52 protein-coding genes (2 of these 52 running past the window's edge) are annotated in these 56,988 nt (G+C 68.7%); 18 read left to right on the forward strand and 34 right to left on the reverse strand.

What is annotated here, in order from left to right:
* A protein-coding gene (gene pspA, locus LRA89_RS10105; RefSeq protein ID WP_055759773.1) for a phage shock protein PspA crosses the window boundary here: on the reverse strand, positions 1-306 show its beginning. 363 nt of this gene lie to the left of the window's left edge; 306 of the gene's 669 nt are visible here — the first part of the coding sequence; its start codon is at positions 304-306; its stop codon lies off the left edge, out of view.
* Positions 307-371: 65 nt separating this feature from the next.
* Positions 372-512: a hypothetical protein gene (locus tag LRA89_RS10110; protein WP_156349126.1), complete on the reverse strand. Its 141-nt coding sequence runs from the start codon at positions 510-512 to the stop codon at positions 372-374.
* Between the two features lie 175 nt (positions 513-687).
* Between LRA89_RS10110 and pspF the strand changes: the two genes are divergently transcribed.
* Both pspF and LRA89_RS10120 read left to right on the forward strand, forming a co-directional pair.
* The gene (gene pspF / locus LRA89_RS10115) at positions 688-1,710 is read left to right on the forward strand and encodes a phage shock protein operon transcriptional activator (protein WP_056497833.1); all 1,023 of its coding nucleotides are present in this window, start codon (positions 688-690) and stop codon (positions 1,708-1,710) included.
* A 115-nt stretch (positions 1,711-1,825) separates the two neighbouring features.
* Positions 1,826-2,437: a superoxide dismutase gene (locus LRA89_RS10120; protein WP_230770048.1), complete on the forward strand. Its 612-nt coding sequence runs from the start codon at positions 1,826-1,828 to the stop codon at positions 2,435-2,437.
* Between the two features lie 224 nt (positions 2,438-2,661).
* Here LRA89_RS10120 and LRA89_RS10125 read toward each other — a convergent pair whose 3' ends face one another.
* The 3 genes from LRA89_RS10125 to mtaB are packed head-to-tail and all read right to left on the reverse strand — an operon-like array spanning position 2,662 to position 5,428.
* Positions 2,662-3,294, reverse strand: a complete 633-nt coding sequence (locus tag LRA89_RS10125; RefSeq protein ID WP_230770049.1) for a septation protein A — start codon at positions 3,292-3,294, stop codon at positions 2,662-2,664.
* Positions 3,291-4,220, reverse strand: coding sequence for a signal recognition particle-docking protein FtsY (gene ftsY, locus LRA89_RS10130; RefSeq protein WP_055759784.1), 930 nt, complete (start codon positions 4,218-4,220; stop codon positions 3,291-3,293). Before ftsY ends, LRA89_RS10125 begins: the two co-directional genes overlap by 4 nt.
* Positions 4,217-5,428, reverse strand: a complete 1,212-nt coding sequence (gene mtaB, locus LRA89_RS10135; protein WP_443024961.1) for a tRNA (N(6)-L-threonylcarbamoyladenosine(37)-C(2))-methylthiotransferase MtaB — start codon at positions 5,426-5,428, stop codon at positions 4,217-4,219. The genes ftsY and mtaB overlap by 4 nt, the downstream gene beginning before the upstream one ends.
* Before the next feature lie 22 nt (positions 5,429-5,450).
* Between mtaB and LRA89_RS10140 the strand changes: the two genes are divergently transcribed.
* Positions 5,451-6,029 (forward strand): DUF924 family protein, encoded by a 579-nt coding sequence (locus LRA89_RS10140; RefSeq protein ID WP_230770051.1) that lies wholly within the window; start codon positions 5,451-5,453, stop codon positions 6,027-6,029.
* Here the strand turns inward: LRA89_RS10140 and LRA89_RS10145 are convergent.
* Entirely contained in the window at positions 6,004-7,638 is a 1,635-nt protein-coding gene (locus LRA89_RS10145; protein WP_055759794.1) for a putative bifunctional diguanylate cyclase/phosphodiesterase, read from the reverse strand. The two genes, LRA89_RS10140 and LRA89_RS10145, sit on opposite strands and share 26 nt — an antisense overlap.
* A 276-nt stretch (positions 7,639-7,914) precedes the next feature.
* Between LRA89_RS10145 and ffh the strand changes: the two genes are divergently transcribed.
* The 4 genes from ffh to rimM all read left to right on the forward strand — a co-directional run bounded on the left by ffh (position 7,915) and on the right by rimM (position 10,560).
* On the forward strand, positions 7,915-9,432 hold the full coding sequence (ffh, locus tag LRA89_RS10150; RefSeq protein WP_230770052.1) for a signal recognition particle protein: 1,518 nt from the start codon (positions 7,915-7,917) through the stop codon (positions 9,430-9,432).
* Between the two features lie 50 nt (positions 9,433-9,482).
* The gene (rpsP, locus tag LRA89_RS10155; RefSeq protein WP_055759797.1) at positions 9,483-9,857 is read left to right on the forward strand and encodes a 30S ribosomal protein S16; all 375 of its coding nucleotides are present in this window, start codon (positions 9,483-9,485) and stop codon (positions 9,855-9,857) included.
* 96 nt (positions 9,858-9,953) lie between these two features.
* On the forward strand, positions 9,954-10,076 hold the full coding sequence (locus LRA89_RS20490) for a hypothetical protein (RefSeq protein WP_268795739.1): 123 nt from the start codon (positions 9,954-9,956) through the stop codon (positions 10,074-10,076).
* 22 nt (positions 10,077-10,098) lie between these two features.
* Positions 10,099-10,560, forward strand: a complete 462-nt coding sequence (rimM, locus tag LRA89_RS10160) for a ribosome maturation factor RimM (protein ID WP_230770053.1) — start codon at positions 10,099-10,101, stop codon at positions 10,558-10,560.
* Between the two features lie 4 nt (positions 10,561-10,564).
* Here rimM and LRA89_RS10165 read toward each other — a convergent pair whose 3' ends face one another.
* From LRA89_RS10165 to LRA89_RS10175, 4 genes are all read right to left on the reverse strand, one after another.
* Positions 10,565-10,957 (reverse strand): BLUF domain-containing protein, encoded by a 393-nt coding sequence (locus LRA89_RS10165; RefSeq protein ID WP_230770054.1) that lies wholly within the window; start codon positions 10,955-10,957, stop codon positions 10,565-10,567.
* Between the two features lie 52 nt (positions 10,958-11,009).
* A complete protein-coding gene (locus tag LRA89_RS20495) occupies positions 11,010-11,144 on the reverse strand; it encodes a hypothetical protein (protein ID WP_268934911.1) in 135 nt (44 codons plus the stop codon).
* Between the two features lie 101 nt (positions 11,145-11,245).
* Positions 11,246-11,677 (reverse strand): hypothetical protein, encoded by a 432-nt coding sequence (locus LRA89_RS10170; RefSeq protein ID WP_230770055.1) that lies wholly within the window; start codon positions 11,675-11,677, stop codon positions 11,246-11,248.
* 64 nt (positions 11,678-11,741) lie between these two features.
* Positions 11,742-12,662 (reverse strand): NAD(P)/FAD-dependent oxidoreductase, encoded by a 921-nt coding sequence (locus tag LRA89_RS10175; protein ID WP_230770056.1) that lies wholly within the window; start codon positions 12,660-12,662, stop codon positions 11,742-11,744.
* Between the two features lie 81 nt (positions 12,663-12,743).
* Here LRA89_RS10175 and trmD point away from each other — a divergent pair, with 81 nt between their 5' ends.
* Entirely contained in the window at positions 12,744-13,481 is a 738-nt protein-coding gene (gene trmD / locus LRA89_RS10180; RefSeq protein ID WP_230770057.1) for a tRNA (guanosine(37)-N1)-methyltransferase TrmD, read from the forward strand.
* Positions 13,478-13,867, forward strand: coding sequence for a 50S ribosomal protein L19 (gene rplS / locus LRA89_RS10185; RefSeq protein WP_055759814.1), 390 nt, complete (start codon positions 13,478-13,480; stop codon positions 13,865-13,867). The genes trmD and rplS overlap by 4 nt, the downstream gene beginning before the upstream one ends.
* Positions 13,868-14,063: 196 nt before the next feature.
* Here the strand turns inward: rplS and LRA89_RS10190 are convergent, their stop codons facing one another.
* The 4 genes from LRA89_RS10190 to LRA89_RS10205 form a co-directional block, all read right to left on the reverse strand.
* On the reverse strand, positions 14,064-15,539 hold the full coding sequence (locus tag LRA89_RS10190) for a M16 family metallopeptidase (protein WP_230770058.1): 1,476 nt from the start codon (positions 15,537-15,539) through the stop codon (positions 14,064-14,066).
* A gap of 411 nt (positions 15,540-15,950) precedes the next feature.
* A complete protein-coding gene (locus tag LRA89_RS10195; protein WP_230770059.1) occupies positions 15,951-16,466 on the reverse strand; it encodes a hypothetical protein in 516 nt (171 codons plus the stop codon).
* Positions 16,463-18,637 (reverse strand): histidine kinase dimerization/phosphoacceptor domain -containing protein, encoded by a 2,175-nt coding sequence (locus LRA89_RS10200; protein WP_230770060.1) that lies wholly within the window; start codon positions 18,635-18,637, stop codon positions 16,463-16,465. The genes LRA89_RS10195 and LRA89_RS10200 overlap by 4 nt, the downstream gene beginning before the upstream one ends.
* 81 nt (positions 18,638-18,718) lie before the next feature.
* The gene (locus LRA89_RS10205; protein ID WP_082467202.1) at positions 18,719-20,359 is read right to left on the reverse strand and encodes a histidine kinase famiy protein; all 1,641 of its coding nucleotides are present in this window, start codon (positions 20,357-20,359) and stop codon (positions 18,719-18,721) included.
* Between the two features lie 104 nt (positions 20,360-20,463).
* On the opposite strand from LRA89_RS10205, the gene LRA89_RS10210 reads away from it, so the two are divergent.
* Positions 20,464-21,330: an oxygenase MpaB family protein gene (locus tag LRA89_RS10210; protein ID WP_230770061.1), complete on the forward strand. Its 867-nt coding sequence runs from the start codon at positions 20,464-20,466 to the stop codon at positions 21,328-21,330.
* 72 nt (positions 21,331-21,402) lie between these two features.
* Positions 21,403-21,843: a hypothetical protein gene (locus tag LRA89_RS10215; RefSeq protein ID WP_230770062.1), complete on the forward strand. Its 441-nt coding sequence runs from the start codon at positions 21,403-21,405 to the stop codon at positions 21,841-21,843.
* 44 nt (positions 21,844-21,887) lie between these two features.
* Here the strand turns inward: LRA89_RS10215 and LRA89_RS10220 are convergent, their stop codons facing one another.
* Both LRA89_RS10220 and LRA89_RS10225 read right to left on the reverse strand, forming a co-directional pair.
* A complete protein-coding gene (locus tag LRA89_RS10220; protein WP_230770063.1) occupies positions 21,888-23,942 on the reverse strand; it encodes an NAD(+) synthase in 2,055 nt (684 codons plus the stop codon).
* Between the two features lie 237 nt (positions 23,943-24,179).
* A complete protein-coding gene (locus LRA89_RS10225) occupies positions 24,180-24,893 on the reverse strand; it encodes a murein L,D-transpeptidase catalytic domain family protein (RefSeq protein ID WP_321163095.1) in 714 nt (237 codons plus the stop codon).
* Positions 24,894-25,030: 137 nt separating this feature from the next.
* Here LRA89_RS10225 and LRA89_RS10230 point away from each other — a divergent pair, with 137 nt between their 5' ends.
* Positions 25,031-25,654: a L,D-transpeptidase family protein gene (locus LRA89_RS10230; protein WP_056497819.1), complete on the forward strand. Its 624-nt coding sequence runs from the start codon at positions 25,031-25,033 to the stop codon at positions 25,652-25,654.
* On the forward strand, positions 25,644-26,366 hold the full coding sequence (locus tag LRA89_RS10235) for a hypothetical protein (protein ID WP_230770064.1): 723 nt from the start codon (positions 25,644-25,646) through the stop codon (positions 26,364-26,366). The genes LRA89_RS10230 and LRA89_RS10235 overlap by 11 nt, the downstream gene beginning before the upstream one ends.
* Here LRA89_RS10235 and LRA89_RS10240 read toward each other — a convergent pair.
* From LRA89_RS10240 to LRA89_RS10295, 12 genes are all read right to left on the reverse strand, one after another.
* Positions 26,338-28,137, reverse strand: coding sequence for a response regulator (locus tag LRA89_RS10240; protein ID WP_230770065.1), 1,800 nt, complete (start codon positions 28,135-28,137; stop codon positions 26,338-26,340). The two genes, LRA89_RS10235 and LRA89_RS10240, sit on opposite strands and share 29 nt — an antisense overlap.
* Positions 28,137-29,792: an ATP-binding protein gene (locus tag LRA89_RS10245; RefSeq protein WP_230770066.1), complete on the reverse strand. Its 1,656-nt coding sequence runs from the start codon at positions 29,790-29,792 to the stop codon at positions 28,137-28,139. The genes LRA89_RS10240 and LRA89_RS10245 overlap by 1 nt, the downstream gene beginning before the upstream one ends.
* Positions 29,789-30,832, reverse strand: coding sequence for a chemotaxis protein CheB (locus LRA89_RS10250; RefSeq protein WP_230770067.1), 1,044 nt, complete (start codon positions 30,830-30,832; stop codon positions 29,789-29,791). The genes LRA89_RS10245 and LRA89_RS10250 overlap by 4 nt, the downstream gene beginning before the upstream one ends.
* Before the next feature lie 8 nt (positions 30,833-30,840).
* The gene (locus tag LRA89_RS10255; protein WP_230770068.1) at positions 30,841-32,841 is read right to left on the reverse strand and encodes a hybrid sensor histidine kinase/response regulator; all 2,001 of its coding nucleotides are present in this window, start codon (positions 32,839-32,841) and stop codon (positions 30,841-30,843) included.
* A gap of 5 nt (positions 32,842-32,846) precedes the next feature.
* Positions 32,847-34,505, reverse strand: a complete 1,659-nt coding sequence (locus LRA89_RS10260; RefSeq protein WP_230770069.1) for a methyl-accepting chemotaxis protein — start codon at positions 34,503-34,505, stop codon at positions 32,847-32,849.
* A gap of 3 nt (positions 34,506-34,508) precedes the next feature.
* Positions 34,509-35,024 (reverse strand): chemotaxis protein CheW, encoded by a 516-nt coding sequence (locus tag LRA89_RS10265; RefSeq protein WP_230770070.1) that lies wholly within the window; start codon positions 35,022-35,024, stop codon positions 34,509-34,511.
* Positions 35,021-36,292 (reverse strand): CheR family methyltransferase, encoded by a 1,272-nt coding sequence (locus LRA89_RS10270; RefSeq protein ID WP_230770071.1) that lies wholly within the window; start codon positions 36,290-36,292, stop codon positions 35,021-35,023. The genes LRA89_RS10265 and LRA89_RS10270 overlap by 4 nt, the downstream gene beginning before the upstream one ends.
* Positions 36,289-36,765: a chemotaxis protein CheW gene (locus tag LRA89_RS10275; protein ID WP_230770072.1), complete on the reverse strand. Its 477-nt coding sequence runs from the start codon at positions 36,763-36,765 to the stop codon at positions 36,289-36,291. Before LRA89_RS10275 ends, LRA89_RS10270 begins: the two co-directional genes overlap by 4 nt.
* Positions 36,766-36,797: 32 nt before the next feature.
* Positions 36,798-37,427 (reverse strand): molybdenum cofactor guanylyltransferase, encoded by a 630-nt coding sequence (gene mobA / locus LRA89_RS10280; RefSeq protein ID WP_329958512.1) that lies wholly within the window; start codon positions 37,425-37,427, stop codon positions 36,798-36,800.
* Positions 37,427-38,206: a formate dehydrogenase accessory sulfurtransferase FdhD gene (gene fdhD / locus LRA89_RS10285; RefSeq protein ID WP_230770074.1), complete on the reverse strand. Its 780-nt coding sequence runs from the start codon at positions 38,204-38,206 to the stop codon at positions 37,427-37,429. Before fdhD ends, mobA begins: the two co-directional genes overlap by 1 nt.
* On the reverse strand, positions 38,203-40,482 hold the full coding sequence (locus LRA89_RS10290) for an FdhF/YdeP family oxidoreductase (protein WP_268934912.1): 2,280 nt from the start codon (positions 40,480-40,482) through the stop codon (positions 38,203-38,205). The genes fdhD and LRA89_RS10290 overlap by 4 nt, the downstream gene beginning before the upstream one ends.
* Positions 40,483-40,699: 217 nt before the next feature.
* Entirely contained in the window at positions 40,700-41,884 is a 1,185-nt protein-coding gene (locus tag LRA89_RS10295) for an acetyl-CoA C-acyltransferase (RefSeq protein ID WP_230770075.1), read from the reverse strand.
* 110 nt (positions 41,885-41,994) lie between these two features.
* Between LRA89_RS10295 and LRA89_RS10300 the strand changes: the two genes are divergently transcribed.
* Positions 41,995-42,738 carry a prepilin peptidase gene (locus LRA89_RS10300; protein ID WP_230770076.1) on the forward strand — a complete coding sequence of 248 codons (744 nt, stop codon included), beginning with the start codon at positions 41,995-41,997 and terminating at the stop codon, positions 42,736-42,738.
* Between the two features lie 100 nt (positions 42,739-42,838).
* Here the strand turns inward: LRA89_RS10300 and LRA89_RS10305 are convergent, their stop codons facing one another.
* Both LRA89_RS10305 and gntA read right to left on the reverse strand, forming a co-directional pair.
* Entirely contained in the window at positions 42,839-43,426 is a 588-nt protein-coding gene (locus LRA89_RS10305) for a DUF1989 domain-containing protein (protein ID WP_230770077.1), read from the reverse strand.
* Complete coding sequence (gene gntA, locus LRA89_RS10310) at positions 43,423-44,109, reverse strand: guanitoxin biosynthesis heme-dependent pre-guanitoxin N-hydroxylase GntA (RefSeq protein WP_230770078.1); 687 nt, start codon at positions 44,107-44,109, stop codon at positions 43,423-43,425. The genes LRA89_RS10305 and gntA overlap by 4 nt, the downstream gene beginning before the upstream one ends.
* A gap of 84 nt (positions 44,110-44,193) precedes the next feature.
* On the opposite strand from gntA, the gene LRA89_RS10315 reads away from it, so the two are divergent.
* Positions 44,194-44,676, forward strand: a complete 483-nt coding sequence (locus LRA89_RS10315) for a MarR family winged helix-turn-helix transcriptional regulator (protein ID WP_230770079.1) — start codon at positions 44,194-44,196, stop codon at positions 44,674-44,676.
* On the opposite strand, the gene LRA89_RS10320 is transcribed toward LRA89_RS10315, so the two are convergent.
* On the reverse strand, positions 44,670-45,674 hold the full coding sequence (locus LRA89_RS10320) for a YihY/virulence factor BrkB family protein (protein ID WP_230770080.1): 1,005 nt from the start codon (positions 45,672-45,674) through the stop codon (positions 44,670-44,672). The genes LRA89_RS10315 and LRA89_RS10320 overlap by 7 nt on opposite strands.
* Before the next feature lie 212 nt (positions 45,675-45,886).
* Here LRA89_RS10320 and LRA89_RS10325 point away from each other — a divergent pair, with 212 nt between their 5' ends.
* The 3 genes from LRA89_RS10325 (at position 45,887) to LRA89_RS10335 (ending at position 53,941) form a co-directional block, all read left to right on the forward strand.
* Positions 45,887-48,022, forward strand: coding sequence for an autotransporter assembly complex protein TamA (locus LRA89_RS10325; protein ID WP_230770081.1), 2,136 nt, complete (start codon positions 45,887-45,889; stop codon positions 48,020-48,022).
* The gene (locus LRA89_RS10330; RefSeq protein ID WP_230770082.1) at positions 48,022-52,242 is read left to right on the forward strand and encodes a translocation/assembly module TamB domain-containing protein; all 4,221 of its coding nucleotides are present in this window, start codon (positions 48,022-48,024) and stop codon (positions 52,240-52,242) included. The genes LRA89_RS10325 and LRA89_RS10330 overlap by 1 nt, the downstream gene beginning before the upstream one ends.
* Before the next feature lie 253 nt (positions 52,243-52,495).
* Positions 52,496-53,941, forward strand: a complete 1,446-nt coding sequence (locus tag LRA89_RS10335) for a flavin-containing monooxygenase (RefSeq protein WP_230770083.1) — start codon at positions 52,496-52,498, stop codon at positions 53,939-53,941.
* 120 nt (positions 53,942-54,061) lie between these two features.
* Here LRA89_RS10335 and LRA89_RS10340 read toward each other — a convergent pair whose 3' ends face one another.
* The 3 genes in view from LRA89_RS10340 to LRA89_RS10350 are tightly spaced (at most 58 nt apart) and all read right to left on the reverse strand, a layout consistent with a single transcriptional unit that may run on beyond the window.
* Positions 54,062-55,276: a flavin monoamine oxidase family protein gene (locus LRA89_RS10340; protein WP_230770084.1), complete on the reverse strand. Its 1,215-nt coding sequence runs from the start codon at positions 55,274-55,276 to the stop codon at positions 54,062-54,064.
* Positions 55,277-55,334: 58 nt separating this feature from the next.
* Positions 55,335-56,489, reverse strand: coding sequence for an endo-1,4-beta-xylanase (locus LRA89_RS10345; protein WP_230770085.1), 1,155 nt, complete (start codon positions 56,487-56,489; stop codon positions 55,335-55,337).
* Positions 56,486-56,988 carry the end of an MFS transporter gene (locus LRA89_RS10350; protein WP_230770086.1) on the reverse strand. It continues 814 nt past the right edge of the window, so only the last 503 of its 1,317 coding nucleotides appear in the window; its start codon lies beyond the right edge, outside the window; it ends in the stop codon at positions 56,486-56,488. The genes LRA89_RS10345 and LRA89_RS10350 overlap by 4 nt, the downstream gene beginning before the upstream one ends.

Here is a 56,988-nt window from a genome sequence, read left to right on the forward strand (position 1 = left end):
TTCGGCCATGTCGACCGCCTTCTGCCGTTCGACGAGCGCGGCCTTGGCCAGATCCTCGCGATCCTTGCTCAGCGCCAGCTCGGCCTTTTCGGTCCAGCTTTCCTGAAGCTTGTCGAGCTTGCCGATATGGCGGCGCATTTCCTTCTGGTCGGCGATGGTGCGCGCGGCGGACGCGCGGACCTCGACCAGCGTCTCCTCCATTTCGAGGATGATCATGCGGATCATCTTCGCGGGGTCTTCGGCCTTGTCGAGCAGGTCGGTGACGTTGGCGGCGATGATGTCACGGGTGCGGGAAAAGATACCCATCGGTTACTCCTGAAGGAATTGGGTGGCCGGAGCGGAACGGGGCAGAACCGCCCCGGCCTGCCGCGTCACGCCATGGGCGCTGCGGCAAGGGTGAAGGCGAACGGACCGGAAGCGGTCGTCAGCCCAAGGGCGAACAGGCTGACCACGATCGCACCGGCCATGCTGGCGAGCGATTGGGAAAGCGAGATGTTCGAGAGGTTGCGCATTGGGGGTCTCCCTGAAACCTTGAGATGGTGCGCCCTGTATCGGGCTTGCACAAGTCATTGCAGGAGCCGTGCCAGTTTCAAAAATGGCAGTTTTGCGTCGGTTCTGGTCGCGGTGGATACGAGTGCGAAATGACGACTTGCGAATTGTTGGGAAATTACGCCACACATCCGCCCCATGGAACGTGCATCCCAGGTCGTCGGCCAGTCCGGCCCGTTTCTCGACGCGCTGGAGCGCGCCAGCCGCGCTGCCGCGCTCGACCGCCCGGTGCTGGTGATCGGCGAACGCGGCACCGGCAAGGAACTGGTCGCCGAGCGGCTCCACCGCCTGTCGGGGCGGTGGGACCAGCCGCTGGTGGTGATGAACTGCGCCGCGCTGCCCGAAACGCTGATCGAGGCCGAACTGTTCGGGCATGAGGCGGGCGCGTTCACCGGTGCGACCAAGGCGCGCACCGGCCGGTTCGAGGAGGCGGATGGCGGCACGTTGTTCCTCGATGAACTGGGGACGCTGTCGATGGGGGCGCAGGAGCGCTTGTTGCGCGCGGTCGAATATGGCGAGGTGACGCGGATCGGATCGTCGCGGCCGATTCGGGTCGACGTGCGGATCGTGGCGGCGACCAACGAGCATCTGCCCGACCGGGTCGATCAGGGCACGTTCCGCGCCGATCTGCTCGACCGGTTGAGTTTCGAGGTGGTGACGCTGCCGCCGCTTCGCGCGCGGCCGGGCGACATCATGGTGCTGGCCGATTTCTTCGGGCGACGGATGGCGGCGGAGATCGGGCGCGATGAATGGCCGGGGTTCGGCCCCAATGCGGTCGACCAGTTGATGGAGCATCGCTGGCCGGGCAACGTCCGCGAACTGCGCAATGCGGTCGAACGCTCGGTCTATCGCTGGGAACGGCCCGGGCCGATCGACCTGTGCGAGATTGATCCGTTCGCCTCGCCCTATCGCCCGCGCGGGGGGCCGGCGGCGACGCCTGCCGCCGCGGCGCCGGGCGCGGTGGCGGCGGAACCGGCCGAGCGCGACAATCCGGGCGACGACTTCAAGACGCGGGTCAACCGGTTCGAACGGCAGTTGCTGACCCGAGCGATGGCCGAGGCCCGCTATAACCAGCGGACGTGTGCCGATGCGCTGGGGTTGACCTACGACCAGTTGCGCCATGCGCTGAAACGCCATGGATTATTGGGGCAGGGGGGATGAGAGGCGGTTGCGTCTCGGCTCGCCGCCCCTAGATGTTGCCCGGACGTAACGACCGGAGCCAAGCCGTTCGAGCGGCGTTCGGTTGCTCGACGTTTTGTGCCCACAGGAGGACCCGATGGCATTCACTCTCCCCCCGCTGCCCTATGCCTATGACGCGCTGGAGCCGACGATCGACAAGGAGACGATGACGCTCCACCACGACAAGCATCATCAGGCCTATACCGACAAGCTAAACGAAGCGGTGTCGGAGGATGCCAGCCTCGAGGGCAAGTCGATCGAGGAACTGCTGGCGAATGTCGGTAGCGGGTCGGCCAAGCTGCGCAACAACGGCGGCGGCTATTGGAACCACATTTTCTTCTGGGAAACCATGAAGGGCGGCGGCTCGCAGCCGTCGGGCGCGCTCGCGCAGGCGATCGACGACCAGTTCGGCGGGGTCGACGCGCTGAAGGAACAGTTCAACGCGGCGGGCGTGAACCAGTTCGGGTCGGGCTGGGCATGGCTGATCGTGGGGGCGGACGGCAAGCTCGCCATCACCTCGACGCCGAACCAGGACAATCCGCTGATGGATGTCGCGGCGGTCAAGGGCACGCCGATCCTCGCCAACGACGTGTGGGAGCATGCCTATTACGTCACCTATCGCAATGCGCGTCCGGCGTATCTCAAGGCGTGGTGGGACGTGGTCGACTGGGACAAGGTCGGCGAGCGGTATGACGCCGCGGTGAAGTAAATCATCGCATAGCCCTCTTCCTTTCAGGGGAGAGGGTTGGGAGAGGGGGCTGTCCGCGAGGACGGCCCCTTTTTCTCCATGCGCTATGCCCGCCACCATCGTCATTCCGGCGAAGGCCGGAATCCATGGGCGCGGGCGGATTCCACAAAGCCGCTAACACCCGACACAATGGATCCCGGCCTTCGCCGGGATGACGAGTGGCGGGCCGATGTTTCGCTCCAACGTCAGTCGGCCGGTGGCAGCGGCGCGTCCTTTTCCAGTTGCAGACCGTGGCGCAGCAGCATCGGAATGTTCGCCCCGGCGAACAGCAATGTCAGCGGGACCGCACCCCACAGCTTGAACCCGACCCAGAAATCCCATGTCGAGTGCCGCCACACGACCTCGTTCAGTACCGCCATGAATGCGAAGAAGCAGGCCCAGTTGACCGTCAGCTTGCGCCAGCCGGTGGCGCTGAGCCCCGGATAGGCCGTCTCCAGCATCTGTTGCAGCAGCGGGCGGCCCGTCACCACCCCGAAGGTCAGGATCGAGGCGAACATCGCATAGACGATCGTCGGCTTCATCTTGAGGAAGGTATCGTCGCGGAAATACAGCGTCAGCGCGCCGAACACGATGACGAGGCCGGCCGACAGCCACAGCATCGGCGAGACATGGCCGGTCTTCCATTTCGACACGATGATCGAGATCAGGCTGGCGATCATGAACGCGATGCTGGCAATGATGACCTGCGCCAGCGAATCGACCATGTCGGGCAGCGACAGCTTCGACGCCAGCAGATTGGCGACGAAGAACACGCCGAGCGGCCCATAGTCGAGCGCCATGCGGAACAGCGGCGAGGCGGGTTTGGGGGCGGTCGTCATTTGCGCACCCGTTCGACGCCGGCGATGATCCGCGAGACTTCGTTGGCGTCGAAACCGCGCAGGTCGTCGGCCGTCTCGCCCACGCCGATCGCGTGGATCGGCAGGCCGAATTTCTCCGCCGCCGCCACCAGCACGCCGCCGCGCGCGGTGCCGTCCAGCTTGGTCATGACGAGGCCGGTGACACCCGCCGTTTCCTTGAACACCTCGATCTGGTTGAGCGCATTCTGACCCGTAGTTGCGTCGAGCACGAGCACCACGTCATGCGGCGCGGCGGGGTTGAGCCGGCCCAGCACGCGGCGGACCTTGGCGAGTTCGTCCATCAGCTCGCGCTTGTTCTGAAGGCGGCCGGCGGTGTCGACGATCAGCACGTCGATGCCGGTGGCGGTCGCCTGTTTCACCGCTTCGTAGACGATGCCGGCGGCGTCGCCGCCCTCCGCTCCGCTGACGATCGGCACGCCGATGCGGTCGGCCCATGTCCTGAGCTGGCCGATCGCGGCGGCGCGGAAGGTGTCGCCCGCCGCCAGCATCACGCCGTAATCCTGATCGACCAATGTCTTGGCGAGCTTGGCGATGGTGGTCGTCTTGCCCGATCCGTTGACGCCGATCACCAGGATCACCTGCGGCCGGGGAAACGCCTCGATCTCGAGCGGGCGGGCGACCGGGGCCAGCACCTTCTCGATCTCCTCGGCGACCACCAGGCGGATGCCCAGTTCCTCCATGTTGCGCTCATATTGCCCGTCGGCCAGCCGGGCGCGGACCCGCGCGGCGGTGGCGGGGCCGAGGTCGGACGCGATCAGCGCCTCCTCGATCTCGTCCAGCGTCGCATCGTCGAGGCGTGCGGCGGAGAGGCCGACGAGGTTGCCGGTCAGGCGGTCGGAGGTTTTTTTCAGACCGCCGAGCAGGCGTTCGTGCCACGAAAGGCTCATAGGGGCATACCGATCAAGCGATCGCCTTCGACATGGGTGAGCCGCGCGGACACGATCGTGCCGGGCGGCGAGGGGGGAAGGAGGACGTCGGCGAAGCCGGGCGTGTGCCCGCGCGTGCCGGGCCGTTCGACGAGGATGGCGGCGGTGGTGCCGACCTGCCCCTGCAACCAGCGCTGACGCCGTGTGGCGGCGGCGGCGCGCAGGCGATCGGCGCGACCCTTGGCGACCGGTGGCGGCACCTGCGGCATCCGCGCGGCGGGGGTGCGGGCGCGGGGGCTGTAGGGAAAGATATGCGCGTGGACGATGTCGCAGTCGTCGATCAGCGCGAGGCTGTTCGCGGCCATCACCTCGTCCTCGGTCGGGAAGCCGGCGATGAGGTCGGCACCGATTGCGATCTCGCCGCGCGCGGTTTTGAGTCGGTCGACCAGCGCGACCGCATCGGCGCGGCTGTGGCGACGGCGCATCCGTTTCAGCACCATGTCGTCGCCCGCCTGAAACGAGAGATGGACATGCGGCATCACCCGCCGCTCGGTGGTGAGCAGCTCGAACAGCAGCGGATCGACGACCGCCGGGTCGAGCGACGAGAGGCGCAGGCGGGGGAGGGCGGTGCGCGCGAGGATCGCGGCGACCAGATCGCCGAGGCGCGGCGTGGCGGGCAGATCGTCGCCATAGCTCGACAGGTCGACGCCGGTCAGCACGACCTCGCCATGGCCCGCGTCGACCAGCGCGGCGACCTGCGCGACGATGCCGTCGACCGTGGCCGAGCGCGACGGGCCGCGTCCGGCGGGAATGGCGCAGAAGGTACAGGCGTGGTCGCAGCCGTTCTGCACCTCGACGAAGGCGCGGGTCTGGCCCGCGAACCCGGCCGACAGGTGCGGCGCGGTGTCGAGCACGCGGTCGATGGTGCGCACGACCACCGCATCGGTTGAGGCCCATGCGGCGGGTTTGAGCTTGTCCGAATTGCCGATCACCCGGTCGACCTCGGGCATGGCGGCGAAGGCGGCGGGATCGATCTGCGCGGCGCAGCCGGTGACGATCAGTTCGGCCCCCGGCCGTTCGCGCCGCGCCCGGCGGATCGCGCGGCGGGTGCTGGCGACCGCATCGTTGGTGACGGCGCAACTGTTGACCACGACCGCGTCACGGGTCCCCAGCATCGCGCGGATCGCATCGCTTTCGGCGATGTTCAGCCGGCAGCCGAGCGTTATCATGGTGGGACCAACGGAGGATGGCATGGGCGGTGATCTAGGGACAGGCGCGGGGGAAGTCCACGCGGCAGCGAAGCAAGTGCTGGACTTCTGGTTCGACGAGGTGGGCGAGGACCGGCATTTCGCCAAGGACGCGGGCCTCGATCGGACGATTGCCGAGCGGTTCGGCGCGCTGCGCGACGCGGTGCTGGCGAGCGAGGCGGCGGCGTGGCGCGACGACGAACACCATCTGCTCGCCGCCGTGGTCCTGCTCGACCAGTTCTCGCGCAACATCCATCGCGGCAGCGCGCAGGCGTTCGCCGCCGATCCGCTGGCGCTCGAACTGGCGCTGATCGGGATCGCGCGGGGCGACGACCGCGAGTTCAAGCCGCTCGAACGCTCGTTCCTCTACATGCCGCTGATGCACAGTGAGGATCGCGGCGTCGCGCGCTTCTCGCTGCGCTGTTTCGAATCGCTCGGCGTCGCCAACAACCTGAAGTTCGCGCGCGACCATGCCGCCGTGATCGATGCCTATGGCCGCTATCCGTCGCGCAACGCCGCGCTGGGTCGCGAATCGACAGACGCCGAACGCGCCTATCTCAGCCGACCAGACGCCGGCTGGTGATCGTCGGCACGTCGGGATCGCTGCCGCCGCGCAGCAGTCCGCGTGCCCCCAGCATCCGCCTTGTATCGGCGATCGAGGTCGGGCGGCCGTACGCCCAGCCCTGACCCTTGACGCAGCCGAGCGCCGCCAGCCGTTCGGCGATGGCGGCGCTCTCGATCCCCTCGGCGGTGACGGGGAGGTTCAGGCTGTCGCCCAGACCGATGATCGCCTTCACGATCGCCGCCGAATCGGCGCTGTCGAGCAACGACAACACGAAGCTCTTGTCGATCTTGATCCGGTCGAACGGCAGCGCGCGCAAGTGGGCGAGGCTGGAATAGCCGGTGCCGAAATCGTCGAGCGCGACGCGGACGCCCTGATTCTTCAGGCTGCCGATGATCGACTGGGCGAGCGCCAGATTGTCGAACAGCGCGCTTTCGGTGATCTCCACCTCCAGCCGGTTGGGCGCGAAACCGGCCTCGATCGTCGCCTTGATGATCTTTTGCGCCAGCCATGCGTCGCGCAACTGGACCGGCGAGATGTTGATCGACAGCGACAGCCCCGGGTCCCAGTCGCGCGCGGCGGCGAATGCCTGTCGCATGATCGACAGCGACAGGTCGCCGATCAGCCCGGTTTCCTCCGCCACGGGAATGAAGCGGTCGGGGGTGATCTCGCCATGCGTCGGATGGGTCCAGCGCGCCAGCACCTCGAAGCCGGTCAGCCGGCCGCTCGCCAGATCGACCTGCGCTTCGAAACAGGGCGTGACCTGTCCGGCGGGGATGGCGATGCGCAGTCCGCTCTCCACATCGTTGCGGTCGTTCAGCGCGCGTTCCATCGCCCGGTCGAACCACGCATAGCGATTGCGGCCGCCTTTCTTTGCCCCATACATCGCGATGTCGGCCGAGCGCATCAGTGCGTCGATCGTCGCGCCGTCGCTGTCCGACCGGGCGATGCCGATCGACGCGGTGATGTGGCAGCGCAGGCCATCGGCCTCGACCGGCTGCGCGAGCGATTCGACCAGCCGACGCGCGATCGCGTCTACGGTTTCGGGATGGCGCGCGTCGAACACGAAGGCGCAGGCGAATTCGTCGCCGCCGAACCGCGCGGTGAGCGCGGCGGGCGGCATGGCGGCGGCGATGCCGATCGCGACGCTGCGCAGCACCGCATCGCCCGCAACATGGCCGTGCATGTCGTTGACGGTCTTGAAATGGTCGAGATCGACGATCAGCAGCGCGACCGCCATCTTGCGCCGCGCCGCGAACGACAGCAGCGCCGCACCCGATTCGCCCAGGCTGCGGCGGTTGAGGAAGCCGGTCAGCGGATCGCGCGCGGCGAGCAGTTGCGCGCGTTCCTCGGCGGCGGCGCGCAGGCGAACCTCCTCGCTCAAGGCGCGGTGGCGGAACCAGCCGAACAGGATCAGCGCCATGTTGAGCAGGAGGGCCACGACCAGCGACCGTTCGATCGGCGGTCCGCCGGCGAAACGATAGGCCACGGCGCTCGACACCACCGCCGCGCCGACGCCCAGAAACAGGAGGGTTGCCGCCGCGCTGAAGACGAGCGCCCACCATTGCCGCCGCTCGGGGGGCGACGGATCGGGTGCGACGTCGATGACGCGGGGGCGGTCCGGTTCCATGCGGCGACAAGGATGCCGTCCGAGGAGTATAGAAGTTGTTAAGAAGCTGTTTGGGACCTCGTGGAAGCACGAGTTCCGAGCCGGCACCGCAGGACGCGCATCAACGCATTCCGCCGGCGGGTTGCATGGCGCGACCCTTTGGGGTAGGGGAGCGGATCGTTTCTTCCGGGAAGCGTTCAGCATTGCCGCCCATGGGCGACGCCGGCCGACGAGGTTTCGTCCGCCGGCGTGTTTTGCTTGAGCCTTTTCCGGGGGTGTCAGGATGGAGTGGTCCGCGTGTTCGAGAGTCTGAGTGACCGGCTGGGAGGGGTGTTCGATCGCCTGCGCGGTCGCGGCGCGCTGACCGAGGCCGATGTGCGGACCGCGATGCGCGAAGTCCGCGTGGCGCTGCTCGAAGCCGATGTCGCGCTGCCGGTCGCCCGCCAGTTCGTCGACAAGGCGACCGAGGCCGCCGTCGGTCACAACGTGCTGCGATCGATCACGCCGGGGCAGCAGGTCGTCAAGATCGTCCACGACGCGCTGGTCGACATGCTGGGGCCGGACACCGCCGAGCTGGACGTCGACGTCACGCCGCCCGCCGTCATCATGCTGGTCGGCCTGCAAGGCTCGGGCAAGACGACGACCACCGCCAAGCTCGCCAAGCTGTTGAGCAAGCGCGAGGGCAAGAAGGTGCTGATGGCGTCGCTCGACGTCAATCGCCCGGCGGCGCAGGAACAGTTGGCGGTGCTGGGCACGCAGGTCGAGGTCGCGACGCTGCCGATCTTGGCAGGCCAGCAGCCGGTCGACATCGCCCGGCGTGCGCTGCAATCGGCGAAGCTGCAGGGCTATGACGTCGTCATGCTCGACACGGCGGGCCGGCTGCACGTCGACCAGGCGCTGATGGACGAGATGAAGGCGGTGTCCGACATCGCCCGTCCCAACGAAACGCTGCTGGTGGTCGACGCGCTGACCGGTCAGGACGCGGTCAACGTCGCGCAGAACTTCTCCGATCAGGTGCCGCTGACCGGCGTGATCCTGACGCGGATGGACGGCGATGCGCGCGGCGGCGCCGCGCTGTCGATGCGCGCTGTTACCGGCAAGCCGATCAAGTTCGCCGGCACCGGCGAGAAGCTCGACGCGATCGAGCCGTTCCATCCCAAGCGCGTCGCTGGCCGTATCCTCGGCATGGGCGACGTCGTCTCGCTGGTCGAGAAGGCGGCGGAGTCGATCGAGGCCGAGGATGCCGAGCGCATGGCCGGGCGGCTCGCCAAGGGCCAGTTCGACATGAACGACCTGCGCGGGCAATTGGCGCAGATGCGGCGGATGGGTGGTCTGGGCGCGCTGGCGGGCATGATCCCCGGCATGAAGAAGGCGCAGGCGGCGATGGCGTCGGGCGCGATGGACGAAAAGATCCTGCTGCGCATGGACGCGATGATTACGTCGATGACGGTCAAGGAACGCGCCAAGCCCGAACTCATCAACGCCAAGCGCAAGATCCGCATCGCCAAGGGCTCCGGCACCACGGTGCAGGACATCAACAAGCTGCTCAAGATGCACCAGGAAATGCAGTCCGCGATGAAGAAGCTCAAGAAGATGGGCGGCATCAAGGGCATGATGGCGATGCTGGGCAAGGGCGGTCCGGGCGGCGGCATGGCCGGCCTTGGCAATGCGCTGGGCGGACAGGGCTTGGGCGATCTGCTCGGCAAGGCGGGGGGCGAGATGCCCGGCCTGCCGGGGCTGGGCAGCAGCATGGGCGGTAAGGGCGGCATGCCGCAGCTTCCCCCCGGCTTCGGCAATCTCATCAAGAAGAAGTAACCGCCGGCAACGATCCGGCTTACACGAACCAACGAAGGAAGAAGATTCACATGGCACTCAGCATCCGTCTGTCGCGTGGCGGCTCGAAGAAGCGTCCCTATTACCGCATCGTCGTTGCCGATGCGCGTAGCCCGCGCGACGGCCGCTTCATCGAGAAGATCGGCACCTACAACCCGCTGCTCGGCAAGGAAGACGAGAAGCGCGTCGTGCTCGACGCCGAGCGTGCGACCCATTGGCTGGGCGTCGGCGCGCAGCCGACCGACCGCGTCGCCCGCTTTCTCGACAAGGCCGGTGTGAAGGAACGCGCTGCCCGCGACAATCCCAACAAGGGCAAGCCGGGCGAGAAGGCCGTCGAGCGCGCCGAGGAGCGCGCCGAAAAGGCGAAGGCCGCCGAAGAAGCCGCCAACGCTCCCGCCGAAGCATAAGGGCATCGTCCCGCGTCCGCCGCACGTCGGCGGACGCGGGCAGCCTTTGGTCGCGCCTGCGCGTTATCGCCTGTCCCACGACAGGAGCATGGCCGCATGACCGACCCGGAAACCAGCCCAGCGCATGACGACGACGCCACCAACCAGGGCCGTTCGGCGGAAGACCCCGCCGAAGGCCGCGACGACGCCCCCGAAGGCGACGCAGACTCCCCCGGATAAGCCGGGCGGCGGCGAGCGGCGGGTGGTGCTCGCCGCCATCGCCGGTGCCCATGGGCTGAACGGCGAGGTGCGGCTGAAGCTCTTCACCGACGATCTGTCCAGCTATTCGCGACTGAACGGCGGTGCGTTGACGCTCCAGTCGGTGCGTCCGGCGACCAACGGCGTCATCGGCCGCTTTCGCGAGATCGCCGATCGGACGAAGGCCGAGGCGATGCGTGGCACCGAGCTGTGGATCGGCCGCGACGAACTGCCCCCGCTTGGCGAGGGCGAATATTATCACGCCGATCTGCTCGGCCTGCCGGCGGTGTCGACCACCGGTGAGGCGCTGGGACAGATTGTCGCGATCGACGATTTCGGCGCGGGCGACGTGATCGAGATCGAACGGCCGACGGGCAAGCGCTTCATGGTGCCGATGCAGCCGCATGCGGTGCCCGAATGGAACGACGACCGACTGGTGATCGAGGCGATCTTCGCCGTCGAATAGTGTGTCAGTCGTCGGCGAGGCTGGCGGCAAAGGCGGCGCGGATGTCCGCCGGGGCATCCGACAGCCGCCGGGCAAGCCGCTGGCGCAAGCCCGTGTCGGCACAGGCCGACCCGCGCTCCATGCTCCAATAGCCGAATTCGCGCGCCGCGACGCTCCGGTCGGAGAGGATGCGGATGTCGTGATGTCGCCGATCGGCGGCGATCCGGGCATAGGCGTTGGCGACGCTGTCCGCCGGACCTTCGAGCACTTGCAGGAAATGGCCGTCGTTGAACCACAACAGTCCGGTGATCCCGTCGACCGCATTGTTATGCCGCGATTGCTGCAGAATGTCGTCGAGATCGATAGGATCGCCGCACAGGCTGGCGTAGAAAATCTGGCGCAGGGGAACGTTGGTCACCCGAAAGGAATAGGATCGCGTCCGGGCAGGATCAAGGGCGCGGACCGTCCACTCAGAACCCCGGCGCCGTCAACGGCCAGCCGAGCCCGAGCATCAGCCGCACGCCGATCCAGCCGGCGACGACAAGCACGACGCCGGCGCTGTCCGGGAAGCATATCCTGATCGAAGCGGCATGGATGCCGGCCAACACCGCCTCAATGGATCAACGTCAGCGGTCGAGCTGATGCATGCGCCAAGGGAATATCTGGTGGTAGCGTTCGGGCGAAAGCAAGTCGTGGGGGCCGGGCGCTATCGCCCGCGCGGTTTGGGCGGGTCGGGGGGTGGCGGGCCGATGTCGGCATCTGGGTCGATCGCCTTCGTCAGCAGGCGGCCGACGAACGTCACCGGATCGGCTCCGCGTTTGTAGCCGTACGCTTCCATCTCGCGGCGGGCGCAGCGGACTTGGCCGGCGAAGATGCCGCAGCCTTGCCGGAACGGATCGGTCGTGGCGGTGCGGGCGGGTTCGCCCGCCACCGCCCCCTCGGCGAAGGGTTCGCGTGGGGTGGCGAGGGGCAGGCGGTGGCGGTGGTCGTCGCGGGCGCAGACGACCAGCGTGTCGGGATCGGTCGAGCGGCATTCGTCGGCGGCGGCGCGTTCGGCGGCGGCGGCGAGGATGCGGTCGATCGACTGGGCGGCGGCCGGGGCGGGGAGTAGCGCAAGCGTCGTCAGCAGCCAGCGCATCGTGCGATCTCCGGTCCTCGTCGGTGCCGCGACGATAGGCCGACGTCCCGATGGCGGCAACCGCTCAGCGGCGCAGCGGGCGGCGTTCGGAGAGCAGGTTGCGGATCGTGGTGGCGGCGACGCCGGCCTCGCCCATCGCGTGGCTGATCTGGTCGAGGCCCTTCACCACATCGCCCGCCGCGAACAGGCCGGGGATCGAGGTGCGCTGGTGATCGTCGACCTCGAGGCAGCCGTCCGCAGTCGCGGCGGCTCCGGCCGCCACCGCCAGTTCGGACCGGATGTGCGAGCCGAGCGCCGGGTAGACGCTGTCGAAGCTGCGGTCGCCCGCCGCGGTGCGGACGACGAACCGGTCGCCGTCGATGCGATAGTCGCCGCACGGGCCATCGACCCGCTCGATCCCGGCTTCGTCGAGCGCGGCAAGGCAGGTGTCGTCGAGGTCGTGGTCGCTGTCGGGGGCGATCAGCGTGACATCGGCGGTATAGCCGCGCAGGAACAGCGCCTCGCGCATGCCGTGGTCGCTGGTGCCGATCACGCCGACGCGCGCGTCGGTGACTTCATAGCCGTCGCAGATCGGGCAGTAGCGCAGCAGTCCGCGCCGTAGCGCCTCGTCATGGACGGCGTCGGTCAGGCCGCGCGGGCGGTGGTTCACCACCCCGGTGGCCAACAGTACGGTGCGACCTCGCGTGGCGCCGGTGGCGGTGCGGACGACGAAGTCCTCGCCGTCGCGCTCGATCGCGGTGACGCTCGCCGCCTCGCAGGTCGCGCCGTACATCGCTGCCTGGTCGTGCATTCGTTTCAGCAACTCGGTGCCGGCGATGCCGCCGGGGAAGCCGGCGTGGTTGTGGGTGCGCGGGATCAGCGCCGCGCGGCTGGAGCCGCAATCGAACATGCGGATCGAGAGGTGGAAGCGCGCGAGATAGATCGCTGCGGTGAGGCCAGCGGGGCCGGCGCCGATGATGATGCAGTCCGCCGGTGCTTCGGGCATGTCGTTCCATTCGTATTGGTACGGGCGCAAATGGTGCGCGCGGTCTTTCGTTCCCGGTCGCATGCTGGCAGGGGAGCGGCCATGAGTTTCGCCGCGACCGTCCTGACCCTCTATCCCGAGATGTTTCCCGGACCGCTCGGCGTGTCGCTCGCCGGGCGGGCGCTGCGCGAGGGGCGCTGGTCGCTCGACACGGTGCAGATCCGCGACTTCGCGACGGATAAGCACAAGTCGGTCGACGATACCCCGGCGGGGGGCGGCGCGGGGATGGTGCTGCGCGCCGATGTGCTGGCCAGCGCGCTCGACAGCGTCGAACCCGGCCGGCCGGTGCTGGCGATGACGCCGCGTGCGCCGCGACTGACGCAGGCCCGGGTGCGGACGCTGGCGCAAGGGCCGGGCGCGGTCATCCTGTGCGGGCGGTTCGAGGGGTTCGACGAGCGGCTGTTCGAGGGGCGCGCCATCGAGCCGGTATCGATCGGCGACTATATCCTGTCGGGCGGCGAGATGGGCGCGCTGGTGCTGCTCGACGCTTGCGTTCGGCTGCTTCCCGGCGTAATGGGCGCGGCTTCCAGCGGTGTCGAGGAAAGCTTCGAAAGCGGCCTCCTCGAATATCCGCAGTACACCCGTCCCAATGAATGGGAGGGGCGCACGATCCCGCAAGTGTTGCGATCGGGGGATCATGCGAGGATCGCCGCGTGGCGCAAGGCCAAGGCGGAATCCGACACACGGCTATGGCGGCCGGACCTGTGGGAGCGTCATGTCGACGCTCGGGTCCAGTCGCCCTCTGGCGCGCACGACAAAGACGAAGGTCACAAGCAATGAACCTCCTCCAGACGCTCGAAGCGGAACAGATCGCCAAGTTCCTCGAATCGAAGTCGATCCCCGATTTCCGCGCCGGTGACACCCTCAAGGTCGGCGTGAAGGTCGTCGAAGGCGAGCGGACCCGCGTGCAGAACTACGAAGGCGTGTGCATCGCCCGGTCGAACGCCGGCATGGGTTCGTCGTTCACCGTCCGCAAGATGAGCTTCGGCGAAGGCGTCGAGCGCGTTTTCCCGCTGTATTCGCCCAACATCGATTCGATCGAGGTCGTGCGTCGCGGTGTCGTGCGTCGCGCCAAGCTGTATTATCTGCGTGGCCGCACCGGCAAGTCGGCGCGTATCGCCGAGCGTCGCGATCCGCGCCCGGCGAAGGCGACCGCCGCCGAGTAATCGGCGGGGCACCTGCCCGGTGAATGCGGGGGCGTGGCGACCATGGTCGCCGCGCCCCTTTTTCATGGTCGCCGCGCCCCTTTTTCATGGTCGCCGCGCCCCTTTTTCATGGTCGCCGACTGATCGAGCAGGGCGATCGATCGCGCCGGGAACCGCCAAAGTTTACAAAGTTTACACTAACCACGCATCGTTTGCGTCAGCAGGGCGGTGCTATCTGTCCGACCAGCGCGACGGGATCGGCGACGCCGGCTAGTTCGGGAGCCTCGACGCGGAGGTGTGCGGTGCCGCTGCGCCATTGCGCCCGCCACCAGTCGTTGCCGGTCGCAACGTCGATACGTGGCAGCAGCGTCCGCGCGTGATGCAGCAGTTCGTCGGGCGGGATCAGCGCCCGGTCGTCGGCCAGCGCATGCGACAGGTCCTTGGCGATCACGACGTTCGTCGCCTTCGGCATGTCGGTCGCGCGTTGCATCAGATCGGCGAGCAGGTTGCGCCGTGCCACATCCCATTCGCCCGGCGTGAAGCCGGTGGTGGCGATCGCGCAGGTCGTCCGGCGCAACGCCTGCGCCGCCGCTTGCCATTGCCCCTCGGCGAAATGATCCCAGACCATGATCTGGCGATGCCCCTGTTCGCCGTTTTCGATGAACACGCCGCGCTTGCCCGGCGGGCTGCCGGGGTCAAGCGCCGCCAGCCGGTCGCCCACCGCACGGGTGAGCAGCAGGTCCATCAGTTGCGCGCGGCGTTGCTGGTCGCGCGAGGCGGGCGGGGCGGGCGTCGGCATCACCACGGCGAGCAGGGCCGCGCGGCGACCGTCGGCGCGGGTGGCGACGCTGACCGGGCGGATGCGATCGGGCCGGAACTGTGGATAGCGGGCGGGGCGTGACGGCGGCGCGGTCTGTGCCCAGTGTCCGAAATGCCGTTCGATCAGCGAGCGCATCGCGGCCGGTTCGACATTGCCGACGATGACGAGCATCATGTTTTGGGGCTGGTAGAGCCGGTGATACAGCTCCCGGATCGTGGCGACGCTGGCGGTCGGCACGTCGTCGGAGTTTTGCGCGTCGAGCAGGTCGTTGGGCGAACCGGGGGCGACCGCCGCGATGTAATCGGCATAGATGGCGTTGCCCTGCCGCTTGTCGGCCATTTCGGCGATGACCGAGGCACGTTCGCCATCGACCGCGTCGGCGCGAAAGGTCAGGTCGCTCGCGGCTTCGCGCAGCAGCGCGACGGTGGCTTCCAGATCGGCCGGCGAGCGCGTCTTGGTGGAGAGGAAATAATTGCTCTCGCGCCAGCTCGTCGTCGCGACCTCCGGGGCGGGAAACGTGTGTTGCAGCCCGATGCGGATGAAGTGATCGCGATCGTCGGGCGATCCGCGTGTCGGGCTGTGGAACACGACATGCTCGATCAGATGGGCAAGGCCGCGCTCGCCGGGGCGGCGTTCGGCGATGAAGCCGCCCTCGTTGCGCATCAATATGCCGACGCCCGGTTCACCGCCGCGCCGGGGCAGGATCGCGAAGCGGACGCCGTTGCGCAACCGGCCGGTGACGGGCGTGCCCCATCCGCCCGGCGGCACCGTCGCGCGGGCGGACGGCTGGCGCGCGCGCGGGGCGGCGTCGGCGGTGACGCAGCACGCGACGAGCGGGAGGACACCGAGCGCCATCGACAACCATTTTCGCATTCGTCGCAGTCTCCACCCGGATCGCCTGTCCGGCCCCGTGGTGCTGGAGATTTGGGGCAGGATCGTGACGCAGCGCGACCCTATCGATCGTCGGCGCTGTAGGACAGCGGCCGGTATTGGGGCGTGGCGTCCATCGAACGCCGGCATGTCCGGGATGCCGGGCATCGTCCGGCCGTGGTAGAAAGCGCTGATCGATCGGTGCAGGCGATACCGCGCGGCCCAGACCGGCGGCGTTAGAACCGATCGACATTCAACCGCGCCGCGGTTCGTGGCACCTCCCCTCCCTGACAAGGGAGGGGGCGGGGGTGGGTTGGCCGGTAAGGAAACGTACACGCCCCACAACCGGCCTACCCACCCCCAACCCCTCCCTTGTCAGGGAGGGGAGCAGGTCGTGGGCGATCAGTCATTCGGTCATGCGGGAGTCACGGCCGCGGCGCCATACCAGCCGAAGCACCGTTCCGCCGCCGCGACCGCGCGTGCGGTCCAATCGGCGCCGGTGGCGGCAGCGTCGATCGCGGCGCGGATCGTGCGCCAGTCGCCGGGACCGTGCCCGGCGGCGAGATAGGCGTGGAGGAGGCCGGGGGCGATCTGTCGGGCGAGCATCACGCCGCCGAGCCGCGATCCCTCGACGACGTAGAACATGCCCCATGCCGCCGCCGGATCGTGCGGGATGCCGACGGCCTTCGGCGCGGGCATCGCCTGCCCGAGCGCGGCGAGATCGGCGGCGAGCGCGGGGGTGCGCGGGCGGAAGCCGGGCAGGGCGGGGCAGGCCGCCAGCGCCGCCTCGACCGGCGGCAGGATGCGGGCGTGGGCGGTGAGGAACGCGGCATAGCCGGCGCGGTCGGTCAGGTCGAAGCGGGCATAGGCGGCGTCGACCGCGTCATGCGCCGCCGCCGTCGCCGCGCGCAGCGCCTGGGAAGCGGTCATGCGTCCTCGGGCACGCCCACGGGTGCGGAGACGATGAAGCGCAGCCCCGGCGCGTTGTCGATCTCCTCGATCGTGCCGTCGAGCCGCTGGACCATCGCGTTCAGCATGCGGGTGCCGAACCCCTGCCGCGTGCCGAGCCGGCCCTGCCCCCGGTCGGCGACGGTCAGGCGGAAGCGGTTGCGGAACTGCTCCAGCGTCACCGCGATCGGGCCGGGCTTGCCCTCATAGGCGTATTTCTGCGCGTTGATGACCAGTTCGACGAGGATCAGCCCGACCTGCACCGCCGCGTCGGCGTTGATGAGCATCGGTGCCACGTCCATCGTCAGCCGCCCGCGCCATTCGTCGCCCATCGATCCCTGCATCTCGCCCAGCAGGTCCTCGATATAGCGGCCGAGGTCGACGGCGGTGACAGTGTCGTCCGAATAGAGCCGGCGATGGACCAGCGCGACCGCCGACAGCCGCCGCTGCGCTTCGGTCAGGTGGCGGGTCAGCGTCTCGTCATTCTCGGCATTGGCCTGCATCGCGAGGAAGGCGACGACGAGTTGCAGGCTGTTCTGGACGCGGTGGTTGACCTCCTTGATGAGTGTGTCCTGTTGCGCCAGCAGCACGTCCTTGTCGGCGACCGCGCGGTTCAGTTCGCGGTTGAGATCGGTGATGCGGCGGCGCTGGCGCAGGTCGAAGAACATCCGCGACAGGCGGTGCGCGCCCTCGATCTCGGCATTCGACCATGGCCGGGCCCAGCCGCGGATTTCCTCGCTCCACGCCTCGAACGAGGCGCGCGGGGTGAGGTGCTCGCCCGGTGCCACGGCGACCGCCTTGTGCGGGTTGCCGGCCCATTTGACGGTCTGCAATTCCTCGGCGCGGAACCACAGCAGGACGACCGGTTCGTCGACCGACAGGACGATGGCGAGCAGGCCGCTCGCCAGATCGCGATAGGCGCGGGCGGCGGGCAGGCGTTGTTCGAGGCTGGCGGTGTGGAGCGGGCTGACCCCCTGTCGCCGGACCCATGCCGATATATCGGCGATGTCCTCGCGCGCGGGCACATGGCCGGTGGTGTGGAGCGAGGTTCCCCGGTGGAGCGCGAAACCGTCCGCGCCGAGCATCCGTTGCAGCTCGTGGCCGACCAGCGCGGCGAGCTGATCGGGATCGCCGTCCTGCGCCAGCCGCAGGCCAAGCGCATCCTCGGCGGCGCGCAGGCGCAGGCGTTCGCGATAGTCGGCGGCTTCTTCCTTGGCGCGGATCTGTTGCGCGAGGGTAGCGGCGACCAGTTCGCAGGTCTTGCGCTGGAGCCATGACAGCGCGCGCGGGCTGCGGTGGTGGCAGGCGACGAGGCCCCACAGCACCCCGTCCTTGACGATCGACACCGAGGCGGAGGCGGCGACGCCCATGTTGTGGAGATACTGGATATGGATCGGCGAGACGGCGCGGATGCCGACATCGCTCAGGTCGACCTGCGCCAGCGCCGGATCGGACGCGACGATCGGCGCGGGGGCATAGCCGACGTCGGGGATCACCCGCACCCGGTTGCGGATATAGAGCGCGCGCGCCTGTCGCGGAATGTCGGAGGCGGGGAAATGGTGGTTGAGAAAGCTGCCCATGCCATCGGCGTGGCGTTCGGCGACGACCTTGCCCGAATCATCGTCGAGGAAGCGATAGATCATCACCCGGTCGAACCCGGTCAGGTCGGCGAAGATCGCCGCGGCGCGCGCCGCCAGATCCTCCAGATCGATCGCGCGCGAAAACTCCTCCGCGCCGCGCGCGATCCACGCCAGCGCGTCGTCGGTGCCCGGCGCGCCGGGGGTGCGCGGTTCGAGCTCGATCAGCCAGTGGCGCCCCTCGCGGTGGGCGACCGCCGACCGGTCGCCGCCGATCAGCGGCGTCAGCGTGTGGGTGGTGCCCTCGCCCGCGAGGATCGCGACCCCGGCCTCGCCGAACACGGCGGCGAGCGACGTGTTCCACCAGACGGTGCCGACCAGCGGGGCATAATCGCCCGCCGCGCCGACGACCATCAGGCTGTCGGCATCGGCGATCAGCAGCACGCCGTGCGGCTGGATCGCGCCGGGGACATGGATCGCCTCCCGGTCGCAGGCCGTCAGGTCCTGCCCCAGCGCGGAGGGGGATCGCGCGTCGACCGGATCGAAGGGGGTATGCACTTCAGGAATCGTCGCCAAACCCGCGCCTTTCCACAACATGTCTTGCCCGCCCGATATGCCGGCGAGGGTCGTACCATTTTCGTGATATACCGCTTCTTATCATCCGACGCCGGTCGGTCCATCCAGTACCTGGCGAACGCGGGCGGCAAGGTCGACGCGCTTGTACGGTTTGTTGATGAGATCGAATTCGGTGCCGCGCGCATCGACCCGTTCGATAGACGCCTCGGCATAGCCGGTGGTGAGCAGGATCTTCAGGCGCGGGCGTTGCCGCCGCGCCTCGCGTGCCAGCATCACCCCGTTCATGCCGCCGGGCATGATGAGGTCGGTGAACAGCAGGTCGATCGGTCGGCCGCTTTCAAGGATGGCGACCGCATCGGGACCGTTCGAGGCGCGCAGGATGCGATAGCCGAAGTCGCCGAGGATCGCCTCCGCCAGATCGCCGACGTCGCTCTGGTCCTCGACCACCAGCACGGTTTCGCTGCCCTGCGATTCGGCTTCGGCGCGCGGCATACGCTGGCTAAGCGGATCGGCCGCGCTGTCGACGGCGGGAAAGAGCAGGCGGATGGTCGTGCCCTTGCCTTCTTCCGATTCGATGCGCAGCGCGCCGTTCGACTGTTTCATGAAGCCATAGACCATCGACAGGCCGAGGCCGGTGCCCTTGCCCTGATCCTTGGTCGTGAAGAATGGTTCGGTCACGCGGTCGCGGATGGCGGCGGGAATGCCGGTGCCGGTGTCGCTGATCGCCAGTTCGATATAGTCGCCGCTGGCCACGTCGCCGAAACCGGCGTCGGACGGATCGATCCGCGCCTTTTCGACGGTGATGCGCACGGTGCCGCCGCCGGGCATCGCGTCGCGGGCGTTGAGCAGGATGTTGAGGATCGCCGTTTCCGCCTGCACCGGATCGATCCGCGCGTTGCAGTGCGAACCGCAGCGCGTCAGCTCGATCGCCAGCCGCGCGGTGCCGATGGTGCGTGCGAACAGCGGCATCATCGAATCGACCAGATCGTCGACGTTGACGACGCGGCCCTGCAACTTCTGCCTGCGCGAAAAGGCGAGGAGCTGCTGCGTCAGCCCCGCGCCGCGTTCGGCCGCCTGCATCACCGCCTTCAGCGAGCGGCGCGCGCGGGCGGGATCGATCGGCCGGTCGTCGGCGCGGTCGATCTGGTTGAGCAGCATGTCGGTGAACCCCTGGATCACCGTCAGCAGATTGTTGAAATCATGCGCGATGCCGCCGGTGAGCTGCCCGACCGCCTCCATCTTCTGCGCCTGGCGCAGCCCGTCCTCGGCATCGCGCCGGCGGCTGACGTCGAGCTGCGAGGCGAAATAATAGCGGACCTTGTCGTTCTTGTCGAAGACCGGCGAGATGAACAGCGCGTTCCAGAAGGCGCTGCCGTTCTTCTTGTAGTTCAGCACCTCGACCGAGGTTTCGCGCTGCTGTTCGATCGCGCGGCGAATCTCGTCGATGGTGTCGCGATCGGTTTCCGGCCCCTGCAACAACCGGCAGTTCCTGCCGATCAGTTCGTCCCAGCCATAGCCCGTCATCGACAGGAACGCCGGGTTGGCGAAGATGATCGGATTGTCGGGCAGGTTGGGATCGGTGACGGTCATCGGCATGCGCGTCGTCTTGACCGCCGCGAAGAAGATTTCGTTGTTCGGATCGCGCATGTCGTCGTTGGCTTGCGCCAGATGCGGCGGCGGACCGCCCGTCGCGCCCGTTTCGGTATTCGCAGGGCTCGCCATGGGGGTACTCTACCGGTTCGAAACTTCCCGTCAAAGCCGCTGGCGTACCGTTTTGTTCCGCGTGCGATACGGACCTTTGCCCGCGATCGGAACGTTTTGTTCGCATGAATCCCGTACGCCACGCCATCGCCACCCAGGTCCGCGCCCTTACCGGTGCGGGCGATGGCGCGATCGACCTGATCCGCGCGCCGGGCGACGACGGGCTGTTCGGGCCGGGGTCGGTAAGCTGGCGGGTGCATGGCGATTTTTCGTCGATGATGATCGGCGGCACCGCCGCGCTGTTGATGCAGATGCTGCATCCCGGCGCGCTTGCCGGGGTGTGGGACCACAGCGATTTCCGCCGCGACATGCTCGGCCGGCTGAAGCGCACCGCGCAGTTCATCGCCGCCACCACCTATGGCGGGACCGCCGAGGCGGAGCGGCTGATCGGGCGGGTGCGCACGATCCACGATCATGTCCACGGCGTGCTGCCCGACGGCACGGCGTACAGCGCGAACGATCCGCATCTGCTGACGTGGGTGCATGTCGCCGAGGTCGACTGTTTCCTGCGCGGCTATCTGCGCTACCGCGATCCGATGCTGTCGCGCGCCGATCAGGACCGGTATTTCGCCGAGAATGTCGTGGTGGCGCAGGCGCTGGGCGCGGTGGACGTGCCCGACAGCCGGGCGGCGGTCGACGCCTATCTGCTCGGCATGCGCCGCGAATTGCGCTTCGACCACCGGACGCAGGCGGTGCGCGATGCGCTGGTGAAGCAGCCGCTGAAAAGTCCGTTCCTACGCGGGTTCGGCGCGATCAATACGGCGGCGGCGATCGACCTGCTGCCGCCATGGGCGCGGGCGATGCTGGAACTGGATGCCGGCAGCGCCGGGGCGCGGGTCGCGGCGCGCACGGGCGCGCAGGGGATGGCGCGGGTGTTGCGCTGGGCGTTGAACGGGTCGGCGTCGGAGAAGACGGCGCGGGCGCAGGGGTAGGCGGATGTCTGCTACAGCGTAGTTGCCGAGATTGGGAAGTTCTGCCACAAACTTTCCAATCTGGAGCGCAGCATGGCGAATTTAAGCTTTCAGATTGATGAGGGTGGGCTACGCCCAGCGCTACTCGGCATGACACGTTCACAAGTCGACAAAGTTCTTGGCGATCATCCGAAAGTAGATCGTGCAAGCCTTAACGGTGAAGAGGCATTCCGCTACCATGGCAACCACGTCCGGGTCGTGTTTCGGCACGATCGCGCCGTCGAGGTCGCCCTTGTCCCACCGGTGGACGTTACCTTTCGAGGACGCTCAATTTTCTCGAATAGCGAGATTTGGCGTGACTTGGCCGAGCTCGACGGAGATGCAAAAGAAACACTCGGATTTATTGTCCTTTGCAACTTAGGTTTGACACTTACTGGGTTTCATGACGGCGACAGCGCTCAACTGGCGGTAACGGCGTTCGAATACGGTCGTTGGGATGCGCTGAAGGATCAAATGCGTCGCCTTCGCCAATAAGCGGTCGTTCTGCGATCCATCGAAACTAGCTTTGAAAGTTATGCCTACAACGGCGGCAACCCGGCCCTCAACTCCTCCACCCACGCCCGCGCCACGCCGTCCGACGGCGCGCGCCAGTCGCCGCGGGGGGAGAGCGCGCCGCCGCCCGATACCTTGGGGCCGTTGGGGAGCGCCGAGCGCTTGAACTGGCTGGTCTGGAAGAAGCGCCACAGGAACTTCTCCAGCCAGCCTGCGATCACCGGCAGGTCGTAGGCACCCTTCGCATCCTCGGCGAAGTCGATCGGCCAGTGGCCCTTGGTCGCATCGGCCCAGGCGTGGTGGCAGAGGAAGGCGACCTTCGACGGGGCCATGCCGTACCGCACGATATGGTGGAGGAAGAAGTCGTTGAGCGCATAGGGGCCGACGCGGTCCTCGGTGCTCTGCATCCGGCCCTGATCGTCGGCGGGGACCAGTTCGGGCGAGATTTCGGTGCCGAGGATCGCGTCGAGCACGGTGTCGGTCGCAGCGTCGAACTGGTCGGTGCGGATCGCCCAGCGGATCAGATACTGGATCAGCGTCTTGGGCACGCCGGCGTTGACGCCGTAATGGCTCATCTGGTCGCCGACGCCATAGGTACACCAGCCCAGCGCCAGTTCGGACAGGTCGCCGGTGCCGAGCACGATCCCCTGCCGCTGGTTGGCGAGGCGGAAGAGATAGTCGGTGCGCAGCCCCGCCTGCACATTCTCGAACGTGACGTCATACACCGCTTCGCCACGCGCGAAGGGATGGTCCATGTCGGCGAGCATCTGGCGCGCGGCGGGGCGGATGTCGATCTCCGCGCCGGTGATGCCGAGCGCGTGCATCAGTGTCCACGCATTGGCCTTGGTCGCCTCGCCGGTTGCGAAGCCGGGCATGGTGAAGCCGAGGATGTCGCTGCGTGGGCGATCCAGCCGGTCGAACGCCTTTGCGGCGACGATCAGCGCATGGGTGGAGTCCAGCCCGCCCGACACGCCGATCACCAGCCGTTTGGCACCCGAGGCGACGAGGCGCTGGCGCAGCGCCTCGACCTGGATGTTGAACGCTTCGTAGCAGTCGTCGTCGAGCCGGTCGGGGGTGTTGGGCACGAACGGGTAGCGCCGCACCGCGCGCATCAGGCCGATGTCGGCGAAGTCCGGCCGGTGATCGAAGGCGATGCGACGGAAGCGGGTTTCGGGGTGGCCGTTGGCGGCGGCGCAATCGTTGAAGGTGCCGTTGCGCATCCGCTCCAGCCGCAGCCGGGCGAGATCGACATCGGCATAGATCGCGCCGTTCGCCCGGTCGAACCGCTGCGACTGGGCGAGCAGTTCGCCGAGTTCGTGGATCATGCCCTGGCCGTCCCACGACAGGTCGGTCGTGCTCTCGCCCATGCCCGCCGCCGAATAGACATAGGCCGACAGCGTGCGCGCCGATTGCGAGGCGCACAGCAGTTCGCGTTCGCGCGCCTTGCCGATGACGATGTTCGACGCGCTGAGGTTGCACAGCACCAGCGCCCCCGCCAGCGCCCCGGCGGTGGAGGGGGGGAGGGGGGCCCAGTAATCCTCGCAGATTTCGGCGTGAAACACGAAGTCGGGCAGGTCGCTGGCCGCGAAGAGCAGGTCGGTGCCGAACGGCGCGTCCTGTCCGGCGACGCGGATCGACAGGCCGGTCAGGCCGACGCCGGGGGCGAACCAGCGCTTCTCGTAATATTCGCGGTAGTTGGGGAGGTACGTCTTGGGCACGACGCCCAAGATGCGCCCGCGCGATACCGCCACCGCGCAATTGTAGAGCCGGCCGCCGCGCCGCAGCGCCGCGCCGAGCAGCAGGACGGGGTTCAGGTCCGCGCTGGCGGCGACCACCTCGGCCAGCGCCGCTTCGGTCGCAGCGCACAGCGCGTCCTGCAAGTGCAGGTCGTCGATCGCATAGGAGGTGAGGTTGAGTTCGGGAAAGACCAGCAGGTCGGCCCCGGCCTCATGCCCCTCGCGCGCAAGGTCGATCGCGGCGCGGGCGTTGGCGGCGGGATCGCCGACGCTGGCGGGCGGGGTGCAGGCCCCGACGCGGAGCAGGCCATGGGTGTGGATTGAGGCGAAGGGGTGCGCGGTCATGGGCGCGGTTGTACCGGCGTGGGTGGGGGGATGCCAGCGCGAAGGGGTGGTGGTTTGGGGAGGCTGTTCGTCACTCCCTGCCCGTCACCCCGGACTGGTTCCAGGGTCCACCTCGCCGCAGGCGATGGAGGCGCGATCGCCATCGCCTGTTGAACCGTGGACCCCGGAACCAGTCCGGGGTGACGACGGGGTACGGGGTGATGTTGGCGTGTCCGGCGGGGTGCGCGGGGAAGGAAGTTACACCTTGGCGGCGTACAGCATCCGGCCTTCGCCGATCAGGTCGAACACGCGCGCCAGATCGCCCTCGGCGACCGCGAAACAGCCCTGGCTGCGGCCGAGCTTGCCGTGCTGGGCGATCATTTCCGGGTTGGCATACCATGCGCCATGGATGACGATTGCGCGCATCAGCGCATTGTCGTTGGTCGGATCGAGCCCGACCAGCCGCTGCGAGCGGCCATGCTTGCCGATATAGTAGTTGTCGGTGGTGAACGCGCCTTCGGAGGTCGCGTTGGAATCGGGGATGTTGCTGAAGCGTTCGAGCTGGCCGCGATGCGCCGGGTCCGATCCGCTGCCATGCGTCACGCGCATCGCCGATACGACGCCGCTGTGCATGTCGATGAACTGGAACCGGGGGTGCGCCGAATCGAGCGCGAAGTCGGCGATGACGATGCGATCGGTGCGGCGCAGCCTGTGCGAGTGGCGGTCGAGCGCGGCGACGGCGCGTTCGAACAGCTTGGGATTGACCGTGGCCGGCGCGGCCATCGTCCGCACCGGTTGGGCGGGCATCCGCGCCAGCGACGGATAGGGCGCATGCGGCACCGGAGCCGAGGCGACCGGACCAACCGATGGACGGACGCAGCCCTGTGTCAGCAGCAGACCGGCGAGCCCGCCCGCCGCCTTCAATACCGCTCGCCGCGACCGAACCTCTGCGTCCTGCATCCACATCCTCATGATTCCGCTGTTCCGTATAATTAAACGACTACTGGAACCGGTTCAATTGTCGGCGGTTTGTGCGTTCCGCCGTCTGCCGCAGCGTTGCAACGGCCGGTCGCCTGCGTATCGTTAACGGCGCGTTTGCCAAACCGGATATGCTGTCCGATAAGGTCGCGATGCGGCTGCGTCTCGCCCTGATCCTGTCGATGGTGTCGTGCCCCGCGATGGCGCAGGACGCGGACACGCTGGCGATCGAGCGGGCGGTGCTGACGATGCGGCCGGGCGACCATCGCTGGGCCGACGATCCGGCGCAGGGCGGCGAGGTCAGCATGGTGGTGAGCGTGCCGATGCAGATGGCGTTCGTCTATCGCGGCGATCGGCTGGTCGGGGCGTCGACCGTGTCGACCGGCAAGCCGGGCAAGCGCACCCCGATCGGCGAATATGTCATCCTGCAAAAGCGGCCGTTCCACCGCTCCAACCTCTACAACAACGCGCCGATGCCGTTCATGCAGCGCCTCACCTGGGGCGGGGTGGCGCTGCATGCCGGCAGCCTGCCGGGATACCCCGCGTCGCACGGCTGCATCCGTATCCCGACGCCGTTCGCCCGCGCGCTGTTTCAGGTGACGCGGCTGGGCGGGCAGGTGGCGGTGGTGAACGAGGTCATCGCCTTTCCGGCGCGGCGTCCGGCGGATGCGGTGCCGGTGCTCGACGGCACGATCGCGGGCATGCTGGCGGCGCGTGACGACCGGGTGAGCGGCGGGGGCGGGCGTGCGCGGTAGGGTGACGATCGGGCTGGCGGCGATGCTCGCCGGATGTGGTGGCGCGCCTGTCCCTGCGCCCGAACCGACCGCCAGCGTCGTCATGTCGGTGGCGACGCCCACGCCGGTGCCGGTGCCGACCGCGACCTCGGCAATCCCTGATGCGGTGACGGCGACGACCAACGAGCCCTTCTATTCTGCCGCGATCGATGGCGATGCGATCCGCCTGTCGGGGGTCGACCTGCCCGAACGGCGGCTGGGGATCGTCGCGCGCGACGCGGTGCCGGACGGGCGGCGCTGGCGGGCCGAGGGCGTGACCGTCACCGTGATCGATCAGGCGTGCGCGGACGACATGTCGGGCGAGCCGCGCCCGTTCCGCAGCGTGTTGACGGTGGGCGGACGGACCGCGCGCGGCTGTGCCTTTCCGACGCCGCGCGCGCAGGCGACGATCCCGGCGGCGTTCCTCGGGCGGTGGGATCGCGACGCGGCGGCCTGTGCCGCGCCCGCCACCTCGATCGAAGGCGTGACGATCTCCCCGCGCGAGCTGCGCTTCCACGAAAGCCTTGGCGACGTGACGGCGGTGACGCCGGTCGCCGGGGGCGTGTCGATCGCGGTGGCCTATAGCGGCGAGGGCGAACGCTGGACGACGCGGCAGACGCTGCGAGTCGCGGGTGACGTGCTGACGATCGCGGGCGAGGGCGCGCCTATCCGCCGGGTGCGCTGTCCACGTTGAGGACGCCGGCGATCGCCGCGTGCAACTGATCGCTGCTGAACGGTTTGGTCAGGACGGGCAGATCGACCTGCCGTTCACCGATCTCGGCGAAGCCGGTGATGAGCAGCACCGGCAGTCCCGGACAACAGGCATGGACCCGCTGTGCCAGCTCGACGCCCGACAGCAGCGGCATGGCGTAATCGGTGATGAGCAGGTCGCAGCAATAGCCCGGCCGGAGCGCGGCGAGCGCGCGGTCGGCGGTGGCGCAGGCGGTGACGTGATGGCCCATCGCCTCGAGCTGCGCGGTGACGACGTGGCGCACCTCGGCATCGTCCTCGACCAGCAGGACGTGGCGCGGCGCAACCGGCCCGGCGGCGGCCGCCGGTGCGGCCAGCGCTTCGGCAGCGACCGGCGGGAGCCAGAGGTGGACGGTGGTGCCTTCCCCCAAACGGCTGTCGATCGTCACCTCGCCGCCCGCCGCCCGGGCCATCGCCCGCACCATCGGCAGGCCGAGCCCGGTGCCGACCCCCTGCGCCTTGGTGGTGAAGAACGGTTCGAACACCCGTTCGCGCAAGGCATCGTCGATGCCGGTGCCGGTGTCGCCCACCGAGATGCGGACGAACGGACCCGACAGGCCGGGGGCCATGCCGGTGGCGTCGGCAATGTTGGCGGTGGCGATCGACACGATCCCCTGACCCCCCATCGCGTCGCGCGCGTTGATCGCGAGGTTCAGGAGCGCGAGTTCGAACTGCCCCGGATCGGTCCGTACCGCCCACGCCGGATCGGCGAAATCATAGGCGAGGTGGATGCGCCCGGCGGCGGTGCGGACGATCAGTTCCTCGACCGCGCGGATCGCCGTATCGGGGTGGAAGGTTTCGGCGGCAAGGTCGCGCTGGCGGCTGAAACTGAGCAGGCGGCGGGTGATCGCGCTGCCCCGGCCCGCCGCTTCGCGCGCGGCGGACAGAAAACGCTGCAGCCGGACGGGATCGTCGATCCGCCGCTGCGCCAGTTCGAGATTGCCGAGGATGGCGGCGAGCAGATTGTTGAAATCATGCGCGATCCCGCCTGCCAGCGTCCCCAGCGCCTCCAGCTTTTCCGACTGATGCCGACGTCTTTGGGCGAGGCGGCGTTCGGTATCGTCACGCTCGATCCGCAGCAGGAACCGCCGGTCGGTCGGGCCGAAGGGGATGCGCTGAACCAGCGTCCAGCGTTCGCCGCCGCCGGCCTCGCCGTCCTGCCGTTCCTCCTCGGCCATCGCCTCGCCGGCCAGTGCGGCCCGATCGGCGAAGTCGGCGGGGGCGCCGTCGCCGCGCACGACGGCACCCTCGTGGTCGAGGATGACGACATGGTCGCCCGAGCTGCGCATCAGCCCGTCGAACGCCGCCCGCTCGAACGCCAGCGCCCGGCGCAACGCGAAGCGGGTCGCGGCGGCATCGATCATCGCGCGCAGCGCGTCGCCGTCCCACGGCTTGTTGGCATAGCCGCTGATCGCGCCGTCGTTGAGCGCGGCGACGACCGCCGACAGATCGGCATAGCCGGTCAGCAGGATCGCCTCCGCATCGGTCGTCGGCCGCGCCTGTCCCAGAAACTGGCTGCCGGTCAATTCGGGCATCCGCTGGTCGGAGACGATCACCGCGATGTCGGGGTTCGCCGCGACCAGCCCCAGCGCCTCGACCGGCGAGGTGGTGGCGAGCACCCGGTAGCGATCCTCGAGCAGATCGGTCAGCGCGACGAGGATCTCGCGCTCGTCATCGACCAGCAGCAGTAGGGGCGGGGTGCCGGGTTTTTCCATTACGGCCGTTCCGGTATCGTGATTACGAATGCCGCGCCACCCTGCGCGGCGGTTTCGATGGCGATGGTCCCGCCGTGCGAGCGGACCACGCCGTACGCGATGGCGAGGCCGAGGCCGGTGCCGGCCCCGACGTCCTTGGTGGTGAAGAACGGTTCGAACACCCGTTCGCGCCGGTCGGGCGGGATGCCGGGGCCGTTGTCGGCGATGCGGATGGTGAAGCGGCCGCCGTCCGACGCGGTCGACACGGTGATGTGACCGCCGGCGGGATCGACCGCGTCGGCGGCATTGGCGACGATGTTCATCACCACCTGATTGACCAGCGCCCCCGAACATTCGAGCAGCCGCACCGGGCCATAGTCGCGCGTCACGCCGACGGTGCCGAGCCGCGGGGCGAGCAGCGTCAGCACCGAATCGATCGCTTCGGGCACGTCGATCCGCGATACCTCGCCATCGTCGAGCCGCGAGAAGCGGCGCAGCTTTACCACCAGTTCCTGGATACGGGTAAGGCCCGAGCGGATCGAGTCGAGCCGGTCCGACGCCTTGGTCAGATGCGTCTCGCGCGTCGCATCGTCGGTCGCGCCGCGCGCCGCGCCAACTGCGCGTTCGACGGTCGATTGATGCGCCAGGATGAAGGCGAGCGGGTTGTTGATCTCGTGCGCGATGCCGGCGACCAGTTCGCCGAGCGACGCCATCTTGGCCGATTGCACCAGTTGCGCCTGCGTCTCGCGCAGCAGCGCGTTGGCGCCAGCCAGTTCGGCATTGGCATGGGCGAGGCGTTCGGCCGATTCGGCTTCGGCCCGCGCCTGCGCCAGCGCCACCGCCTGTGTCCGGTCGCGCTCCAGCGCCGCTGCTTCCTCGTCGCGGGCGAGCTTGCGGCGGACGATCGCGCGGATGCGGACGAGCAGCATGTCGCCGTCGCGCCCCTGCGGCACCACGTCGTCCGCCCCGGCGGCGAGCCCGGCGAGGACGGTCGCGGGATCGGCATCGTCGGTCAGCGCGACCAGCGCGATGCCGCTGGCGCGCGCGGTGCGGCGCGCGTCGAGCAGTCGCGTCGTCTGGAACCGGGTCGCGCCGTCATGTTCGACGATCAGGATGCCGTCGGCCCCGTCCGTGTCGATCGCGGCGAGTGCGGCGACGCGCGTGCCGATGTCACCGACGTCATAGCCATCGGCGGTCAGCCGCGCGAACAACGTGTCGCGGTCCGCGCTCACCCCGCCCAGCAGGAACAGGCGGGCGCGGCGCAGCGCGGGGGCGGGGCCGTCCTCGACCGGGCGGGACCGTGCCTGCCGCAGCAGCGCGCGAACCCGCGAGACGATCAGTTCGCCGCCGCCGCGCTTGGGGACATAGGCGTTGGCACCGCTGTCCAGCCCCTGCCGTTCGATGTCGGACGCATCGTCGCCGGTCAGCATCAGGACAGGCAGGGTACGGGTCGCGGTCGTCTGGCGGACGATACGGACCAGTTCGTCGCCGTTCATGCCGGGCAGGCGATAGTCGACGACGAGCAGGTCGGGGCGGCGGACGTTGAGCATGCCGAGCGCCGTTTCGGCGTCGCGCGTGCGCTCGACGGTCATGCCGGCGCGTTCGAACATGCGGCGCAGTTGCAGCGCCTGCGTATCCGAATCCTCGACCAGCAGGATCGACGCGGCGTCGCTCATGCCCGTCGTTCCACGATCCGGCGGACATGCGGGCCGATCATGCCGAGCGGCAGCGAGAGGGCACCGGCGCGCTGCGCGGCGGCGGGCATGCCATAGACGACGGCGGTGGTCGCGTCCTCCGCCACCGCCGATCCGCCGGCAGCGAGCAGGGTCTGGACCCCGGCGCCGCCATCATCGCCCATGCCGGTCAGCACGATCGCGAGCGCCGCGCCGTCGAGCGCGGTCGCCCCGCTTTCGATCAGGCGGGTGGCCGAGGGGCGCTGCCCGCCGACCGGTGGGTCGGTCGAGACGGTCATCGTGCCGGCGCGGCCGATCGTCAGGTGACTGTCGCCCGGTGCCACATGGATGGTGCCGGGGCGCGGCAGGTCGCCGTGACGCGCCAGTTCCACCTGCTGCGGCACGACGCTGCCCAGCCAGTTGGCGAAGCCCTGCATGAAGCCCGCCCCCATGTGCTGGACGAGCAGGATCGGCAGCGGAAAGTCGGCGGGAAGCGCGGCGAACAGCCGGGCGAGCGCCGGCGGCCCGCCGGTCGAGGCGGCGACCAGCAGGACGCGGGGTGCGCGGGTGCGCGGCGGCATGACCGGCGGCGACAGCGCCGGTTCGCGCATCCGGCGGCGAACCACCGCTACCTCGCTCATGATCGCCAGTTGCGTGCGGATTTCGGCGGCGACCTGTACATAGGCGGCGTCCGCCAGCCCGACCGGCTTTTCGACGACCGACAGCGCACCGGCGCGCAGCGCGTCCATGCTGTTGCCCAGTTCGCCGCGATCGATCGAGGCGGAAATCACGACGATCGGTGTGGGATGATCGGCCATGATCCGTCGCGTCGCCTCCAGCCCGTCGATGCCGGGCAGGCGGATGTCCATCGAGATGACGTCGGGCCGGACGCTCGGGATCGCGGCGATCGCTTCCTCCGCGCTGGCCACCGCCGCCGCGACGGTCAGGCGCGGATCGCCCGCGACGATATGGGTCAACAGACGGCGGACGACCGCCGAATCCTCGACGATCATCACGCGGGCGGGGGTGGTGCGACGTGGCATGAGGGACGTCAGAGCAGTTGCTGGACCACGCCGATCAGCGTTCCCTGATCGAAATCCTGCTTGGTGACATAGGCATCGGCCCCGAGGCCGAAGCCGCGTTCGATGTCGTCGGGGCTGTTGCGCGAGGTCATCATGACGACGGGTAGCGTTTTCAGTGCCGGATCGTTCCGTATTGCAGCAAGCAATCCGAACCCGTCCATGCGCGGCATTTCGACATCGGCGACGACGAGGTCGATCGCATCGATGCCCGAGCGCAGCCGCTCCAGCCCGGCAAGGCCGTCGACCTCGACCAGCACGCGGTAGCCCTGCGCTTCGAGGATGCTGCGTTCCAGCGTGCGGGTGGTGATCGAATCGTCGACCACCAGGATGGTGCGCGTGCGCGCCGCATCGGTGGCGGTCGCGGCGGGCAGCAGCGGCATGCCGGGGCGGTCGCGCACCAGTTGCGCCGGATCGAGCACGAGGACGACTGCGCCGCCGACCAGCACCGTGCCCAGCACCAGCGGCACGTCGGCGGCGATCGCCTGCGGATCGCCGACCAGCAGCGCGCGGACTTCGCGCAAGGTATCGACCACCAGCACGCGGCGCTGCCCGTCGGCAATGAGCACCAGGGCATTCAGCATCGTACTCCCGGCGCCGTGCGCTTCGCCCAGCACGTCGCCCAGCCGCGTGACCGGCACCGGATCGCCATCCACGACCAGCATCGTCGCATCGCCGCTGGCGTGCAGGTCGGCGGGTGCGATCCGCCGGACGTGGCGGACCGCGTCGGCGGGCAGCGCGCAGAGCATCGTGCCCACCTCGACCAGCAACAGCGTGCGGCGGGTGAGGGTGAGCGGCACGGTGAGGCGGATCGCGGTGCCGCCGCCCGCCGCCGGGGCGATCGTCGCCGATCCGTGCAGCCGCCGCGCCGTCTCCGCGACGACCGACAGGCCGATGCCGCGCCCGGCGACCTCGTCCAGCCGATCGGCGGTCGAAAACCCCTGTTCGAACAGCAGCGCGTGGAGTGCCGCCGGGGCGGGACGCGGCGCATCGGGCGCGATCAGGCCGGCGGCGCGCGCGCGGGCGAGGATCGCGCCGTCGTCCAGCCCGCGCCCGTCGTCGCGCACGGTCAGCGTCAGCCGGCCGCGATCGATCCGCGCTTCGATCGCGATCAGCCCCTCGTCGGTCTTGCCCGCTGCCACGCGGACGCCGGGCGGTTCGATGCCATGGCGCACCGCGTTGCGCAGCAGGTGGAGCAGCGGATCGCGCAAGGCGGCCAGCACCCGCCGGTCAGCCTCGCCCTCCACGTCGGGCAGCAGCAGCCGCGCGGTCTTGCCCTCGGCGGTGGCGAGGTCGCGCACGGCGCGTTCATATCCGTCGAACAGCGTGGCGACGGGTTGCAGCAGCAGCCGTTCGCCGTCGCGTTCCAGTTCGGCCGAGGAGCGTTCGAGCTGGTCGGCCAACCGGCGGTGCAGGCGGCGGATGCGCTCGGCCTCGGTCGTCGCCTGCGCGACGCGGCGGACCGCCTCGGCATTGCCGCCCTGCGCCACCAGCGCCTGCAATCCCGCCAGATCGTCGCACAGCGCCTGCAACCGGTCAGTGACGGCACCCTGATCGGCGATCTGCGTGGCAAGGACGCTCAGCGACCGGCCGAGCCGTTCGACGCGGTGGCCGGGCAGCGCGACGCGGCGATCATCCTCCGCCACGGGCAGCGCGGGATCGGGGGCGGGGGCCGCGCCGTCCTCGATCGCGTCGGCATATGCGCGCAGCGCGGCGATCGTCGCGGCATCGAGTGCCGCCTCGCCGCGCTCGACGCCGAGCAGCAGCGCCTCCATCTCGTGCGCCGCCGCTTCGGTATCGGGCAGGTCGACGGCACGCGCCGCTCCCTTCAGGCTGTGCGCGCGGCGGCTGAATTCGCGCAGGTCGACCGCGCGGCCGGCATCGGCATCGGCAAGGCTCGTACGGATGCCCGCCATATGCTCGGCCAGTTCCGACGCGAACGCCGCCAGCAATTCGGCCTCAAGCTCGTCCACGGCGGTTACAGACGGTAGCGTTCGGTCAGCGACACCAACGTGCGTGACAGGTCGCTGAGGTCGCCGGCCGCCTGATCGAGCTGGCGGGTCGAGGCGGCGGTCTGCTGCGATGCCTGGCGGATGTTCTGCAGCGCGATCGTCACCTGTTCGATGCCGATCTGCTGCTGGTTGGTCGACGCGACGATCTGCTGGAAGGTCTGGACATTCTCCTGCACCCGCGCGGCCAGTTCCTCGATCGCGGCATGGCCCTGATCGGTGCGTTCCTTGCCAGAGGCGATGCGCTTGACCGCTTCCTCGGTCAGCATCACCGACGAATTGATGCCGCGCTGGATGTCGCCCAGGATCGAGCGGACGTTGCGCGTCGCGCCCTTCGCCTGATCGGCCAGCATCTTCATTTCCGCCGCGACGATCGCGAAGCTGCGCCCTTGTTCGCCCGCCGCCGCCGCCTCGATCGAGGCGTTGAGCGCGAGCAAGTGCGAGCGTTCCGACACGTCGTTGACGGTGGCGATGATGTCGCCGATCGCCTGCGTCTTTTCGGACAGGGCGACGATGTTGGTCGCCACGGCCTCTGCCTGATCGCGGATCGCGTCCATCGCGCGCGCGGTGTCGGCGACGGCGGTCAGGCCCGAATCGCTCACCTGCGCGGTCGCCTGCGCGGCGGCGATCACTTCCTGCGCGCGGCGGCTGATCTGCGCGCCGCTGTGGGTGATCTCGTCGACGGTTGCCGCCGTTTCCTGCACCGCCGCCAACTGTTCCTCGACCGAAGCGGCCTGTTCCTGCGTCGAGGCGCGGATTTCGGTGGCGGCGGCGTTCAGGTTTTCGGTCGCGGCGCGGTTCTGGGTGGCGATGGTGCGTAGCCCCGAAACCATGTCGTTCAGGGTAACGCCCAGCCGCCCCAGTTCGTCCTTGCCCGTGGCGGCGGTGGTGGTCGACAGGTCGCCGCCGCCGATCCGGCCGACGAAGCCCATGAACTCGCTCAAGGGGCCTACCACCGACCGGCGGATCGTCACCGCGACTACCACGCTGATGACGACCGCGAGCAGCAGGCCGATCAGGATCGAGCGCCGGCTGGTATCATATACGTCGCGCGTCGCCTCGCTGCCGCGCTGGATCGCGATGTTCAGCGTCTCGCGCGCCTGCGCCAGCCGGGCGATGGTCGCGGCATGATCGCGCACGATGCCGGTTTCGGCGGCCAGCACCGCCGCGCGATCCCCGCCGCGCACCGCCGCCAGTTGCGCCTCGACATCGCCGCGCGTGCGCGACAGCGCCGCTTCGGCGTCGCCCAGTTGCGCGACCATCCGCGTCCATTGTTCGGCGCGCGCGTTGGTGATCGCATCGGCGCGGTAGCTTTCGGCGGCACGCTGCTGTTCGGCGATGTCGCGGGTCGCATCGTCGATCGCGGCGCGCCATGCGACCGTGCCGTCGCGCACGCCCGCCGTATCGTTGGTCAGGAACGCGCGGACGATCGTGCCGCGCGCCTCGACCTTGCGCGACAAGGCCTGATCGATCCGGCCGAGCGCCTGGATCGAGGCGAGGTCGCGCCCGACGATCTGGTCGACGGTCGTGCGCACGTCGCCGATCTGCGCCAGCGCATAGAGGCCGAGGGCAAGCAGGATGGCGGTGATCGCAGCGAACCCCGCGGCGATGCGGGTGGAAACGGACAAGGCTTATCCTTCCTGAAGGCGCTTCGGGAGCAGGTGATCGATCAGTTGCGCAGGGTCGATCCGGGTCAAGCGATCACCGCCGCCGGTATCGACCAGGCGGGTGAGCGTCGGGGGTGCCGGATCCACGCCCGCGGTGACGACGCCGAGCAGCCGGTCGACCGCCAGCGCGATACGCGGCGCATCGTGACGCAGCACGATCATCGCCCCCGCTGCCGTCGCCTCGCGCCCCAGTGCGGCCGCCGGCGCGAACAGGTTCACCACCGCCCCGCGCCACGCGACCAACCCAAGCAAGGTGCCCGGCGTCTGCGGTACGCGCGACACCAGCGGCAGCGCGGCGACGGCGCGCACGTCGCCGATCGGCAGGGCATGGGCGATGCCGCCCAGATCGAAGGCGAGCAGCGTTTCAGTCGGATGGGCGGCGGTATCGCTTGCCTGCGCCACCCGTCGCTGCCGATCGCGTAGCACGGCGGCGATTACGGCGTCGTCCAGCCCGTCGGCGATGATGGTGAGCGCCGTCACAGCGTGGTGATCGCGTGGCGGGCGGCGGCGGCCATCGCGCCGGCGGTCATCCCCTCGCCCTCGGCCAGTTCGGCATCGGGCGGAAGGGCGGCGGCGACGCGCAGCGCGTTGGTCAGGCTGCGGCGGCCATCGTCGGTGCGTCCCTGCGCCAGCAGGTGCCGGCCGAGCAGATAATGCGCCATCGCGAACGACCGGTCGAGGTAGAGCGCGTCGCGAAAGCCGCGCTCGGCCCGCTCGCGCTCACCCGCTGCCATCGCGCCGAGCGCGGTAAGGTAGCAGGCGACGGCATCGGGCGCGCGCGCGACGATCGGTGGCGGGACAGGGGGTGGCGGCACGGCGCGGGGCGGCAGCGCGATGCGCGGTTCGCGGCGGACCGGCGGCGCGACCGGGCGGGGTGCTTCGGGCACCGGCGCTGACGGGCGCGGCACCGAACCATGCGGGCGATAGGCGAGGATGCCGCCGACCTGCACCGGATCGGCCACGGCATCGAACGTCGGATTGGGTTCGGCATGGCCGAGCAGCAACAGCCCGTCGCCCGCCAGCCGATCGGCCAGCGCGCCGACGATCCGCGTCGCATCGTCATGCGCGAAATAGATCAGCACGTTGCGGCACAGGATCAGGTCGTAGCCCGCGAAATGCAGCGGCGCGGCATCGGCGATCATCGCCATCAGATTGTGCCGTTCGAACCGGGCGATCCCGCGATAGCGGTCCTTCAACCGGTAGCGATCGCCGGTCCGGTCGAACAGCCGGGCGCGTTCGGCCTCGCCCAGCGTGCGCAGCGACCATGCGCCATAGTCGGCCTGCCGCGCGACCTCCAGTGCCGCCTCGTCGATGTCGGTGCCGGTCAGCGCGACCCGCCAGTCGGCTATGGCGTCGCCCAGCAGGTCGGTGAGCAGCACCGCGATCGAATGCGCTTCCGCGCCGGTCGAGCAGCCGACGCTCCAGATGCGCAGCCGCTTGTCCATCCGGTGCGCCTCGATCAGCGCGGGCAGGATATGCGTCCGCAGCGCGTCGAACTGTTCGGCGAAGCGGAAGAAGAACGTCTCGTTGATCGTGACCGCGCTTTCGAGGCGCGGCCATTCGTCGCCATCGGCCCGCAGCAGCCGGTCGCGATAGGCGGCGAGCGTGGCGTCGCCGCGATCGGCCATGCGCTGCGCGATGCGTTCGAAAAGCTGCCCGTCCTTGTCGATATAATAATGGTGGCCGGTGCGCTCGATCACCATCGCCTTCACCTGCGCGAAGACGGGATCATTCTGCGGCAGCGTCATGCCGCCACCCATTGGTCGCGCCGCGCGGCGGCGGCGGCGGCCAGCCGGTCGATCGCATGGCGTTCGGCCGACAGCAGCAGCCGGTCGGGATCGATCACATGCGCGACCGTGTCGCCGACCGCCAGTTCGCCGATGATCGCTTCGTTCAGGCTGAGCGTGGGGTCGATGTCGCCGATCTCGCCCGACACGACATCTTCCGCGCGGTCGACCAGCAGGCAGGGAGCGTCCGCGCCCTTCAGATGGACGAGGTGTGCGAACAGCCCGACCGGCCCGACCGGCGCGGCGGGATCGAGCAGCGCCAGCGGGTGGAGCACCGCCACCATTTGCCCGCGCAGATCGATGAAGCCCAGCAGCGGGCGCGGCAGCCCTGGCGTCGTCTCGACCGGCAGCAGCGGCAGAACGCCACGCACCGCCGCCATCGGCAGCGCGAGCCGCTGTGCGCCGGTGCGCAGGATCAGGAAGGGGCCGGTCATCCTGCGGGCTATATCGATCGGGCGGCGGCCTGTCAGTCGTGTTGCGCGAGCCGCGCGAGATCGTCGGCGGTGTTGACGTTGGCGATGGCGGGCGCGGCGACGGCGGTCGCGCCGATCCGGTCGCCGAACGCGCGGACCGATCGCGATCCGGTTCCGGCGAGGAGGGTATCGAGCGCGGGCAGCGCGGTGGCGGGCCACCAGCCGATCACGGGCAGGTCAGCGAGATAGGCGGCGCTCCCCTCCCTGGAAGGGAGGAGCTGGGGGTGGGTCGGTTGGTGAGGAAACGCTCCGCCCGCCACGGGCCGACCCACCCCCGACCCCTCCCTTTCAGGGAGGGGAGCGGCGTTCAGCAATTCGCGCAGGTTCTTGGGCAGGAACGGCGCATCGCACGGCACGGTGAGGACGTGCGTGAACCCCTGCGCCGCCGCATGATGCAACGCCCCGGCGATGCCGCCGAGTGGCCCCAGACCCGGCGCAGGCCGATCGGGCACCGACGCCAGCGTGCCATGATCGCGCCCGACGACGACGACCGTATCGACCTGTGGGGCAAGCGCGTCCGCCACCCGGTCGATCAGCGCGCGTCCGTCCAGCACCGCCAGCGCCTTGTCGCTGCCGAAGCGGCTGGCCTGTCCGCCGGCGATGATCGCGCCCAGCACCCGCATCACGACGCCAGCAGCGTGCCGCCACGCACGGCGGTGCGCAAGGGAAGCCCGGCGGCCGCGGCGCGGTCGATCGCGAGGCTGGTGGCGGCCGACAAGGTGGCGAGCAGCGGGCAGCCGGCCAGCACCGCCTTTTCGACCAGCTCGAACGAACAGCGTGATGAGAGCAGCGCAAAACCACCGTCCCAGTCATGGCCCTCGCGCCGCATCGCGCCGATCAGCTTGTCGAAGGCATTGTGCCGGCCGACATCCTCGCGGACGAGGCGGATCGTCCCGTCGGCGGCGCACAGCGCGGCGGCATGCGCGGCCCCCGTCGCGCGCGACAGCGGCTGATGGTCGCGCAAGCCAGCGGCGGCGGCGAGGATCGCCGCCGGTGTCGCGGTCGAGCGCGCGGTCAACGGCGGCAGCGGCCGCAGCGTCTGTTCGAGATTCTCGATCCCGCACAGCCCGCACGACGATTCGGACACGCGATGCCGCACCCGTTCGGCGACGCGATCATGGCGGTCGGGGACCAGCGTGAGGCGCAGCAGCGTGCCGCGATCGGTCGCATGCGCGTCCACCTCGACCAGCTCGCCGCCATGGTCGATCAGCCGCTCGGCCAGCGCGAACCCGGTCGCGAGATCGGCCAGATCGGCGGGCGTCGCCATCAGCACGGCATAGCCAAGGCCATCGATCTCGATCGCGACCGGGGCCTCGACCGCGACCGGCTGGTCGGTGGTCGAGGGGGTGCCGGCAGCCGCCACCCGCGCGAAGCTGCGGATGGCGCTGGGGGCATCGCTCATCCTGCGTGGATACGGACCGGCACGGCCTTGGCCGCCGGGGTCTTCGATTCGCGGTCGTGCCAGCCGATCGGGATCAGCGGGTTGAGTTCGGGATAATAGCCGGCGATGCAGCCGTCGGGCAGGTCGAACGGCACGACCTTCAATCCGCCGACGCGGCGGTCGATGCCGTCGTCGCCGTCACCGACGATCGTCACCACCTGTCCCTTGTGCAGCCCGGCCTTCGCGATCTCCTTCGGGTTCATCAGCACCACGTCGCGCGTGCCGGAGATGCCGCGGAAACGATCGTCATAGCCATAGATCGTCGTGTTGAACTGATCGTTCGACCGCAGCGTGATGAGCCGCAGCCGGCCCGGCGCATCGGGAATGTCGGTACCCGACAGCGTCTTGGGCACGGTAAACTCTGCCTTGCCGCTTTGCGTCTTCCACACCCGCTCGCGCGCCGAATTGCCGCGATAGAAGCCGCCGGGAGTGAACATCCGTTCCTCGAAATCATGGAACTCCTCGGGGTAGGTCAGCTCGATCTGCTTGCGGACCTTCGCATAATCGGCGGTCCACCCGTCCCAGTCCACCTTTGGGTTCGGCGCCAGCGTCGCCTTGGCGATGCCGGCGAGGATCGCGATCTCCGATTTCAGATGCTCGCTGGCCGGCGGATGGGTCGCGATCGATCCGTGGATGTGGCTGAACGTATCCTCGATCGACACGATCTGCTCGCCGCCCGCCTGCACGTCGACCTCGGTGCGCACGAGACAGGGGAGGAGATAGGCGACCTTGCCGTTGATGAGGTGGCTGCGGTTGAGCTTGGTCGCGATCTGCACGGTGAGGCGTATCGCCGGCCACGCCGCCTCGATCCGTTCGAGATCGGGGATCGCGCGCAGGAAATTGCCGCCGAGCGAGACGAAGGCGTCGATCTCGCCCTTCAATATCCCTTCGCAGGCGGTGACGGTGTTGTGGCCATGCTCCATCGGCGGATCGAAGCCGTAGAGTTCGCGCAGCCGGTCGTTGGGCACCAGTTCGGGCTTTTCCGAAATGCCGACGGTGCGCTGGCCCTGCACGTTGCTGTGCCCGCGCACCGGCGACATGCCGGTCCCGTCGCGGCCGATATTGCCCTTCATCAACAACAGGTTGACGTAGGTAGCGACATTGTCGAACCCGTTGACCTGCTGCGTCAGGCCCATGCCGTAGATGCCGATCGTCCGGTCGGCCTCGACATAGACCTGTCCCGCCGCCTCGATCGCGGCGCGGGTCAGGCCGCTCTCCGCCTCGATCGCCGCCCAGTCGGTCGCGCGGACCATCTTCGCGAACTCGTCGAAGCCGTTGGTATGCTGTTCGATGAAATCGACGTCGAGCACATGGACCCTGTGCTCGGCCCAGCTCCTGTCCTCGGCGGCGAGGACGTGCTTGGCGAGGCCGATCATCACCGCCACGTCGCCGCCGGGGCGGACCTGATGGTACTGGCACGAGATCTTGGTTTCGGCGCGTGTCGCCATCTCGAACGGGTTCTGCGGATCGGTGAAGGCAATCAGCCCCGGTTCCTTGACCGGGTTGAACGTCACCACCTTGCACCCGCGCTTCACCGCGTCGCGCAAGGGGTGGAGGAAGCGCGGGCTGTTCGATCCGGTGTTCTGCCCGAAGAAGAAGATCGCGTCGCACGATTCGAAATCGTCGAGGATCGAGGTGCCGACCGGCGCGCCGATCGTCTTCTTGAGCGCGACCGACGTCGTCTCGTGGCACATGTTCGAGCTGTCGGGCAGGTTGTTGTGGCCATAAAGCCGCGCGAACAACGCCCACAGATACGAGGTTTCAAGGCTGGCCCGACCCGAGGCGTAGAAGATTGCCTTCTTCGGATCGATCGCCTTCAGTTCGGCCCCGATCGCGGCGAACGCCTCATCCCAGCTACATTCGACATAATGGTCGGTCGCATGGTCGTAGCGCAGCGGATGGGTCAGGCGACCTTCGTGTTCGAGGTCGAAGTCCTTCCAGCGCTTCAGTTCGGTGACGCTGTGCTTCGCGAAGAATTCGGGGGTGCAGCGGTTGGGGGTCAGGTCCCACAATGTCGCCTTCGCGCCATTCTCGCAGAATTCGAACGGGTGCGGCTCGGCGGGCTTGCCCCATGCGCAGGAGGTACACATGAACCCCTTCGACTTGTTCTGGCGGGCGAGCTGGGCCAGCGCGGCGGGGCGGTTCTTCTCCTTGCCGAGAATCTTCGACATGCCCTTGACCGAACCCCAGCCGCCGGCCGGACCGTCATATCCAACCGTATCTTCGCGATCCGCCACGCTTGTTCCTTCCGGCTACGCCTAAGCGTAGGCTACGCCGGGGGATGCTGGAAAGTTCCGCTGTAGCGTGGGAGGGTACGCTCCGCTTGTCGTCCTGTCGTCACCCCGGACTTGTTCCGGGGTCCACCGATCGGCCAACGATGCCATCTGACGATCGCGGGACGGCGCGTGCGGGCAGGTGGACCCCGGAACAAGTCCGGGGTGACAAGGGAAGTCGTCAGTCGAGTAGTTCCACCGCCATCGCCGTCGCCTCGCCCCCGCCGATGCACAGCGAGGCGAGGCCGCGCCGCTGGCCGGTTGTCTCCAGCGCCGACAACAGCGTGGCCAGCACCCGCGCGCCGCTCGCGCCGATCGGATGGCCGAGCGCGCAGGCCCCGCCGTGGATGTTGAGCGTGTCGTGCGACAGCCCGAGGTCGCGCATCGCGATCATCGCGACGCAGGCGAACGCCTCGTTCACCTCGAACAGGTCGATGTCGCCCACCGACCAGCCGGCGCGCGCCATCGCCTTGCGCATCGCGAACACCGGGGCGGTGGCGAACTTCGCAGGGGCATGGGCATGGCCGGCATGCGCCACGACCCGCGCGATCGGGGTCAGCCCCAGCCGGTCGGCGAGCGACTGCCGCGTCAGCACCAGCGCCGCCGCGCCGTCCGAGATCGACGAGGCGTTGGCGGCGGTGATCGTGCCGTCCTTCGCAAAGGCGGGTTTCAGCGTCGGGATCTTCGCCACGTCGCCACGCGCGGGCTGTTCGTCCTCGCGCACCGTCGTCGTGCCCTTGCGGCCGGCCACTTCGACCGCGACGATCTCGCGATCGAATGCGCCCGATTTCTGCGCGCGCTGGGCACGGTAGAGCGACTCGATCGCATAGTCGTCCTGCGCGGCGCGGGTGAACTGATACTCCGCCGCCGTCTCCTCGGCGAAGCTGCCCATCAGCCGGCCCGGATCATAGGCGTCCTCCAGCCCGTCGAGATACATATGGTCGAGCAGTCGGTCGTGGCCGATCCGCGCACCCGAGCGGTGGCGGGTCGAGAGGTACGGCGCGTTGGTCATGCTCTCCATGCCGCCCGCGACGATCAGCTCGGCCGATCCCGCCGCCAGCGCGTCGGCGGCCATGATCGCCGCCTGCATCCCCGATCCGCACATCTTGTTGACCGTCGTTGCCTCGACATGGGTCGGCAGTCCCGCGCCCAGCGCCACCTGTCGCGCCGGGGCTTGTCCCAAGCCGGCGGGCAGGACGCAGCCCATGTAGATACGCTCGATCGCCTCGCCCGACAGGCCGGCCCGCTCGACCGCCGCACCGACCGCCGTCGCGCCGAGCTGCGTCGCGCTCGCCCCGGCAAGGCTGCCCTGGAAACTGCCCATCGGCGTGCGGGCATAGGACAGGATGACGACGGGATCGGACATCGGGGCTCTCCAAACACGATTATGTTTCGTTTGATACCGTATCTAGGGCGTGGGTTCGGGGGATGCCAGCGGCGTTGCGTCGGCGGGTCGGGCAGGGGATAGGCGGCATCATGGTGAGTCCTCTCTTCTGGCCGATCCTGCTGGGACTGCTGGGCTGCGTATTCGGCAGCTTTATCGGCGCGCTGGCGATCCGCTGGCCGGCGGGACGAAGCGTCGCCGCCGGCCGATCGGCATGTGACGGGTGCGGGCGGACGTTGCGGCCGGTCGAACTTGTGCCGATCGTCAGCTTTCTCGCCTTGCGCGGTCGATGCCGGACCTGTGACGCGGCCATCGCGCCTGGCCAGTTCGTCACCGAAGTGCTGGGCGCGGCGATCGGCATCGTCGCCGGGCTGGTCGCGCCGGGGATCGAGGGGGTGGCCGGCGCGGCGTGCGGCTGGCTGTTGCTGGCGTCGGGCGCGATCGATCTTGCCGCCTTCTGGCTGCCCGACCGGCTGACGATCGCGCTGGCGCTGGTCGCATTGGCGGGGGGACTTGGCGGAATCGCGCCCGATTTCAGCGACCGGGCGATCGGCGGGCTGGCCGGGTTCGGCAGCCTGTGGCTGGTGGCGACGTTCTATCGCGCGATGCGCGGGCGGACGGGGCTGGGCGGGGGCGATCCCAAGCTGTTCGGCGCAATCGGGCTGTGGCTCGGCTGGCGCGCGTTGCCGGTGGTGTTGCTGGTCGCGACCGTGGCCGGGTTGTGCGTGGTGGTGGCGATGCGGATCGCGGGGCGCGAAGTGAAGGCGACCGACCGCTTGCCGCTCGGTACGCTGCTCGCGGTCGCCGCGTTCCTCGTCTGGAGTGTTGGCGGTTAGGGCCGGATCGACATTCAACGAAATGCCGTCCCAATCTTCTCCCCTCCCTGTCAGGGAGGGGAGACGCCTGAGCCGCCGTCCGGCTGAATGTCGATCGGTCCTAGGCCGGTTCGATGCGATACTCGATCGGCTTGAAACTCCCGCCGTTGGAGGCAGGGGCCGAACAGGCGGTGAGGCCGATCACCAAATCCATCGCTGCGCGGAAGGTGATCGAGTCGCCTGCCCTGCTGATCGGCGGCAGGACCGACAGCTTGCCCGTCGCGCCATCGACCGGCACGTTCATGAAGCAGTTGAACGCCACCGGTATCCGGTCGGGCACTACGCCGTAAGGTTCGAGCGCCGCCGCCAGATTGCCGAAACAGCCGCGATGCGGCGGCAGATCGGGATAGAAATGGTGGAAGGTGTCGTAGGAACATGGCGTCAGCAGAAAGTCGTGCGTGCCGACGGTATCGGCGACGATCTCCAGCATCACCCGGCTGCGATTGGAATAGAGCGCATGGCCGGTCGTCAGCCGGATCGTCTCGGCATAATCGAGCGTCCGCCCTGAAGAGATCACCTCGTCCAGATCGTCGGCGTTGAACGCCAGCAGGTCGGCGACCTGTTCACCCTTCGGATCGACCACCACCAGCGTCTCGCCTTTCGCCAGCCGGAAGGCGGTGCCCGATCGTTCGGGGATGGTCGTCGTCACTTTGCTTCCCCCGAATAGTGGAACGGGCAGGCCCAGCGATCATCGACCACGCGCCCGCTATATTGCCGCGCCTCGCTCGCCGCACCGTGCCGTTCGAGCATCGGGTTGCGGCTGCCGGCCAGCGCCTCGTCGCGTACGAGAATCTTCTCCCGCATCGTCTCGTACTTGCCCTCGGCGCGCAGCCGTTCGAACTGGTCGTGCAGGTTGAAGACCAATGTCGGCCGCTCGAACCGGCGCGCCGGGCGGCTGGCATTGGGGTGCAGCCCGACGATGAAGAATGCCTCGCCGCCGAAGCTCAGCGAGAAATGCGGATTGTCGGGATCGGTGCTGACCCGCGTGTCATATTCCTGCCCGCGCCACACGTCCTTATCGGACAACGACTGGACGCGCTGCCACAGCGCACGCTCGAACGCATTTTCACTCAGGTCGTCCGGCCCCTCGAAGATCACCGCGAAGCTGCGGTACATCGCCCGGTCGCGGCGATAGGCTTCGGCAAGCCGCATCAGCGCATCGTGGATGCGGACATCGTCCCATGCGCTGTCGATCCGCGAGCAGACGAGCACGTCGAGCGTGCCCTTCGCCATCGCCGATTTCGCCCCGACGCAGGGAAAGCCGCGGTCGTCGACATGGGCGAACAACATCGCCTGCAGGCGATCCTGCGCTTCGTGCTTCCAGTTGAACATCGCGGAGGTCCCGGCCCGGTTGTTGGACGAACACTACGTTTCGCTGCCGTTCCCGGTTCCAAGTCGTTGACGACCCGTCACTAAATGGTAACAGTCCGGGTCGTGAACAAACGGCTGCTCCTCGACGATTTCCTGCCCTATCGCCTGTCGATCGCGTCGAACCGCGTATCCGACGCGGTGGCCTCCACCTATCGCGCGCTGTTCGGGCTGCGCATTCCCGAATGGCGGCTGGTGACGGTGATCGCCGAACATGACGGTATCACCCAGCAGGCGCTGTGCGTGGCGACGCGGATGGACAAGGTGACGGTCAGCCGCGCGGCGATCGCGCTGGTCGATCGCGGCCTCGTCGACCGCCATGCCAATACCGGCGACCAGCGTTCGCACCTGCTCGCGCTGACCGAGGCGGGGCGGACGCTTTACGAAGAGGTCGCGCCACGGGCATTGACGATCGAGCGCGACCTGTTCGCCGGCTTCACGCCGCAGGAGATCGAGGTGCTGCGCGACATGCTGGCGCGGATCCAGGACGCGGCCGACGTGCTGGAGGAACGCACCGCCGCCGCTCAATAAGCGCCGCGCCTGGGCTTCAACTGGCGCTTGCTCGGCAGCGTGTCGGCCAGCCGCGCGCCGCGATGGCCCATCGGCCGGGGATGGCCGACGGTCGAATCGATCGCAGTCTGGCGTTCGGCTTCGGCATTGATTTCCGCGCCGATCAGGATCGCGAGGCTGGAGACGAACAGCCACATCAGCAGCACGACGACCGCGCCCAGCGCGCCATAGGTCGCGTTGTAATTGGCGAAGTTGGCGGCATAGACCCCGAAGCCGACCGTCGCCAGCAGCCACAGGATCGTGGCGGCGACCGACCCGACCGACAGCCAGCGCCACTGTGCCCGCGTCCGGTCCGGCCCGTAGCGATAGGCAAAGGCGATGCCCGCGCTGGTGATCGCGCCCGCCACGCCCCAGGTGACGATCTGGATCATCACCGCGCCCGCCGTACCGAGGAACGCGACCGCGCTCTGCAACCACGTCAGCACGCCGGCCGACACGATGCCGACGATGACCGCGAAAATCGCCGCGACGGTAATCATCGCCGACAACAATGTCGTTGTGACGATGCTGCGTTCGTCCTCTTCCTCATAGATCACGTTCAGCGCCTGAATGATCGCGCTGGCCGCGCGCATCGCGCCATAGATCGCGAGCAGCAGCGCGACCGCGAGGCCCAGCCCCACCTGCCGCGACGCGGTGGTGACGACCGCGATCAACTGGTCAGAAATCAGCCGCGCGGCATCGGCCGGCACTAGTTCGAACAGCGTCTGCATGTGCCGCGCGACCGTCGCGGTATCGGCGACGAGGCCATAGGTCATCACGATCGCGCCGAGCATCGGCACGATCGACAGGAACGCATAAAAGGCGACCCCCGCCGCCATCAGCGTCAGATTGTGATAGCCGACCATGGTGTAGACGCGCGTCAGGATCGCCTTCCATGCCGCCCATGGATGCGCCCATGGATGGGTCGATCCACTCCCCGGAATCGTGGCCGGATCGATTTGCGTCGTACTTTCCGTCACATCAGTCCCCTTCGCCGACATGCAACGCCCGCACCGCAAAACGGATGCAAGTGGGTAGAAATGAACCAAATCCGCCGAACGCGCGTTTGGGGTCGCAAGGGGGGTTGTGCGCTGCAACCCAAGGTTGAACGACACGGGGATAGCAGTTGGCGGAAATTCGCGCGCGCACGGTCGCTATCCTGCTGGCAGGAACGATGATTCCTTGCGGCGTCATGGCGCAGACGGCCCCGTCGGTATCGACCGACCGTCCGCAAACCACCACGCCGCCTGCCAACACCGACGACGGCCCGATCGTTCCCGATGCCGAATTCGATGCGGCGCTGCCCAGCCTGTCGGGCGACATCAACGCCCCGCTGGAACCGATCGCCGGGTTCGAGGCATCCGCCGCCCCGAAGCCCGCGACGACGACCACCGCCACGACGCAAGCCGCGCCCGCGCCGGTCCGCCCGACCGTGCCGGCGACGGAAAACGCCGTCGTGCCCGAAACCCTGCCCGACGCGATATTGCCCGAGGCGGCCGAACTGGCGCAGCCGCTGCCGCCGCTTAACACCTTCGACGTCACCCCGGTCGAGGTCGCGGGCGTCGATGACAAGCGCGCAGTCGAAATCCGCTACGACACCGTCGTCAAGGGCCTCGACGCGATCGGGGGGACGGCGCAGTTCCGCGCGCTCTCCTCGCTGGAGGAAGGCGACGGCAAGGCCGCAAACGCGACGATGGTGCAGGCGCGCGCCAAGGAAGACGAATCGCTCGCGCTGCGCATCATGCGTGCCAAGGGCTATTACGACGGCACCGTCAGCTCGATGATCGAACACCCGCAGGGCGGACGCATCCGCGCGGTCGTGACCGCGCTGCCGGGCAAGCTTTACACCCTGTCGTCGATCCGCATCGATACCCAGCCGACGGTGCCGCCGAACCTCGTCGACCGCGAACTGCCGCTGAAGGTCGGCGATCCGATCGACGCCGAACGAATCCAGGCGGCCGAGGCGAACGTCAGCCTGAAACTGCCGCAACAGGGCTATCCGTTCGTGCAGGTCGGGCAGCGCGACATCCTGCTCGACGATGCGACGGTGACAGGGGGCTACACCCTGCCGGTCGATACCGGGCCACGCTCGTCGTTCGGCACCTATTCCACCACCGGCAAGCTGGCGTTCGATGCCGAGCATGTCGGCGTGCTGGCCCGTTTCCGGCAAGGCGAGCTGTACGACAATCGCAAGGTCGACGATCTGCGCGCCGCGCTGGTCGCGACGGGGCTGTTCTCCAGCGTCTCGGTCGAACCACAGCGCACCGGACAGGTCGCCGCCGACGGGACCGAGGCGGTCAATTTGCTCGTCCGGCAGGACGCCGGCCCGGCGCGCACGCTGGCGGGCGAGGCGGGATATGGCACCGGACAGGGGCTCCGGGTCGAGGGATCATGGACCCACCGCAACCTGTTCCCGCCCGAAGGCGCGCTGATCGTGCGCGGCGTGGCGGGCACGCAGGAACAGGGCGCGGGCGTCACCTTCCGCCGGTCGAACGCCGGACGGCGCGACCGCACCTTCCAGATTCTCGCCAACGCCAGCCGCAGCAATTACGATGCGTTCGAGGCGTTCACCGGCACGCTCGGCATTCGCTGGTCGTATGATTCGACGCCGATCTGGCAGAAGCGCTTTACCTATGCCTATGGTGCCGAACTGATCGGCACCAACGAGGACACCTACGACTTCACCGTCGGCGAGCGCCGCCGCCGCACCTACGGCATCGCCGCGCTGCCGCTGTTCGCCGGGTTCGACACGTCGGACAATCTGCTGAACCCGACCAAGGGCTTCCGCGTGAAGCTGAACGTCAGCCCCGAAGGATCGGTGTCCGACGGCGTGCGCCCGTACGGCCGCTTCATGGTCGAGGGCACCGGCTATTATCCGATCGGGCAGAGCATCGTCATCGCCGGGCGCGCCCGTGCCGGATCGATCCAGGGGATCGACCGCGACGACCTTGCCCCTTCGCGGCGCTATTATGCCGGCGGCGGCGGATCGGTGCGCGGCTTCGGCTTTCAGGAACTGGGCCCGCGCACGCCCGAGGTGGACGAGGATGGCAACAACCTCGCCCGGCCGATCGGCGGGCGCAGCCTCAACGAATTCGCGATCGAGGCGCGCTACCGCTTCGGCAACTTCGGCATCGTGCCGTTCCTTGACGCGGGGCAGGTGTACGAAGGGGCGTTGCCCGATGCGTCCGACCTGCGCTTCGGCGCGGGGATCGGCGGCCGCTTCTACACCAACTTCGGGCCGATGCGGGTCGATGTAGCGACGCCGATCGCCCGGCGTCCCGGTGAATCCAAAATCGCACTCTATATCTCGATCGGGCAGGCATTCTAATGGCCGAGGATTACTCCGCGACCGAGACCGTCGTCGTGCGCAAGCAGCCGCTCTGGGTCCGCATCCTAAAATGGATCGGCATCGCCATCGCCGTGCTGTTCGTGGCGGTGGTCGCGTTGATCTTCGCGCTAAATACCGGTCCGGGGCGGGGCTTCGTCGTCCGCCAGCTCGACGGGTACACCACCGCATCGGGGCTGAAGGTCAATATCGGCCGGATCGACGGGTCGCTCTACGGCGCGCTGACCCTCCGTGATCTGCGCCTGTCCGATACGCGCGGCGTCTTCGCCTATTCGCCGCAGGTCGCGCTCGACTGGCGGCCGTTCGCCTTCAGCAACGGCCATGTCGACGTGCGCAGCCTGACCAGTCCGCTGGTGCGCTATGCGCGCAACCCGGTGTTGAAGGATACCCCGCCGGGCGATCCCAATGCGCCGCTGCTGCCCGATTACGACATCGACGTGAACCGCCTGCGCGTCGACCGGATCGAGGTCGGCCCGGCCATCACCGGCCAGCGCCATATCGCCCGGATCGACGGTGCGGTGCATATCGCCGATCGCCGTGCGCAGGTGTCGGCCAACGCGCTGACCATCGCCGCGCCGGGCGTGGCGGGGGGTGACAGCATAACGCTGAAACTCGACGCGGTGCCCGACGACGACAAATTCGATGTCGATGCGCGCGTGACCGGCCCGGCGAACGGCATGATCGCCGGCATGGCGGGCCTCGCCCAGCCGATTGCCGCGACGATCGACGGCCGGGGTAGCTGGACCAACTGGCAGGGGCGTCTCGCCGGCACGCTCGGCGGGCGGCCGCTCGCCGATCTGGCGATCACCGGTCGCAACGGCAGCTTCACCGTGCGCGGATCGACCCAGCCGGGGCTGATCCTGCAAGGACCGGTCGAACGGCTGACGTCGCCGCGCCTCGACGTCGCGATCGACGCGACGCTTGCGGACCGCCGCGCCGATACCCGTATCCAGCTTCGCTCCAGCGCGCTGGCGGTCAACGCCGCCGGCATCCTCGATCTCGCCAACAGCCGTTTCGGCAATTTCCGCACCGAGGCGATGCTGCTGACGCCGGGCGCGATCGCGCCCAACCTCAACGGCCGTTCGGTCCGCGCGGCGGTGGTGCTGGACGGCGGTTTCGGCACGCCGACCGTGGACTATAAGATTCAGGCGGCGGCGTTGGGCTTCGGCGAAATGGCCGTCGAACAACTGTATGCCGAAGGACGCGCGACCGTCGACGCCGACCGCATCCTGATCCCGATCAAGGCGCGCGCCAAACGGATCACCGGGCTGAACGCCGCCGTTGGCGGGCTCGTCACCAACGTCTCGATCAACGGCGATCTGGCGATCAACGGCGATCAGGTGCTGTCCGACAATCTGCGCATCCGTTCCGACCGGATCGATGCGACCGCGATCGTCGCCGCCAACCTGTCGACCGGGCGCTATACCGGCGCGATCAAGGGGCGGATCAACGACTACGAAGTCGCCAGCATCGGCATCCTCAACCTGTCGACCGATGCGAACCTCTATGCCGCGCCGAATGGCGGTTTCGGCATCAAGGGGCGGGTGGTCGCGCAGACCACGCGGCTGTTCAACGAAGGCGTCCGCAATTTCCTCGGCGGCAATGTGTCGACCACGCGGGTCGATGTCGGCGTCGATCCGAACGGGCTCATCACCTTTTCCAACCTGCGGATGAACGCGCCGCAATTCCGCATCCTGAACGGGTCGGGTCGCTATGATCCGGCCGGGCCGCTGCTGGTCAACGCGCAGGCGGTGTCGACGCAATACGGTCCGCTGACCGCGCAGGTGACGGGCAGCGTCGCCGCACCGCAGATCCTGTTGCGCGCGGCGCGGCCGGGCGTCGGCATCGGCCTCGCCAACCTCGAAGCGCGGGTGCGCGGGATCGGCGACCGTTATGCGATCCAGGCGACCGGCGGCACCGACTATGGTCCGTTCCGCGCCGACGTGCTCGTCTCGACCGCGCCGCGCCTCGTCGCCGATATTCGCTCGGCGACCTTCGCCGGCATGAATATCGACGGCCGGGTCGAGGCGACGAATGCCGGACCGTTCGCCGGCCGGGTCAACTTCGCCGGATCGGGCGTGGCGGGTGTCGCTCGCCTCTCGGCACAGGGCCGCTACCAGCGCGCCGACGTGAACGCGCGCGCCTATAACGCGGTCATCCCCGGCGACATGGGGCTGCGGATCGGCCGCGCGATCGTCACCGCCAGCGCGGTCCTCTACGACCAGGCCGAGATCGTCGCCGACGCGCAGGTCGCCAACCTGTCGATGGGCGACTTCGTCCTCGAACGCAGCCGCGCCAAGGTGAATTATCGCGGCGGCAACGGACTGGCGCAGATCTTCGCCGAAGGATCGTCGGGCGTGCCGTTCCGCGTCGCCGCCAATGCCCGGTTGCAGCCGAACGAATATCTCGTCGCGTTGCAGGGCGTTGCCAACAACATCCCGTTCCGCACGATCAACCCGGCGCGGATCACCCCTGCGACCGGCGGCTATCGCCTTTACCCGACGCGGATCGATTTCGCGCAAGGTTCGATCCGTGCGGCGGGCGTCTATGGCAATGGCATGTCGATCCAGACGCGGCTCGACCGGCTCGACCTCGGCATCGTCAACGCCTTCGTTCCCGGCACCGGGATCGGTGGCACCGCCACCGGCAGCCTCGATTTTGCGCAGGCCGCCGACCAGAGCTTCCCGCGCGCCGATGCCCGGCTGACCATCCGCAATTTCCAGCGGACCAGCCTTGCCTCGGTCTCCGAACCGGTCGACATCGTGTTCGCCGGCGACCTCAGGCCCGAAGGCGGCAGTGGCCGGGCGCTGATCCAGCGCGGCACGACCACGGTCGGGCGGATGGTCGCCAACCTGCGGCCGTTGCCGCCGGGCAGCGGATCATGGGTCACGCGGATGCTGGCGGCGCCGCTGTCGGGCGGGATCCGTTACAACGGGCCGGCGGGCGTGCTATTCTCGTTCGCGGGGCTGGCCGACCAGCAACTGACCGGGACGATCGGCATCGCCGCCGATTTCGGCGGGCGGGTGCAGGCACCGCAACTGACCGGCGTGGTCCGCGCCAATACGCTGACCTATGAGAATGAGACGCTCGGCACGCGGCTGACCAACCTCGGCATCAACGGGCGGTTCACCAACGATCGGTTCGAACTGGTGCAGATGCGCGCCACGGCGGGCGGGGGCACGGTCGCGGCGCAGGGGACGGTCGGGCTGGCGGCGAACAGCGGCTTCCCGGTCGATATTCGCGCGCAGTTGCGCAATGCCCAACTGGCGCGCAGCGACGCGCTGGGCGCATCGGCCACCGGCGACGTCCGTATCCAGAACGGGGCGAACGGCGGGCTGATCTCGGGCGATCTCGTCATCCCCGAGGCGCGCTATCAGATCATCCGCCAGGGCGCGGCCGAAGTCCCCGAGCTGACCGGGGTGCGCCGCAAGAGCGACGCGACCCGCGCGGCGCAACCGCCCAGACAGGCCGCCGCCTCGGCCGGATTGTTCCGCCTCGCGCTGCGCGTCCGCGCCGACAACCGGCTGTTCGTGTCGGGCATGGGCCTGGAATCCGAATGGGAGGCCGATCTGCGTATCGCCGGCACCTCGGCCGCGCCGACGATCAACGGACAGTTGCGCCTCGTGCGCGGCACCTATTCGTTCGCCGGCAAGCGGTTCGAGGTCGAACGCGGCAACATCCGCTTCGAAGGGTCGGACTTCACCAACCCGGTGATCGACATCTCCGCCACCACCACCGCCGAAGGCGTGACCGCCGTCATCAACGTGACCGGCACGGCGCAGGCCCCGCAGATCGCGTTTACCTCGACCCCGGCGCTCGCGCAGGACGAGGTGCTTTCGCGGCTGCTCTTCGGCAGTTCGGTGACGAACCTGTCAGCGACCGAGGCGATCCAGCTCGCCGCCGCGCTCAATTCGCTGCGCGGATCGGGCGGGGGCGGGCTCAACCCGCTCGGCAAGCTGCGCTCGGCGACCGGATTCGATCGGCTGCGCGTGCTGGGCGGCGACGAGGCGACCGGGCGGGGCACCAGCCTTGCGGCGGGCAAATACCTGACCGACGACATCTATATCGAGATCATCACCGACGCGCGTGGCTTTACCGCCACGCAGATCCAGATCGCACTGACCAAGACGCTGTCGGTGCTGTCGCAGACCGGATCGTTCGGCGGATCGAACGCCTCGGTACGCTACAGCCGCGATTACTGAGCGTTCGTTTGGAAACTAGCGGAAGCGCGGGTTTCTTGTGCGGTGCCAGCCCGCTCCCCCTCGGGTCCTAGCAAAGTGTTACTTTGCTGGGCTACCCTCTCCCGACCACCCAGCAGGATACTCAAGTGGGTGGTCGGGACGGGGGAGCGGGCCGGCACCGTAAAACGCGCAACCGCGCTTTTCAAACAGCCTCTTCGCTTGAGCCGATCCCCCGGTTGAGGGCATAGCGGCGGCGCAAGGAGAGGCGGCCGCTATGCCCGACAAGTTCGATGTGATCGTGGTGGGGGCAGGGCTGTCGGGCATCGGCGCGGCGCATCACCTGCAACGGCTGTGCCCCGATCGCAGCTTCGCGGTGCTGGAGGGGCGCGGGGCGCTGGGCGGTACGTGGGACCTGTTCCGCTATCCCGGGGTGCGGTCGGATTCGGACATGTTCACGCTCGGCTACGGCTTTCGGCCATGGGCGGGGGAGAAGGCGATCGCCGATGGCGCAACCATCCGCGACTATATCGCCGACACCGCGCGCGATAGCGGGATCGATTCGCACATCCGCTATCACCACCGCATGGTCCATGCCGCCTGGTCGAGCGCCGACGCCCGCTGGACGCTGACGATCGAGCGGCCCGACACGGGCGAGACGACGACGCTGTCGTGCGGCTACCTGTATCTCTGCACCGGCTATTACGATTATGCGCAGGGCTATCGCCCGACCTTCGCCGGGGAGGGGGATTTCGCCGGGACGATCGTCCATCCGCAATTCTGGCCCGCCGATCTCGATTACAGCGGCAAGCAGGTCGTCGTGATCGGCAGCGGCGCGACGGCGGTGACGCTGGTCCCGGCGATGACCGACCGCGCGGCGAAGGTGACGATGCTGCAACGCTCGCCGAGCTATGTGCTGACCACGCCCGCGCGCGATCCGTTGCTGGGCGTCCTGCGCCGGGTGCTGCCATGGCGTGCCGCATACGGCATCGCCCGCTGGCTGCGGATCGGCATCAGCCAGTATTTCTACGTCCGCTCGCGCCGCAAGCCCGAGGCGGTCCGCCGCTGGCTGCTGAAACAGGTCCGCGCCGCGCTGCCGCCGGGCTATGACGTCGAGAAGCATTTCTCACCCAGCTATGATCCGTGGGACCAGCGGCTGTGCATCGTCCCCGACGGCGACCTGTTCCGGGTGATCCGCGAGGGGCACGCCGAGGTCGCGACCGGCCATGTCGACCGTTTCACCGCCACCGGCATCCGCCTGACCGACGGCACCCACCTTCCCGCCGAGGTGGTCGTCACCGCCACCGGCCTTGAACTGCAACTCTTCGGCGCGGCGACGCTGTCGATCGACGGGCAACCGGTCGATCCGAGCAAGGCGATGAACTACAAGGGGATGATGTTCAGCGACCTGCCGAACCTTGCCTATGCGTTCGGTTATACCAACGCCTCGTGGACGCTGCGCGCCGACCTGACCGCCGCCTATGTCTGCCGCCTGCTCAACACGATGAAGGCACAGGGTGTGGTACAGGCGACGCCGCGCATCGCCGACACCGATCTGACCGAGGAACCGCTGCTCGACTTCACGTCCAGCTATGTGAAGCGCGGCATCGACCGGTTGCCCCGGCAGGGATCGAAGGCGCCATGGCGCGTCCGGCAAAGCTATCTGCGCGACCGGATCACGATGCGCTTCGGCGACGTGACCGAGCAGATGGAGTTCCGGTAGGGGGCGAAAGGCTCTTCCCTTCCTGACAAGGGAGAGGGTGGGTAGGTTTGGGGCGGATGCTGTCGTTCCCTCGCAGGCCGACCCACCCCCGGCCCCTCCCTGGTCAGGGAGGGGAGTCATTCAGTCCCGAATCAGCGTCTCTGCCGCCGCCACCCCGGTCGCATACGCCCCATGCGCGGTCGAAAAGTCGGTCGGCGACACCGCCTCCCCCGCGATCAGGATATGGTCGTGCCGCCGCTCGCCCAGCACCGCGCGCGCATTCGCATGGCCGGGCCGCGCATGGCTGTACGATCCGCCGAAATGGCTCGCCCGGCCCCACGCCGATCCGGCGATCAGCACCATCCGGTCGACCAGCCTTGCCCCGAGCAACGCCGCCAACTCCGCCTTCGCGAAGGCTGCCGCGCCGTCCAGCCCCTCGCGCTCCAGCGCCCGCGCGCTGCTGCCGCCGACGAAACATTCGACGACCGGTCGCCCGAACGGGCAGAGGTAATAGCTGCCCGTCGCCGCGCGGTGCGGATTGCCGAGCAGATGACTCTCCGCCGCCAGCCCGTGATCGTCGGGCAGCGCGAAGAACAGCTTGTCGGCCAGCCCCAATGGCAGGTGGCTCGCGGCATGGAGGCTCGGGTCGAAACACCCCGGCAGCGCGATCCCGCCACCCGACAGCACCGCGGTCGATACGGTGACGATCGCCGCACCCGCCTTCACGCTGCCGCGCGGCGTGACGATCGCGACGCCGTCCGCGCATTCCTCGATACCCCGGACCGGTGTACCGAGGTGCAGCGGCACCGGCGGCAGGCTGGCGGCGACCAGCGTGCCATAGCCATCGGGCAACCGCCAGTCGTCGTCGGTCGCGGCATCGTCATAGGCAAGGTAATCGGCCACCGAAAGCGAGGTGAGATCGGCCCCGTTCACATAGCCCGACATCGCATCGAGGAAGCCGTTCCATGGCCCGGCGGGGTCCAGCGCGTCGGCGGCGCGGTCGCTCGCCGGTGGATCATGCCGCAACCGTGCCTCGAACGCGGCGCGCGCGGCATTCGCCGCCTGCCGCTCGGCGGCGGAGAAACCGAGGTCGCGGTACTGCTGGCCCCAGCTCGGACGGCTGCGATCGATCGCGAACCCGACGTCCCCGGCGATGGCGACCCACGGATTGCGCCCGGCCGAATGGAGATAGCCGCAGCCGAGATCGAGCGCCATACCGTCGATCGTGACGCTATGCGCCCGCCCGCCGACCCGGTCGCCCGCTTCGAACACCGCGACCGATCGCCCGGCGGCATGAAGCGCGCGCGCCGCGCCGATCCCGGCGGCACCGGCTCCGATGATGGCGACGTCGATCATAAGCGCGGGTCCTGTCGTGACGGACCGCTACAGTGCGCCAGCCGTGGCCGGGTTCCGCTCAGATGATCCGTAGTTCGCGTGCATTCGCCAGCGCGCCGACCATCGCGCCGTACAGCGGCTTGGGCGCGAAGCGGTCGTCATAGGGGCAGCCACGGTTGATGACCGCATCGGTGCGCGGCTCGAACGTGCGCAGCCAGCTATACCGGTCGCTCATCCCCCATGCGAGGACGTCGTGCAGTTGTGGGTAGGACAGCATGATGTCGAGATAGGCGCGCGCGAAATCGGCGACCCCCTTGTCGCGCGGGGCGATCGCGGCGGGCAGGCCCTTGTCGCGCACGTCGAATTCGGTGACGATCAGGCGATACCCCATCGCCACCACCGCATCGAGGAAGCGGCGCCATTCGGGCTCCAGCCGCCGCGCCAGCGCGCCGGCATCGGGGCTCGGCGCGAACAGCCCGATATGCGACTGCACCCCCAGCGTATCGACCGGCACGCCGCGCCGGCGGAACCCTTCGAGCAGTTTGAGCACGCCGGCGCGGTGCTTTTCGTTGCCGTCCTCCCAGCTCATATAGTCGTTGTAGACCAGCTCGGCATGCGGCGCGGCGGCGCGAGCGGTGCGGAACGCATGGTCGAGCACCGCCTCGGTCCCGCCCATCGCGGTCGACAGCGACGTGACGCGAAGGTTTCCGGTATCGGGATCGACCGCTTCGTTCACCACGTCATAGCTGGTGATCTTGCGGCCATAGCGGCGGGTGACGGTGTCGATATGGCTGGACAGCACCCGCGCTCCCTCGCTCGCCGGACGCGCGCCGTAATCGTAGTTGTTGAGCCACGCCGGAAACCAGCGCGAATAGGCCCAGAGCAACGTATGCCCGCGCAAGGCGAAGCCGTTGGCCACCGCCCAGTCGACCATCGGGTCGAACCGGCTGAAATCGAACCGGTCGGGGGCAGGACGGATCGCCTGCCACTTCATCTCGTTCTCGGGCACGAGCAGGCTGCAGTCGCGGCGCAGCAGCGCGGCATAGGCCGGGTTCGCGAACGATCCCCGGTCCGCGCCCGCTGTGCCGAAGGCGAACGCCGATCCGAAGCGCCGCCCGCGCGATGCGGCGGCGGCGTTCAGCGTGTCGGCGGGCGCGGCCAGCGCCGGGGTGGCCCCGGCGGCGAGCAACGCGGCGCCGCCCGCCAGCGCCTGTCGGCGATCGATCATGGTCATGCGGTGACTTGCCTTGCATCGACGGGGGTGTAGCGGGGAACGATCAGGTGGATCACGCCGACCGCGACCAGATAGGCACAGGCGGCGACCAGGAAGATCGGTTGATAGCTGCCGACCGTTTCGAGGATCATGCCCGCGAACTTCGCCATCAACATGCCGCCGACCGCGCCGGCAAGCCCACCGATCCCGATCACCGATCCCGCCATCCAGCGCGGGAACAGGTCGCCGGGCAGCGCATAGAGGTTGGCCGAAAAGCCCTGATGTCCGGCGCAGGCGAGGCCGATCAGGCCGACCGCGATCCACATGCTGGGCGCATGGGTCGCAAAGGCGATCGGCACCGCGCACAGCGCCGCGCAGACCATCGCCGTCTTGCGCCCCCGCCCGATCGACATGCCCCGCCCGATCAACCGGGTGCTGAGCCACCCGCCCGCGACCGATCCGACATCGGCGAGCAGATAGACCGCGATCAGCGGCGGCCCGAACTGCTTCATCGACAGGT

This window comes from Sphingomonas sp. Leaf4 (assembly GCF_920939515.1).
Classification (GTDB): Bacteria; Pseudomonadota; Alphaproteobacteria; order Sphingomonadales; family Sphingomonadaceae; genus Sphingomonas.

Excerpts from the sequence above, each read along its gene's own strand:
- LRA89_RS10110 (WP_156349126.1), bottom strand. The coding sequence starts at position 512 with ATGCGCAACCTCTCGAACATCTCGCTTTCCCAATCGCTCGCCAGCATG.
- pspF (WP_056497833.1), top strand. The coding sequence starts at position 688 with ATGGAACGTGCATCCCAGGTCGTCGGCCAGTCCGGCCCGTTTCTCGAC.
- LRA89_RS10120 (WP_230770048.1), top strand. The coding sequence starts at position 1,826 with ATGGCATTCACTCTCCCCCCGCTGCCCTATGCCTATGACGCGCTGGAG.
- LRA89_RS10125 (WP_230770049.1), bottom strand. The coding sequence starts at position 3,294 with ATGACGACCGCCCCCAAACCCGCCTCGCCGCTGTTCCGCATGGCGCTC.
- ftsY (WP_055759784.1), bottom strand. The coding sequence starts at position 4,220 with ATGAGCCTTTCGTGGCACGAACGCCTGCTCGGCGGTCTGAAAAAAACC.
- mtaB (WP_443024961.1), bottom strand. The coding sequence starts at position 5,428 with ATGATAACGCTCGGCTGCCGGCTGAACATCGCCGAAAGCGATGCGATC.
- LRA89_RS10140 (WP_230770051.1), top strand. The coding sequence starts at position 5,451 with ATGGGCGGTGATCTAGGGACAGGCGCGGGGGAAGTCCACGCGGCAGCG.
- LRA89_RS10145 (WP_055759794.1), bottom strand. The coding sequence starts at position 7,638 with ATGGAACCGGACCGCCCCCGCGTCATCGACGTCGCACCCGATCCGTCG.
- rpsP (WP_055759797.1), top strand. The coding sequence starts at position 9,483 with ATGGCACTCAGCATCCGTCTGTCGCGTGGCGGCTCGAAGAAGCGTCCC.
- LRA89_RS20490 (WP_268795739.1), top strand. The coding sequence starts at position 9,954 with ATGACCGACCCGGAAACCAGCCCAGCGCATGACGACGACGCCACCAAC.
- LRA89_RS10170 (WP_230770055.1), bottom strand. The coding sequence starts at position 11,677 with ATGCGCTGGCTGCTGACGACGCTTGCGCTACTCCCCGCCCCGGCCGCC.
- LRA89_RS10175 (WP_230770056.1), bottom strand. The coding sequence starts at position 12,662 with ATGCCCGAAGCACCGGCGGACTGCATCATCATCGGCGCCGGCCCCGCT.
- trmD (WP_230770057.1), top strand. The coding sequence starts at position 12,744 with ATGAGTTTCGCCGCGACCGTCCTGACCCTCTATCCCGAGATGTTTCCC.
- rplS (WP_055759814.1), top strand. The coding sequence starts at position 13,478 with ATGAACCTCCTCCAGACGCTCGAAGCGGAACAGATCGCCAAGTTCCTC.
- LRA89_RS10190 (WP_230770058.1), bottom strand. The coding sequence starts at position 15,539 with ATGCGAAAATGGTTGTCGATGGCGCTCGGTGTCCTCCCGCTCGTCGCG.
- LRA89_RS10195 (WP_230770059.1), bottom strand. The coding sequence starts at position 16,466 with ATGACCGCTTCCCAGGCGCTGCGCGCGGCGACGGCGGCGGCGCATGAC.
- LRA89_RS10205 (WP_082467202.1), bottom strand. The coding sequence starts at position 20,359 with ATGGCGAGCCCTGCGAATACCGAAACGGGCGCGACGGGCGGTCCGCCG.
- LRA89_RS10210 (WP_230770061.1), top strand. The coding sequence starts at position 20,464 with ATGAATCCCGTACGCCACGCCATCGCCACCCAGGTCCGCGCCCTTACC.
- LRA89_RS10215 (WP_230770062.1), top strand. The coding sequence starts at position 21,403 with ATGGCGAATTTAAGCTTTCAGATTGATGAGGGTGGGCTACGCCCAGCG.
- LRA89_RS10220 (WP_230770063.1), bottom strand. The coding sequence starts at position 23,942 with ATGACCGCGCACCCCTTCGCCTCAATCCACACCCATGGCCTGCTCCGC.
- LRA89_RS10225 (WP_321163095.1), bottom strand. The coding sequence starts at position 24,893 with ATGAGGATGTGGATGCAGGACGCAGAGGTTCGGTCGCGGCGAGCGGTA.
- LRA89_RS10230 (WP_056497819.1), top strand. The coding sequence starts at position 25,031 with ATGCTGTCCGATAAGGTCGCGATGCGGCTGCGTCTCGCCCTGATCCTG.
- LRA89_RS10240 (WP_230770065.1), bottom strand. The coding sequence starts at position 28,137 with ATGGAAAAACCCGGCACCCCGCCCCTACTGCTGCTGGTCGATGACGAG.
- LRA89_RS10245 (WP_230770066.1), bottom strand. The coding sequence starts at position 29,792 with ATGAGCGACGCCGCGTCGATCCTGCTGGTCGAGGATTCGGATACGCAG.
- LRA89_RS10250 (WP_230770067.1), bottom strand. The coding sequence starts at position 30,832 with ATGCCACGTCGCACCACCCCCGCCCGCGTGATGATCGTCGAGGATTCG.
- LRA89_RS10270 (WP_230770071.1), bottom strand. The coding sequence starts at position 36,292 with ATGACGCTGCCGCAGAATGATCCCGTCTTCGCGCAGGTGAAGGCGATG.
- LRA89_RS10275 (WP_230770072.1), bottom strand. The coding sequence starts at position 36,765 with ATGACCGGCCCCTTCCTGATCCTGCGCACCGGCGCACAGCGGCTCGCG.
- mobA (WP_329958512.1), bottom strand. The coding sequence starts at position 37,427 with ATGCGGGTGCTGGGCGCGATCATCGCCGGCGGACAGGCCAGCCGCTTC.
- fdhD (WP_230770074.1), bottom strand. The coding sequence starts at position 38,206 with ATGAGCGATGCCCCCAGCGCCATCCGCAGCTTCGCGCGGGTGGCGGCT.
- LRA89_RS10295 (WP_230770075.1), bottom strand. The coding sequence starts at position 41,884 with ATGTCCGATCCCGTCGTCATCCTGTCCTATGCCCGCACGCCGATGGGC.
- LRA89_RS10300 (WP_230770076.1), top strand. The coding sequence starts at position 41,995 with ATGGTGAGTCCTCTCTTCTGGCCGATCCTGCTGGGACTGCTGGGCTGC.
- gntA (WP_230770078.1), bottom strand. The coding sequence starts at position 44,109 with ATGTTCAACTGGAAGCACGAAGCGCAGGATCGCCTGCAGGCGATGTTG.
- LRA89_RS10315 (WP_230770079.1), top strand. The coding sequence starts at position 44,194 with ATGGTAACAGTCCGGGTCGTGAACAAACGGCTGCTCCTCGACGATTTC.
- LRA89_RS10325 (WP_230770081.1), top strand. The coding sequence starts at position 45,887 with ATGGCGCAGACGGCCCCGTCGGTATCGACCGACCGTCCGCAAACCACC.
- LRA89_RS10330 (WP_230770082.1), top strand. The coding sequence starts at position 48,022 with ATGGCCGAGGATTACTCCGCGACCGAGACCGTCGTCGTGCGCAAGCAG.
- LRA89_RS10335 (WP_230770083.1), top strand. The coding sequence starts at position 52,496 with ATGCCCGACAAGTTCGATGTGATCGTGGTGGGGGCAGGGCTGTCGGGC.
- LRA89_RS10340 (WP_230770084.1), bottom strand. The coding sequence starts at position 55,276 with ATGATCGACGTCGCCATCATCGGAGCCGGTGCCGCCGGGATCGGCGCG.
- LRA89_RS10345 (WP_230770085.1), bottom strand. The coding sequence starts at position 56,489 with ATGACCATGATCGATCGCCGACAGGCGCTGGCGGGCGGCGCCGCGTTG.